Source organism: Dyadobacter sp., from assembly GCF_039919315.1.
Classification (GTDB): Bacteria; Bacteroidota; Bacteroidia; order Cytophagales; family Spirosomataceae; genus Dyadobacter.
This window is the reverse complement of record NZ_JBDSFX010000056.1, coordinates 1-42,339: the sequence shown is the minus strand read 5'-3', so window position 1 is coordinate 42,339 and position 42,339 is coordinate 1. Positions and strand designations below refer to the sequence as shown.

The 42,339-nt window shown below is 45.8% G+C and carries 36 protein-coding genes; 16 read left to right on the top strand and 20 right to left on the bottom strand.

From position 1 onward, the window contains the following. The 5 genes from ABIO93_RS16035 to ABIO93_RS16015 form a co-directional block, all read left to right on the top strand. Positions 1–2,287, top strand: a 2,287-nt coding sequence (locus tag ABIO93_RS16035; RefSeq protein WP_348069402.1) for a response regulator, incomplete at its 5' end; no start/stop codon positions are given. Positions 2,288–2,290: 3 nt separating this feature from the next. After that, entirely contained in the window at positions 2,291–3,106 is an 816-nt protein-coding gene (locus ABIO93_RS16030; protein WP_348069400.1) for a CheR family methyltransferase, read from the top strand. Then, the gene (locus tag ABIO93_RS16025) at positions 3,103–3,684 is read left to right on the top strand and encodes a chemotaxis protein CheB (RefSeq protein WP_348069398.1); all 582 of its coding nucleotides are present in this window, start codon (positions 3,103–3,105) and stop codon (positions 3,682–3,684) included. Before ABIO93_RS16030 ends, ABIO93_RS16025 begins: the two co-directional genes overlap by 4 nt. Before the next feature lie 14 nt (positions 3,685–3,698). Next, complete coding sequence (locus tag ABIO93_RS16020) at positions 3,699–5,630, top strand: response regulator (RefSeq protein WP_348069396.1); 1,932 nt, start codon at positions 3,699–3,701, stop codon at positions 5,628–5,630. A gap of 151 nt (positions 5,631–5,781) precedes the next feature. Beyond that, positions 5,782–6,477 (top strand): hypothetical protein, encoded by a 696-nt coding sequence (locus ABIO93_RS16015; RefSeq protein WP_348069394.1) that lies wholly within the window; start codon positions 5,782–5,784, stop codon positions 6,475–6,477. 54 nt (positions 6,478–6,531) lie between these two features. Here ABIO93_RS16015 and ABIO93_RS16010 read toward each other — a convergent pair whose 3' ends face one another. From ABIO93_RS16010 to ABIO93_RS15980, 7 genes are all read right to left on the bottom strand, one after another. Beyond that, entirely contained in the window at positions 6,532–7,800 is a 1,269-nt protein-coding gene (locus ABIO93_RS16010; protein WP_348069392.1) for a cyclopropane-fatty-acyl-phospholipid synthase family protein, read from the bottom strand. Positions 7,801–7,811: 11 nt separating this feature from the next. Further along, complete coding sequence (locus tag ABIO93_RS16005) at positions 7,812–8,624, bottom strand: DUF1365 domain-containing protein (RefSeq protein WP_348069390.1); 813 nt, start codon at positions 8,622–8,624, stop codon at positions 7,812–7,814. A 40-nt stretch (positions 8,625–8,664) separates the two neighbouring features. Then, positions 8,665–9,924 carry an FAD-dependent oxidoreductase gene (locus tag ABIO93_RS16000; protein WP_348069389.1) on the bottom strand — a complete coding sequence of 420 codons (1,260 nt, stop codon included), beginning with the start codon at positions 9,922–9,924 and terminating at the stop codon, positions 8,665–8,667. 1 nt (position 9,925) lies between these two features. Then, positions 9,926–11,053 (bottom strand): alpha/beta hydrolase, encoded by a 1,128-nt coding sequence (locus tag ABIO93_RS15995; protein WP_348069387.1) that lies wholly within the window; start codon positions 11,051–11,053, stop codon positions 9,926–9,928. Further along, entirely contained in the window at positions 11,046–12,086 is a 1,041-nt protein-coding gene (locus tag ABIO93_RS15990; protein ID WP_348069385.1) for a cyclopropane-fatty-acyl-phospholipid synthase family protein, read from the bottom strand. The genes ABIO93_RS15995 and ABIO93_RS15990 overlap by 8 nt, the downstream gene beginning before the upstream one ends. Before the next feature lie 71 nt (positions 12,087–12,157). After that, positions 12,158–12,946, bottom strand: a complete 789-nt coding sequence (locus ABIO93_RS15985; protein WP_348069383.1) for a DUF1295 domain-containing protein — start codon at positions 12,944–12,946, stop codon at positions 12,158–12,160. Then, positions 12,939–13,274: a DUF1475 family protein gene (locus ABIO93_RS15980; protein ID WP_348069381.1), complete on the bottom strand. Its 336-nt coding sequence runs from the start codon at positions 13,272–13,274 to the stop codon at positions 12,939–12,941. The genes ABIO93_RS15985 and ABIO93_RS15980 overlap by 8 nt, the downstream gene beginning before the upstream one ends. A gap of 132 nt (positions 13,275–13,406) precedes the next feature. Here ABIO93_RS15980 and ABIO93_RS15975 point away from each other — a divergent pair, with 132 nt between their 5' ends. Both ABIO93_RS15975 and ABIO93_RS15970 read left to right on the top strand, forming a co-directional pair. Then, positions 13,407–15,254, top strand: a complete 1,848-nt coding sequence (locus tag ABIO93_RS15975; RefSeq protein WP_348069379.1) for a chloride channel protein — start codon at positions 13,407–13,409, stop codon at positions 15,252–15,254. A gap of 374 nt (positions 15,255–15,628) precedes the next feature. Further along, positions 15,629–16,063, top strand: coding sequence for a MarR family transcriptional regulator (locus ABIO93_RS15970; protein ID WP_348069377.1), 435 nt, complete (start codon positions 15,629–15,631; stop codon positions 16,061–16,063). Positions 16,064–16,165: 102 nt separating this feature from the next. Here ABIO93_RS15970 and ABIO93_RS15965 read toward each other — a convergent pair whose 3' ends face one another. From ABIO93_RS15965 to ABIO93_RS15940, 6 genes are all read right to left on the bottom strand, one after another. After that, on the bottom strand, positions 16,166–17,002 hold the full coding sequence (locus ABIO93_RS15965; RefSeq protein WP_348069375.1) for a DUF4097 family beta strand repeat-containing protein: 837 nt from the start codon (positions 17,000–17,002) through the stop codon (positions 16,166–16,168). Positions 17,003–17,006: 4 nt separating this feature from the next. Next, positions 17,007–17,870 (bottom strand): DUF4097 family beta strand repeat-containing protein, encoded by an 864-nt coding sequence (locus ABIO93_RS15960; RefSeq protein ID WP_348069373.1) that lies wholly within the window; start codon positions 17,868–17,870, stop codon positions 17,007–17,009. Between the two features lie 24 nt (positions 17,871–17,894). Beyond that, entirely contained in the window at positions 17,895–18,734 is an 840-nt protein-coding gene (locus ABIO93_RS15955; protein WP_348069371.1) for a HEAT repeat domain-containing protein, read from the bottom strand. Further along, positions 18,721–19,245: an RNA polymerase sigma factor gene (locus ABIO93_RS15950; RefSeq protein ID WP_348069404.1), complete on the bottom strand. Its 525-nt coding sequence runs from the start codon at positions 19,243–19,245 to the stop codon at positions 18,721–18,723. Before ABIO93_RS15950 ends, ABIO93_RS15955 begins: the two co-directional genes overlap by 14 nt. 163 nt (positions 19,246–19,408) lie before the next feature. Then, entirely contained in the window at positions 19,409–20,527 is a 1,119-nt protein-coding gene (locus ABIO93_RS15945) for a hypothetical protein (RefSeq protein ID WP_348069369.1), read from the bottom strand. A 56-nt stretch (positions 20,528–20,583) separates the two neighbouring features. Then, on the bottom strand, positions 20,584–23,016 hold the full coding sequence (locus ABIO93_RS15940; protein WP_348069367.1) for an ABC transporter permease: 2,433 nt from the start codon (positions 23,014–23,016) through the stop codon (positions 20,584–20,586). 261 nt (positions 23,017–23,277) lie between these two features. Between ABIO93_RS15940 and ABIO93_RS15935 the strand changes: the two genes are divergently transcribed. The 5 genes from ABIO93_RS15935 (at position 23,278) to ABIO93_RS15915 (ending at position 27,204) form a co-directional block, all read left to right on the top strand. Further along, positions 23,278–23,847, top strand: coding sequence for a Crp/Fnr family transcriptional regulator (locus tag ABIO93_RS15935; protein WP_348069365.1), 570 nt, complete (start codon positions 23,278–23,280; stop codon positions 23,845–23,847). Positions 23,848–23,923: 76 nt separating this feature from the next. Beyond that, positions 23,924–24,583 carry a hypothetical protein gene (locus ABIO93_RS15930; RefSeq protein WP_348069364.1) on the top strand — a complete coding sequence of 220 codons (660 nt, stop codon included), beginning with the start codon at positions 23,924–23,926 and terminating at the stop codon, positions 24,581–24,583. 65 nt (positions 24,584–24,648) lie between these two features. After that, positions 24,649–25,551 (top strand): AraC family transcriptional regulator, encoded by a 903-nt coding sequence (locus ABIO93_RS15925; RefSeq protein ID WP_348069362.1) that lies wholly within the window; start codon positions 24,649–24,651, stop codon positions 25,549–25,551. An 85-nt stretch (positions 25,552–25,636) separates the two neighbouring features. Next, positions 25,637–26,491 carry an oxidoreductase gene (locus ABIO93_RS15920; protein ID WP_348069360.1) on the top strand — a complete coding sequence of 285 codons (855 nt, stop codon included), beginning with the start codon at positions 25,637–25,639 and terminating at the stop codon, positions 26,489–26,491. 29 nt (positions 26,492–26,520) lie between these two features. After that, positions 26,521–27,204 (top strand): NAD-dependent epimerase/dehydratase family protein, encoded by a 684-nt coding sequence (locus tag ABIO93_RS15915; RefSeq protein WP_348069359.1) that lies wholly within the window; start codon positions 26,521–26,523, stop codon positions 27,202–27,204. Positions 27,205–27,213: 9 nt separating this feature from the next. Here the strand turns inward: ABIO93_RS15915 and ABIO93_RS15910 are convergent, their stop codons facing one another. From ABIO93_RS15910 to ABIO93_RS15890, 5 genes are all read right to left on the bottom strand, one after another. Further along, a complete protein-coding gene (locus tag ABIO93_RS15910) occupies positions 27,214–27,849 on the bottom strand; it encodes a hypothetical protein (RefSeq protein WP_348069357.1) in 636 nt (211 codons plus the stop codon). Positions 27,850–28,111: 262 nt separating this feature from the next. Further along, on the bottom strand, positions 28,112–31,255 hold the full coding sequence (locus tag ABIO93_RS15905) for a CusA/CzcA family heavy metal efflux RND transporter (RefSeq protein ID WP_348069355.1): 3,144 nt from the start codon (positions 31,253–31,255) through the stop codon (positions 28,112–28,114). A 1-nt stretch (position 31,256) separates the two neighbouring features. Further along, on the bottom strand, positions 31,257–31,556 hold the full coding sequence (locus tag ABIO93_RS15900; RefSeq protein ID WP_348069354.1) for a DUF190 domain-containing protein: 300 nt from the start codon (positions 31,554–31,556) through the stop codon (positions 31,257–31,259). An 11-nt stretch (positions 31,557–31,567) separates the two neighbouring features. Further along, positions 31,568–32,578, bottom strand: a complete 1,011-nt coding sequence (locus ABIO93_RS15895; RefSeq protein WP_348069352.1) for an efflux RND transporter periplasmic adaptor subunit — start codon at positions 32,576–32,578, stop codon at positions 31,568–31,570. A 2-nt stretch (positions 32,579–32,580) separates the two neighbouring features. Beyond that, complete coding sequence (locus ABIO93_RS15890) at positions 32,581–33,840, bottom strand: TolC family protein (RefSeq protein ID WP_348069350.1); 1,260 nt, start codon at positions 33,838–33,840, stop codon at positions 32,581–32,583. A gap of 221 nt (positions 33,841–34,061) precedes the next feature. Between ABIO93_RS15890 and ABIO93_RS15885 the strand changes: the two genes are divergently transcribed. The 4 genes from ABIO93_RS15885 to ABIO93_RS15870 all read left to right on the top strand — a co-directional run bounded on the left by ABIO93_RS15885 (position 34,062) and on the right by ABIO93_RS15870 (position 37,567). Further along, positions 34,062–35,456, top strand: coding sequence for an ATP-binding protein (locus ABIO93_RS15885; RefSeq protein ID WP_348069349.1), 1,395 nt, complete (start codon positions 34,062–34,064; stop codon positions 35,454–35,456). A 106-nt stretch (positions 35,457–35,562) separates the two neighbouring features. Continuing rightward, positions 35,563–35,937, top strand: coding sequence for a response regulator (locus tag ABIO93_RS15880; protein WP_348069347.1), 375 nt, complete (start codon positions 35,563–35,565; stop codon positions 35,935–35,937). Next, entirely contained in the window at positions 35,934–36,980 is a 1,047-nt protein-coding gene (locus tag ABIO93_RS15875; protein WP_348069345.1) for an adenylate/guanylate cyclase domain-containing protein, read from the top strand. Before ABIO93_RS15880 ends, ABIO93_RS15875 begins: the two co-directional genes overlap by 4 nt. Before the next feature lie 2 nt (positions 36,981–36,982). Then, on the top strand, positions 36,983–37,567 hold the full coding sequence (locus ABIO93_RS15870; RefSeq protein ID WP_348069344.1) for an HD domain-containing protein: 585 nt from the start codon (positions 36,983–36,985) through the stop codon (positions 37,565–37,567). Positions 37,568–37,613: 46 nt separating this feature from the next. Here ABIO93_RS15870 and ABIO93_RS15865 read toward each other — a convergent pair whose 3' ends face one another. Both ABIO93_RS15865 and ABIO93_RS15860 read right to left on the bottom strand, forming a co-directional pair. Next, on the bottom strand, positions 37,614–40,862 hold the full coding sequence (locus ABIO93_RS15865; RefSeq protein WP_348069342.1) for a cyclic nucleotide-binding domain-containing protein: 3,249 nt from the start codon (positions 40,860–40,862) through the stop codon (positions 37,614–37,616). A gap of 96 nt (positions 40,863–40,958) precedes the next feature. Then, positions 40,959–42,339 (bottom strand): cation:proton antiporter (locus ABIO93_RS15860; RefSeq protein WP_348069340.1); only part of this gene is annotated, 1,381 nt, incomplete at its 5' end.

Genomic DNA, 42,339 nt, shown 5'->3' with positions numbered 1-42,339 from the left:
TTCCGACAATGTGGCTGTGGCCATTATGGCTTCGCGCGCACGGCAGATTGCCGGTGAGCTGCTTGAAAAAACACAATTACAAGCAGAAGAACTGGAAAGTCAGCAGGAGGAATTACGAGTGACGAATGAGGAGCTTACCAGACAAACATCATTGTTACAGGTTTCCGAAGAGGAACTACGCGTGCAGCAGGAAGAACTGAAACAGATCAATACTGAGCTCGAAGAGAAGGCATTCATGCTGGAAGAGCAGAAAAGTACTATTGAGGAAGCGAGAGACCAGATCCAAATTAAGGCGGATGAGCTGGAAAAGAGCGGTCGCTTTAAAAGCGAGTTCCTGGCGAATATGAGCCATGAATTACGGACTCCATTGAACAGTATCCTCATTCTTTCGCGCATTTTGGGTGAAAATAAAGGTGCGCGTTTAAGCGAAGAGGAACAACGGTATGCTTCGGTGATCTTTAATTCCGGAAACGATCTGCTGACATTGATCAACGACATTCTCGATCTGGCAAAGGTAGAGTCGGGCAAAATAGAGCTGATGAATGAGAAGGTCAATACGGAATTGATCTTATCTGAATTGAGAAATACATTCCAGAAAGTTGCAGAAAATAAGGGTCTTACATTAAAAATAGAACGAGCAGAATCTTGCCCCGAGGTATTGTTGGTGGATCAGGTGAGGTTGTTGCAGATCATACGAAATCTCCTTTCCAATGCGATCAAGTTTACCTCGGCACCAGGTACGGTTTCATTAACGATTAGCGAGGCAAGCGGTTATCTGCACTTTGATGTGGCCGACACGGGTATTGGAATTCCTCTTGAAAAACAGAAAGCCATATTTGAAGCATTTCAGCAAGCCGACGGTTCGACGAGCCGTAAGTATGGCGGTACCGGTCTTGGACTTTCGATCAGCCGCGAGCTGGCCAATTTGTTTAAAGGATCTATTTCTCTGCGAAGTGAGCCGAACGAGGGATCTGTATTTACATTGAAAATTCCTTTGCTGACAGAGGAAGGGCAGGTGGAAGAAGTATTGACGCCTGCTGAAATTATTCAGAAAGAAAAAGAGGCGGCCGCGGCGAAAATTATTGAGAATGGTCGGGCCAAACGACTGTTGCTGATCGAAGATGACCCCATTTTCGCAGCAGATATGTCGGCTAAGGCGAGTGATAGCGGATTTGAAGTTCAAGTTGCGGTAGATGGAAAGTCGGGGCTCGAAATGGTGAAAACTTTCAATCCGACAGCGATCATATTGGATATGCACTTGCCTGATATTTCGGGAGACGAGGTTTTGAAGGAATTGAAAGCTGATGCGAAAATGAGGTTGATCCCGGTTCATACCGTATCGTCTGGCGATTACTTTAATCTGGATATGCTCAAAGATGGTGCGGTGGGATTTATGCAGAAACCGGTTGACCAGAAATCGGCGGAAAGCATTTTTAATCTGCTCAAACTGGAAGGAAAAGACCTTGAAAAGCAAAGAATCCTGTTAATTGAGGACGATACCACGCAGAGCAAGTATCTGGGTGATTTCCTGGCAGCCAATAACATTTTTGTCCTGTACGCATTTTCGGGCAAAGAAGCACTGGACATTTTACGGAATGATTCAGTAGACGGGATCATTCTGGATGTGAAACTTGCGGATATGAATGGCCTGGATTTATTGGACGAGATCAAGAAAAATTCAGACTGGAATGCATTGCCAGTGGTTGTTAACACCGCCGCGGACCTGACGCAGGCGGACCTGAGCCGTGTCATGAGGCATTCACACCCGGTAGTCATCAAAACAAAGAAATCAAACGAGCGGCTGCTGGATGAAGTGAAGTTGTTTCTGAAAAAGATACAGCCTAAATCAACGCAGTCGGAGAACAGAACTGAGCCTTTCAGCAATCCGATCGTGCATTCAGAAAAAGTGTTTGTCGGAAGGAAAATCCTGCTGGCAGACGACGATATGCGAAACATATTTGCGCTGAGCGCGGTATTGGAAGATTCCGGCTTTAAAATTGAAATTGCCACAAACGGGCGGGAAGCGATCGAAAAACTGGAATCGACTACTGGCATTGAATTGGTACTAATGGATGTAATGATGCCTGAAATGGACGGAATCGAAGCTACGCGAAGGATCAGGCAGCAGGGTAAGTGGGCCAATCTGCCGATTATTGCGGTAACGGCGAAGGCGATGCAGGGCGACAGGGAGCAATGTCTGGCAGCAGGAGCGAATGATTACATTTCGAAACCGGTGGACATCGATAAGTTGCTGTCATTGATTAAGGTCTGGTTACATTCGGCTTAGCATATGGTACTGATTGAATATCCGGAACTCGAAATGTTGATCACGCGGATCAGGGAAATATCAGGGTTTGATTTCTCCGGTTACGCACGACCATCATTGCTTCGGCGGGCGAGCCGGTACCTGTCGGGAAAGGGAATGAACCTGGGCGAACTTTTGATACACATTGAACCGGGTGGGCGCATTGTGTATGACCTCATTCAGGAATTGACGGTCAACTATTCGGAGATGTTCCGCGACCCGGATTTTTTTGTCAAAGTTCGCAATGAGGTATTCACTTATCTTGAATCTTATCCGGCGATCCGAATGTGGGTAGCGGGTTGCGCGACAGGAGAGGAGGCATTTTCAATGGCCATTTTGCTGAAAGAGGCCGGTTTTCTGGATCGCTCGCTGATTTACGCTACTGATCTCAGTAACAAAGTATTGGCTTCTGCCAGGGAAGGTGTTTTTACATTGGGTAACACCCGTACTTACTCGGAAAATTACATGATGGCGGCCGGAAAGAATTCATTGTCGGACTACTATCATGTTGCCTATAATAAGGCAGTAATATCGCCGGAGTTGCGCAGGAACATCATTTTTTCTCTGCATGACCTGACGGGCGACGGTGTTTTCAATGAATTTCAATTCATCAGCTGCCGGAATGTGATGATTTATTTTACACTGGAATTGCGGCAAAAAGTATTCCGGTTATTGTATGATAGTTTAAGCATGTTGGGCTTTCTTTGTCTGGGCAAACGGGAGACTTTGCGGTACTCGGGCATTGAAGGTCATTTCAAGATTATCGATAGTTCGCTGAACATTTATCAGAAAATCAGATGAAAACGGCAGATGATGAACCCCTTAGTCTTGTCCTTATTGGCGGTTCGTCGGGTAGCTTTGTGATTTTCGAAGAGATCCTGAAATTGCTAACCAATCCATTGTCGTTTGCGCTTGTATTTATTTTGCACAGAGGGAAATCCAGTTCGTCGGCGTTACCCGAGCTATTTAAAACCAAAACCCGTGTTTATATGAAGGAGCCCTACCATTTGGATCCTATCAAGGCAAACAGCATTTATTTTGCATTTCCAGATTATCATTTGCTGATCGGCCCCGATCAGCGCTTTTACTATGATCTTTCTGAAAAGGATTTTTTCTCCCGACCATCCATAGACTCGACTTTTATATCCGCCGCCGTATCAGGAATCCCTGTTAAGGCGGCTATGCTTTTTTCCGGTTCCAGTGCCGACGGTGCTTCCGGCATGAGAGTGCTGGCCCAGAAAGGTTATCCTACCTATGTTCAAAATCCTGATTTTGCCGAGTCGCCCAGAATGCCACAGGAGGCCATTCGGCAATATGACCAGCATGCAATTCTGAACGAAGCCAATTTGTTTCAAGCGATTAAGAACATACTCTATTAGCCCTCAACGTAACCATGGAAAACACCAAAATTCTTTTGCTGGATGATCGGGAAGAAAATCTACTCTCGCTGAAAGCAATCCTGAACAGAGGAGACATTGAAATTTATGCAACGACTTCTCCCAATGAAGCCCTGCGGATTGTGTGGGAGAATGACATTGCAGTCGCGCTGGTCGACGTTCAGATGCCGGGAATGGATGGTTTTGAATTTGCAGAAACATTGCTTTCCAATCCCAAGACCAAGGAGATACTGATCGTTTTTGTTACTGCAATATCCAAGGAAACGACCTACGCTGTGAAGGGCTTAAAAACAGGGGCTATTGATTACCTCTACAAGCCGCTTGATCCCTACATTACCAATGCCAAAGTTGACTCGCTGATCAGGCTGGCACGTAGCCAGAAGGAGATCAGGGACAAAAATAAGTTACTTGAAAACTACGCAACCATTATTCTGAATTCACCCGACATCATCGCTACGATGGAGCCTGAAACGGGTAATATCATTTCTATCAATCCTTCTGTTGAAACGATACTGGGCCTGTCACCCTCTGCTCTGCTGGGGATTACCATGCTTGATCTGCTGGTTGACCCTGTCAATTCAAGTTTACGGGAAGTACTGGTGAAAAGGACTTACATAGGGGGTGATACCATTGTGGTAGAGGATCAGTTTTATGGCAGGCTGCGTCAGCCGGTTTGGCTTGAACTAAGGATCATGTATAAAAACAGGCTGCTGTTCGTGAATTTGCATGATGTTGAAAAACGGAAGGCGCACGAGCGGGCGCTCATATACGCACAGAACCAGGCCGAAAAAGCGAGGAAGGTAAAGGAAGCATTCCTGGCCAACATGAGCCATGAAATCAGGACGCCATTGAATGGTATAATCGGATTAGGAAACATCCTGGCGGCGACCGAGCTGGATTTGGCGCAACAGGACCTGATTAGTATGCTACGGCAATCTTCGGGCTCTCTGCTCAATATTTTGAATGATATTCTTGACATTTCTAAAATAGACGAAGGGAAATTCTCCATCATTCCTACGTCTACTGATCTCCGGCTTTTGGGAAAAGGCATTATTGACCTGATGAAATTCAAAGCGGAGGAGAAAAAGCTGGACTTGCAACTGGTAGTAGATCAGTCTGTTCCGGAAAGTGTGAAAGCGGATGGAATGCGTATCAACCAGATTTTGTTGAATCTAGTAGGCAATGCATTGAAATTCACGCAAACAGGGAGAGTACTACTGAAAATAGAGCATTTGTCGGAAGTTAGCAGCGGACACAAGGTCAAATTCAGTGTGGATGATTCCGGCATAGGGATGTCGGAAGAGCACATTTCCAATATTTTTTCCGAATATGGACAGGCGTCGGAAAATACTTCGCATCAATACGGGGGAACTGGTCTCGGACTGACCATCTCACAAAAACTGGTGCGGCTAATGGGCAGCGAGCTGGAAGTAAACAGTAAATTTAATGAAGGCAGCCAGTTTTTCTTTACACTGGTACTTCCGGATGCCCATGAGAAAGTGGGAGAGGTGAAACCGCCCGTTTCGTTTCAGGACCTGCCTCCGTTTGAGGGTAAAAAAGTGCTGGTAGCGGAAGACAATCCCATTAATGCACTTTTGCTGCGTAAGTACCTGAAAACGTGGCAAATGGACACTACAATGGTTGTGAACGGCAGGGAAGCAGTGGATGCATTGAAAGAACAGAACTACGACCTGATCATTTTGGATACAAGGATGCCCGAAATGGATGGTTTTCAAACCGCCAGATTTGCGCGTAAACAATTGCACGTCAAAACCCCTATCCTTTCGCTGTCCGCTACGGTACTGCCGGAAGAGATCGATCAGGCGATCCAGGCGGGAATGAACGATACTTTATCCAAACCTTTTGAACCTGAAAAACTGCATATCAAAATCGGCCTACTTTTGTCCAGAGGCGTAACAAACCTATAATGCAACGAATTATTGCCGATTGTCGTAATGATTGATTACATGAGTACGTTATTAAAAGTAATTGTAATTAACCGACCAAATGAAAAATAATAGAAACAGTTGGAGTTTACTTCTGTTAGTTGCCCTCGCTGGATGTAGTTCCTCTAAAACAATGACTTATGAGTCCAAATGGAATGCACCATTTTCCTATGTGGACGAAGTCAAACCCGATCAGCAGGATCAGAAGTCAAGATTAAAGTACGGCATCATCAACGACGATCAGTATGTGTATATTACGCTGAAAACAAAGGATCCTACTACCATTCAGAACATTCTGGGAAGTGGGTTGAAAATTTCTTTCAGCCCGGAAGGCCAGAAAAAGGAAGGGTACTACCTTCTTTTTCCGGTAGTGATGAAGGAAGACAGGAAAGCGCTCAAAAGAATTGACACTGACCTTCCCAATAGCCTCGGATTGGACTTACTGCTCGATTCTTACAACAAGGAAGCACTTTGGAAAGATAAGGAGGGCCAGCATTCGATCAATCTGGTAGTACCCGACGGCAGCATCAAATCTCACATTGCAATGGATAGAAACGGCGAGCTGACCGAGCAAATTGCCATCCCGTTCAGCCTGATGGACGTGAATACAAAAGAAGGCTCCATGTTGGGGGTTAACATCAAGGTAGATGGCCAATCTTCGCAATCCGGGTTTAGTCCCCGCATAGGTATAGGCCTGGGCGGTGGTATTGGCATGGGCGGCGGCATGGGCGTAGGGATCGGTTCAGGCAATGGATACGGATCACGTTACAACGGCAACGACCGCAATGTGGACATCCGACTGGAAGTGCAACTAGCCAGAGCTAACTAACAACGAAATATTTATGCATTAAAGAGCCCGCCGGGAGACCGACGGGCTCTTTATTTAGATTCCGGTATTGTTGGGCCTGCTGTAAACCATTTGGATCACGCTGATATTCCGCATCTTGAACGCGGCTTCGCAATAGCACAAATAGTAGGTCCATTTGCGTATGAATTCGTTGTCAAATCCGAGGCTCCTTACCTGATCAAGATTTGCATTGAAGCGGTCCAGCCATGATTTAAGTGTTTGTGCGTAGTGCAATCCGATCTCTTTCATATCGATCATCGTAAGATCACCGGTGAGGTTAACAGCTTGATTGATAATGCCAATGGAGGGCAGTAGTGAGCCTGGGAAGATGTATTTCTGAATCCAGTCGACACCTTTACGCAAGCTATGGTAGCGCGAGTCGGGACAAATGATTACCTGAATGGCAAGGATACCGTCTTTTTTTAACAGATCATTACATCTTTTGAAATAAGATTTAAGATACTGATGCCCGACCGCTTCCAGCATTTCAATGGACACGATCTTGTCAAATTTCCCATCCATTTCCCGGTAATCTTTCACCAGCACTTTTACCCGTTCCGACAAACCGGCCTCCGCTATACGTTTGGTTGCAAATTTCTGTTGCTCCACGGAAAGTGTCAGAGAGGTGACGCGGCAGCCATAGTTTTGCGCCATGTGAATAGCATTTCCGCCCCATCCACTACCGATTTCCAGTACATGATCTGTGTGTTTCAAACTCAGTTTCCGGCATAGCCGATCATATTTTTCAATTTGCGCTTCTTCCAGACTAATGTCCGCACGATTAAAAATCGCACTGGAATAGGTCATGGTGTCGTCGAGGAAGGTAGCAAAGAAATCATTGTTCAGGTCGTAGTGCTCGGAAATGTTCCTGCGCGACCCTGATAGTGTGTTGGCTCTTTTGTTCTGTAATAATTTATTGAAAAGTCGTAGCACATTCATTGAGAAGTGCTGCGAACCGCTTCCAGAAACACCCGGAGCGTTTTCTATATTGAGGAGTACCCAGCCGATCACGTCAGTAATGTTGTCCGTATCCCAAAGTCCGTCGACATACGCTTCTCCAAATCCGATGTCGCCAAATAGCACTATTTTCCGGAACAGATTAACGTCATTGACCCGGATCATCGCCTGCAAACATCCTTCACCAGTGCCAAATGAAACAGTCTGGCCGCCTGGCAAGGTCATTGTCAGCCTTCCCAATGTCATTTTATTCAGCTGACTATAAACTATTTGCTGGTAAAAGCCGGGCTTCGCCGCATTTGGCATAGCTGGTACTTCTTTCGTAAACGGGCGGGTGTTAACTAGCATATTTTGTTCGGTTAAGATTCATAAGGCCTGAAAACCTCTTTCTGTAAGCGCAGATTATCCGATTTTTTGATAAACTTTATCTTCCTGGTCCACAGCAGGAAAGCCTGCCAGTGGATCATGGTAATGATCTTCAAGGTGATTAGAGGAAAAGAGATAAAAAATAGGAGCATATTGCTGTCATTCAACTCCTTTCGCTTTCCGGTGAGTGAGCTGATAAAAATCAGTTCACCATTCGGATTATAATCATTGATACTGATCCTCAGATTTTTCTCGGGAATATTCAGTTTAAAATGAAAGTGTGTGTCCAGCTCCATAAATGGCGAAACATAAAATTCCTTGGCAGTATTGAGTTCAAAACGGTCGTTACTGTACGTTTTCATATCCAGAAAATAAGGCTTCATTTCCCGGAAAGTGTTACAAACTTCCACCACCGAGCATACCGGGTTTCCGGCTTCATCGTAACAGTAGTAAAAGGAAACCGGATTAAACTGGTAACCCATCGTGCATAAGTTGGTGAGTACCATAATCCTTCCTGTTCCAATCGTCACACCATTAGCAGTTAGGTAATCGGTTAAATGCTGCCTGATATTTTTGCTTTGATCGGGGTTTTCACGCGGGAGCTGCAAATGATCACGGTCGCGAAAATTGAAGAGATTGAACTTGTTACGGCTCATTAACCTCAGTTTCTTGTTCAGCAGATCCAACTCATCCAGATCGAGGTAAAACATGAATATGCCGTAAGTGAAGTAATGTTCCTTCGGACCGAGCCGCTTGTGCATTACGGTAGCTTCGTATAAACATGAATTAAATTTAAAACCTTTCATGCTGCTATATACGACCGAAAGTTTTCTTTGGATTTTCGTCTCAAAGAACATTTTCCCCCAATAAATGGGAGCAGAGCTTTACTGCGCTGGCAAACGCGTCTTCATGAAAACCATATTTGAAATAACTCCCACAGAAATAGATCGGTCCGCCTTCATTCAATGTATCTAGTTCCTCCTGCGCCTTTATGGCAGGTACATCGAACAAAGGATGGTCGTAGTCGATTTCTTTCAAGATTTTGCGCTCATCCAGGTCCTGATGAGGATTGATGGAGACAAAGTAGTTCTTACGTTTGGAAACATCCTGTAATTGGTTCATCCAGTAAATGGTACTCGGTTTTTGCTCCCCGTCTTCCTCCTTAATGCGATAATTCCAGCTGCTCCATGCAAGTTTAGCTTTGGGCATAATGGCTTCGTCGGTATGCAGTACGGCCTTGTTATACTGGTATTTAAAGTTCGAAAGCAGCCGCTGTTCAGCAAGCGTGGGCTCGGATAGCATAGCCAGCGCCTGATCTCCGTGGGTTGCAATAATGACCCTGTCAAAGGCCTCGAGACTGCCATCGGATGCCCTAACCATTACCTGACCGTTTTGCCGGATCACCTGCAGGGCTTTGCGGTTGATATGAATTTTGTTTCGGAATGGCCCGATCAGTATTTCGCGATAGGATTGGCTGCCTTTGTTCAAAGTATACCATTGATGCTGGGTGTCGAGGCCCAGGAAGCCGTGGTTTTTAAAGAAACGGATCAATGTTACCGCCGGAAAGTCCAGCATTTCTTTCATAGGCGTAGACCAAACTGCCGAGCTCATGGGCACGAGGTATTTCCAGAGCATATCAGCGCTGTATCCAAATTCTGTGATGTACCTGCCAATCGAGTAGTGCGCGTATTTGGGGTCGTCCAGAATTTTCACACTCTCTTTGTTGAAGCGGGAGATCTGGGCAAGCATTTTCAGGTAGCTGACATTAAAAAGGTTTTTTCGCTGCGCAAACAAATGGTTCAGACTGCTTCCGCTATATTCCAGGCCGCTCGGCTGATGCTGCACGCTAAAAGACATGTCCGTTTTTTGAATGGGCGCTTTGATTTTTTCAAAAAGCTTGCAAAGGTTGGGGTAGGTCTGGAAATTAAAGACCATAAAACCCGTATCAATGTGTACCGGGCTGCCGTCCTCGTCGACGGTTACCGTGTTGGTATGGCCACCCACGTAGTCATTTTGCTCATAGAATGTGAGGTTGTCCACCTCACTCAGGAAATGTCCACATCCCATTCCGGCTATCCCGGTTCCAATGATGGCTGTTTTAAGCATGTTATCTGGTCACAGAATTTAAAAAATAAGAAACGGCATAGGTAGAGAGCTGGCCGCCAGGGCCGTTAATGTTGTAATCAAACCCGTGCGTGGCCCAGGGAAGGCTGAGGAGGTAATGCGGGACGCCTTTCTGTTGTAGTTTTAAATTGAGTCTCCGGCTGTGCTCATAAGCAACGAGAGGATCATTTTCTCCGTGAATCAACAGGGTAGGTGGCGATTTTTCAGAAGTAAAAAGGATAGGAGAGCTGTTCTCGTAATTTGTAGGAACAGCCGCGTAGGATCCACCCAGATAGTCCTCCATCACTTTCCTTGAATCCATGATCAAGGGATTAGAAGGAATCGAATATCCCCATACCATATCTGCCGGACCATAGAAGTCAATTACACCCTTAATGGACGGCTCATGCAGTGTGTACGCGGCGAGTAACGCGATTTGAGCTCCGGCAGACCGCCCCAGCAACACAAAACGGTTTGGGTCAATATGCCATTTTTCGGAGTTATTTTTCAAAAAAGCAATGGCATCTTTGACATCCCGAACAGGAGCAGGACTTTGGCTACCCGGCGCGAGCCGGTAATTGATCGCCGCCACATGATAGCCTTCCCGGGACAAGATACTGTTCAATTCAGGAAGCTGGGTATTGTCCCCGCTCTTCCAGGATCCACCATGAACTACGATTACACAAGGCCTGTTACCGCCAAGAGCCGAAGGATAGAAGTCCATAGAAAGCGGTGTCTGTTTGTCGTGTTTATAGGTCAGCTTCGTGTGATTGATGTTTCTTACACTGTTAAATATTTTAACTAGGCCGAAGGGATGGTTATTGGTCTGTGTCAATCGGTCGGCTTGTCCAAAATTGGCCGAAAGCCTTTCGGCAAGGTCAGTAGCAATGATTTTCGCCTTTATCATTGGAGAAATATATAGTAATAGTGCGCCAAGCAGGAAAACATTCGTTACCAGCGGATACTGCGCATTCTGAATATTGAACAGAAAACAAATGATTATGACCAATATCGGGGCCCAGGGAAATTCGTCGACGATAATCGTAAGCAGCCATAATGGGTAGGCCGGCGCCGGGAAAATCGTCAGGAGCGAAATCAGAAAGAGGGTGACAGGAAGAATGAGCCTAAGCATTGTTTTGCGTTTTGTGAAACAGATAATGGCTCACAATCCATTCATTACCATTATTGTAGTTCCAGAGCTCGGCGCACGACATAAAAAAGATGCGCCAGTAAACCCACCATTTCAATGCATTGGCCTTACCATAAGTTTGCTCAAACAATGGAATGATCCCGGCTTTATGTTTATCCATATTGGCAAGCCAGGCCTCCGAAGTTTTGCCATAATGGGTGCCGCTCACGTGCCAATGTTTTTCCACGGTCAGATCATCATTAAAATAAAGCATCAGATCATCGCTCGGCATCACACCGCCTGTAAAGAAATACTTGCTCATCCAGTCGCTTTCGTCCACAACCTCAAAAAGATACGCATATTCTTTGTGGGTAAAAATATGAATGAACAGCTTCCCGTCCGGTAAGAGGAATGAGGCGACTTTTTTCATCAGCAGCTCATAGTTCCGCATATGCTCGAACATTTCTACTGAAACAACGCGGTCGAATTGCTGGTCGATGTGGAAATTATTCATATCGGCTGTCAGTACCGTCAGGTTTTGAATGCCGCGCTGGACAGCCTGCTGGTCGATATGCAACTTTTGGGTTCGGGAATTGGACACCACTGTGAAGTTGCTGCCCGGATATTTAGCGGCCATGAACAATGACAATGATCCCCAGCCGCAGCCCAGCTCCAATACATGCTGACCGTTCTGCAAATCAGCCCGTTCGCAGGTAATTTCCAGCATATCAGTTTCCGAAGTATCAATGTCAATGACGCCTGGCTTCCAGTACCCGCTTGAATATTTCAGGTTTTTACCCAGACAATATTGATAAAACTCTGTCGGAACTTCGTAATGCTGCTCATTGGCATCGGTCGTGTTGACTGCAATAGGCGAGCTTTTGAGCATTTGGATAAAATCCATTAAATGTGCCTGCTGCTGCTCCACGCCGCCTTTGTTCTCATCTTCAAGCCGCTGTTTCAAAAGCTGCCTGATGCGTGTGCGTATCACGAAGTCCGGAATCTGATCTTTTTCTAAAATGCTGTCAATCCACATAACTGGAAAATGGGAGGAGGTAGAAATGAATTTTAGTCAACCTACGACAGAGCGGGGCCGTTTGGATGCATTTATTTTTTGAACCACGGCACAAAGGCGCTGGTAGTACGTTGGTATTCTTTGTATAAATCCCCTTTCGAGCGCACGGATTGTTCTTCCGTCGCCGGTATTCCGGTGACATTGAGCAGCAGGTACAAAATGATGGCCGGACTAATGATCGCTATGAAACCATAAGGCGAGGCCAGCGCCACTACAAAATAACCCACCCATATCAACCATTCAAAAAAGTAATTAGGGTGACGCGAGTAATTCCAGAGACCCCTATCGCAGACTTTTCCTTTGCTCGCAGCGTCTTTCTTAAACTGATCCAATTGCCAGTCCGCGACCGCTTCACCTGTAAATGCGATGAGCCATATTCCTGCCCCAATGTATTCCAGTATGGTAATTTCGCTGGTTTTATTGGCGGTAGTAATAAAAAACGGGATCGCCAACAATATATTTGAAACCGCCTGAGCCTGAAAAAACCAGAACAGTTTTCGGTCGGAGTGAGGTGCCCATTCCTTGCGAAGCTGGGCATACCTGCCTTCCTCCTCATGAATGTGGCCGAGTACCCGTCTAGCCAAATGTGTCCCCAGCCTTAATCCCCAAATGATCACCATTGCACTTAGCAGCCATATCCTTGGTGCAAAGCCATCCGCCAAAAGCAGCAGTATGATCGCGATGACAGGGAAATTGTAAGACCAGAATATATCGACCACTCCTCCATTCCTGATTTTATATGCCCATATCCATACGACTGCCATGATCAGGCAGCACGTCATGAGGCTTGCGATGACTGGCGTTATGAGGATACTAATCATGCTGTTTCATCAATAATTCCTGAATTCCTTCTCCCGGTTCCAGTTTAAAAAGCTCAATCAGGATGTAAACGCAGCTGGCTATACTTCCCAGACAAACCATAGCAATGAGCCAGACGATTTTAAGAAGAATGCTGGGTTCTTTGTACCAGATCCACAAATAGATCACGAAAACATTGGCATAAAAATCCCAAAGCGTAGCGCGCATCCAAGGGATAGAGCCCAGGAAATCCCATTCCTTGAACAAGTTGCTTTTCAAACTGGTCGTGACGACAACATAACACATCCAGACCAGAATGATAGTGAAGGTAATTTTGAGAATGGTGATCATGGTTTTGTATGTTTTGCTAAACCGGGAACATTATTTGCTACTTTTAATGCATACGATTTTTATGGGGAAAGCGATTAGCAGCTTTTCTGAAATGTTCAACATGGTAAGCCGGCCGGTTCAAAATGACTGATTGTGAATAAAAGCAGTGTCAAGAAATTCTATAATTTTTTAAAGTTCAGAAGGGACTTCACGAGATATAGCCTCAATAAGGCCAGGAGCTACGAAATCGTTTTGTTCTGGCTCAAAAACGTACTGACAAGGTCACAGTTTCTGATCCTTTCCGGTATCCTGGTCGGGACAACGTGCGGCCTGGCCGGCGTGTTGTTGAAATCCCTGGTGCATTACATTCACTACGTGATCACTTATAAAGTACATTTTGAAGAGCAGATACTATTCTACGTTCTGTTCCCTTTTCTGGGCATTGTGATTACCACGTTGGTCGTCATTTTTATTTTCAAAGGGCAGGATAAAAAAGGAATTCCGGTTATTTTATATGAGATCGCGCAGAATTCCAGTGTGGTATCATCCGTCAAAATGTATTCGCAGATTGTCCAAAGTGCTATCACAGTGGGCCTGGGAGGGTCAGCGGGACTGGAAAGTCCTATCGCAGTGACCGGCGCAGCTATCGGTTCCAACTTCGCGCAGACCTACAAGCTGGACTACCGCGAACGCACATTACTATTGGCTGCGGGTGCAACGGCGGGCATAGCTTCTGCATTCAATGCGCCTATTGCCGGTATGATGTTCGCTTTCGAAATTCTGCTGACGGGCGTAGTTTTCTCAGATTTTATTCCGCTCGTCGTATCGGCGGTTTGTGGAAGCCTTATTTCCAAGGTGCTGTTAAAAGAGGACGTTCTTTTTCAGTTCAAAACCCGAAATCCTTTCGACTATCACAACATTCCGTACTACCTCGTGCTGGGTATTTTGTGCGGATTGTACGCCCGGTATTTTGTGTTGATCGCAAGGTATGTAGACCAGTTTTTTCACAACATCAAAATCACCCGGATACAAAAGGCAATGCTTGGCGGGGCAATACTTTCGGTACTCTGCGTGCTGTACCCTCCACTATTTGGCGAAGGATATGATACCATCAAAGCGATCACGAACGGGCAGATTCATACGGTCATTGAGAACAGCTTTTTCGGTTTCATCGGCTATCGCGAATGGGTGGTAGTGGTGTTTGTAATCGTGATCTGTTTGCTCAAAGCATTCTCCGCTTCCATTACCATTTTCAGTGGCGGGAACGGCGGGAATTTTGCACCATCGCTTGTGGCGGGCGGCTCGCTCGGGTATGCGTTTGCGCTGCTTTGTGTGCAGGCTGGTATCTCGGATGTCCCTGTCAATAATCTCGTGATTGTAGGAATGGCGGGGGTCATGAGCGGCGTTCTGTACGCTCCGCTAACCGCCATTTTCCTGATCGCCGAATCCACGTCGGGCTACGATTTATTCATTCCGCTCATGCTGGTTTCGGTCATATCATTTCTAATGGCAAAGTGGTTTTCGCCAATCTCTCCGGACTTGCAAAAGCTAGCTGGGGAAGGTAAGATCTTCACCCGTGAACACGACAGAAACCTACTCTCCCTGCTGCAAATCCTCGACCTGATTGATAAAGATATTCAAACGATCCAGGTCAACGCCGGACGGGACGAACTGGCAGAACTGGTACGTACCGGCAAACGAAATATGATCGCGGTCGTGGATGAAAATAAGCGACTGGCGGGGATCATTTCCATGGACGATATTCGTCCGTTGTTATTTAACCCGGAGGTGTATGATATGCTCAAAGTAAGCAGCCTGATGAAGGTGCCAACCACCGTGATCAGCGACTTTGACAGCGTGGTAAGTGTGGTCAAAAAGTTCGATGAAACGGGTGCGTGGAATCTTCCGGTCGTAAAGGTTTCGGGAGAATTCGTCGGGTTCATTTCCAAATCCGGCGTGCTGAATAGCTACCGCCAATTGCTCCGTGCCCATTCCGGGTAATGCGGGTTATTAGGTTACATCCCTACGAGATTTTGAACACAAATCATCCGAACATTTGCTACCAAGGTCACATCGCAACGCGATTTTTTTGATGTGGTTTGAAACGGTGCCGCAGTCAATTGATATGGATGAAAACCGCAGTTGTTATGTCGTATGGAAATGCCGTACGCATGTAACATTGGTAGCAATGTGCCATCATTTCAATTCTGCCCAAATTCCGTCAGGCATGTAACATCATCACGATTCCGCATTTAATTAATTCGATCAAAAATATATAACCATTTATTATACAATCAATTAAAACCATTATATATTTGCATAATACTTGACTAATCAAGTATATATCAACTATTAATCAAATATATTTCAACCTTATGTCAACTATATCCACATCCCTTAAACTCTTTTTAAACCTAACCATGATCCAGGCTTTAACTGCGAAACGCTTTGATTCCCGGCTGAGCAGCCACGGCATCAGCCTCAATGAATTCATGATTTTGTTTCACCTGGCAGAGGCACCCGACGAAAAATTACGCCGCACCGACCTTGCCGAAAAGATTGGTTTAACAGCCTCGGGCATCACCAGAATGCTCACACCATTGGAAAAATTAGGCATGGTAAAACGAGAGGCGAACAGCCGGGACGCCCGGGTGTCCTACGTTAAACTGGCTAACTCCGGGAAGAAGATCTTGACCGAATCCATCGCCACCGCGGAGGCAACCACCGAGCAGATTCTTGCATCAGTTAAATCAAAAAAGTTGGAAGAGCTGTCTCAAATGCTCATAGAACTAGGCGGGACAATCGTGTAGAATGGTGTGGCGGAAAATTTAAATCCTGTACGCAAAAGAAAACCCACTGCTACCCGAAGGTAGTTAGTGGGTTTTTAGATTTTCGGGGTACTAATGTGAAATCTATTTCGTCTTTCTCACATAAATATTGCCGTTCATATTCTTCATCATAATCTCCCCGCCGCCGCCGTTGACCTTACCTTTTACCCAGTCTTCGATGGACACTTTATACATGCCGTCCTTGCCTGAACGTGTAGCCTGCGGCTGGCTTTTATCCACGTCCACATCGAAGTCAGAGTAAATTTCGCCACGGTCGGATTTGAGTTTTACGTCAAACTTGGCCGCTGGCGGAAGGGTCACGTCCACGTTACCATTCAATGTCGAGAATGCCATGGGTGACTTGGAATCGATGCCCAGAAAGTTCGCTTTCAACGTACCATTTACCGTGTTGGCCACCACGCTTCCCGACACATTCGAAAGCGTGATATTACCATTGACATTCGTGATTTCCAGCTCGCCATTTACGTTGTCAATAATGATGTCCCCATTGTTGATCGTACCGACCCGCAGCGTGAATTTCTGCGGTACTTTAATGTTCAGGTTAATGGTTTTGTTCACGAACTTCGTGCTTACTTTTACGACATTATTTTCTTCGGTAGCAGTCAGGTCGAGACCTGCTCCGGGTGGAACGATCCGCTTCATTCCGGCTGCCTGCTCATCCTTTTTTTTACTTTCTCCTTCACTTCCTTTTACTACGGCATCAATCACAACCTGGTTGCCCGTATAGCCTGTCACATGTATGGTACCGTTGATCAAATTTACTTTTAAAGAACCCGGTTTAGCAGGATCGGTCAGCGGTATAGTGAGTTGCTCTTTGGCGTCGGACTGGGCCCATGATGGAGCCGCACCCAAAGTTAGCGCGATGGAAAGAGCAAGGGTTGAAATCAGATTGGTTTTCATTTTACTATGATTGTTTTTTAAGATAAATATTTCCATTAAATGTTTCGAACTTGTAGGTAGGGCCACCTTTTCCTATTCGGATAGAGGTTTCCGTACTGAGCTTGTAAACGGTCTTGGCACTTTGGTTTTCGGAGTTTTTGATCACGCGCACCGGCAGCGATTCTACATTGGGGAAATCCGTATAGAAGTTACCATTGAAAGTTTTGAACTGGCAGTCCACCGACAGCGCAGCAGGGTAGCTGATCTTAATGTCCCCATTTAATGTCTGAAAATCCGATTCTCCGGGAGGTAGCGTCACATAGTTCACTTCCACATTACCATTGATCGTCTTGGCCTTTGCAGCGCCTTTGGCATTCACGATTTTGATCGCGCCGTTCACATTATGCACGTTGAGTAAGCCGGTCACGTCGTTCACGTTCACATCGCCGCCATTCACTGTCGATATGCTCAGATTAAGAGCGTAGGGGACTTTCACTGTAAAATTCAATTCAAAATGATATTGGATCTTCGGGCCGTCCCAGTTTCGCTTGCCCCTGTTCGGGCGCGAGTCGTATGGATTGGCAATGTAAGCCGTGATGCTATCGGATTGCTGATCGAATTCCAGTTTGAATTCTTGCTTTCCTTGTTCGAGGTACTCTTTGGTTTTGGCGGATATTGTTTTGTCAATTTCCAGCACCACTTTATCTCCGGCATAACCCTCTACTTTGATGAACCCATTGATATTATAAATGGCCAATGTGTTGGAGCCAGCGTTTTGTGTCAATTTGAATTCTTTGCTGACATGCTCCTTGAATTCAAGTTTTTGCGCGGGGGCCTGGGTACAGCAAAGCACTGCTCCCGCCAATAAGGGGATTGCAAAATATTTCATAGCTAAGTATTGGATTATGGTTGTTTAAGAGAGATCCTTGATAGATTGCTCGATCTTGGTTTTTACCAAATCATCGATTCCATCTTTTCTAAGCATTTTTTTGAGCGCTTTCACCGAACTTTTTTCCTGCAATTTCACCATCACATCGGCCAGCGCAACCTGTACCATCGGAGAGTCCTGCACAGCCAGTGATTTGACGAGTTGTTCCCTTACCGTCGGTTTTGCGGCAAATTGTGTGAGTGCTTCGAGGGTCACCAGCCGCACATTCACATTAGGATCATTGTTTAAGGTAGTAAAAAGCGCTTCTATCACGCGTTCATCTGCATCGGTTATTTCCGTGGTGTAACCCACCGCCCGAAGTCTCTCCGTGGCCGAAGGATTTTCGATCAGCGACAACATCATGGTGCTTTTCATATCCTCAACCTGGGTGGCCAATGTTTCTATTTGTTGCTGGTATGCGGTTGCAGACACGTTGCTGCGGCTTGTTTTGTTACCAATTACCCAGCCGAGTCCAACCAGTAAAAGACTGAATGCCACCTGTACGGTCCATTGTGGCAAAACAAACTCCCTGAGTTTCAAAATCATCTCTTGCAACGAGAATGGCCGGCTCTTTTCCTCAGCAGTTTTGAAATCATCCAGCATGGCGTAGAAGTTGACACGCATACTTTCCTTTGGCTCCGGCACTTTGATCTTTGCGAGGCTGTCCCAAAGCACTCTGGCAGAAGCAAATTCCTCCTGGCACTCGGGGCATTGCGACAGGTGTTTTTCCACAACCATCCGCTCTGCGTTGCTCAGTCGGCTATTGAGCCAATTCGTTAATTGATCTTTTGCATGTTCGCAACTCATTTGCTTATCTTCTTTCATTGGTAAAAAACATTTTCTTCAACTCGCCCAATGCTCTGTGAACACGTACTTTCACTGTTCCCTCGTTGATATTCAGCACTTTTGCAATTTCGTCGTACTTCATATCCTGGAATCTGCTCAAAATCAAGACCTCGCGGTACTCTTCGCTGAGGCCGGACATGGCTTTATGCAAAAAGTCCTTATCCTGTTGTTTTTCGAGTCCTTCATCTGCCAATGTCCCGCCACCCAGCTTATCCGCGAATTCATTGACATCATAATGGTTAACAGACCGGTTTTGCTTGACAGAATCATTTAGCACATTTCGGGCTAAATGATACATCCACGTCCTGAATTCACCCTCACCAGTAAACGAATGTTTGTATTTGAGCATCCGGTAAAACACATTCTGAACCAGGTCCTCGCTTGCATTCGCTTGATGTGTCATGTGGTAAAAGAATGCAAACAACGGCCGGTTGTACCGCTCAAAGAGCAACCCCATCTTATCCAGATCCCCGTCTTTGACACGGAGCATGAGCGAATTATCTGTGAGTGAGTTCAAAAGGGGTTTCTCTTTTTTGGTGATTCTGACGTGGTAACCTGAGGAATTGCAAAAGGTTACAGGAATTTAAAAATATTTTTTTTTTTTCAATTTTCCGAAGTCGCATTTTGGCCTGGAAACTGATCATAGGAGCACATCAGCGCAGAATGCTGATTGAATTGGAATACATCTGAAAATGACAGCCCGGCGCCTTGTCCTGAATGACACGTTCTGCCATTCTGCTAAGAAAGCTGTCCCGCTCGGCAAGTGGCTTTTTCGTTTGTGCCTCCCAGTATTTTTCTTCCGGAATATCAATGACGACGATTGCATTACCACCGCCAAACTCCCAATAGAATTCCATCGAAAGGTCCTTTTCCGCATAGTAGATCGTTCCGCCACGGCCGTCCTGCGTGTACTCAGCCACTGGGCCAAATTTCAACGCCAGGTCTCGTTTGAAACTTTTTATATCAACGCCATTTTCTATCTCAACACCATTTGAATCAAAAAGCCTGTGCTCTTTATCATTTTGGATCATCGTAACATTACCCGGCGGATGTACGTAATTGGCGTAAGGCTTAGGCTTTTCGATCGGTCTGATTGTTATTTTTGGCGGAATGATTATAACAGGGGCCGGTAATAAATGGCATTCCTGATTTTTGATCGCCAGCTCCACATTACGCGGCGGATTCTCGTAAGATGCCTCAGGAAAACTTTCAATAAACTTGATAAACCGTATCTGATGTGTCCAGCCATCGGGCCAGGCAGCTTCTATCGTATAAAAACCAGGCTTGTAGGAGAGGGTATCCAGTAGTACCATTGTGCCGCCACTCAAATGATCCCTTACTTTCACGTTTTCAATCAACTCGCCGGTCACATTGTTGATCAGCCTGTACGCACCCGCATCGTATGCATATTTGGGCATATGAAACATGAGCTGCTGGCAGTCCGGGTAATGGATGACGCGTATATGTGTCGGCAGTATATCGCCTGCGTTTTCCGGTGCTGCGGCCGGTGCTGCACCAGTTTCATAAAAGTTCGACAGCTTTGTCAGCAGACATTTCCCGTAGTGGGAGCCGGTCTCTTCGTCCTTGCCAGCAATTTTTTTCACTGATTTTAATGGCAAAATACCCGGCAATCCATTCCCGATATCAGGAACGGAATAGCCGGATACATTGGCATTTGACGCATCCTGAACCACAGCATCTTCCACTTCCAGAATATTTCCTTTCTGAAAAATGTGACAATGCTTTGTGATTTTTAGCCGGACGGTTTTCAATGTCAGTTAATCGTTATAGACATACAAGCTTGCAAGATAGCAACTTACGGCATGATTTATTCCGAGCGAAGCGATTTCACAGGATTCATTAATGCTGCTTTTATTGATTGGAATGAAACTGTAAACAGCGCCACGGCAATGGACAACAATCCTGACAGGGCGAACACCCACCAAGCAATGTCAATTTTATAAGCAAAATCCTGCAACCAGCGGCCCATCATCCACCAGGAAACGGGGAGCGCAATGACAATAGCAATGCTGACCAGTTTCAGAAAATCCTTCGAAAGTAACGCTACGATTCCGGCAACTGAGGCTCCCAAAACTTTACGTACACCAATTTCCTTCGTGCGTTGTTCGGCAGTGAATGTAGCCAGTCCGAACAGTCCCAGACACGCCACGAAAATGGTCAATCCGGCAAACAGTCCCAGTATCTGACCTGTTTTTTGTTCCGCCTTGTAGGTTTCGTTATATCGCGCATCCAGGAATGTGTAGGAGAATGGCAGGTCGGGTTTGAAGCTGTTCCATTGTTTTTCCATGGTGGCTAGCAGTCCGGTAACCTCCTTGTTTTTGGTCTTAATGATCATCCAGCCATTATTCTGCGTCAGTGTCATCACTAGCGGAGAAATAGGTTCGTGGAGCGATTTGAAGTGGAAATCCTTCACGATTCCGATCACACGAAATGTAGCGGTACTACCACTATTGTCGCGCCGGGATACCGTTTTGTTGATCGCGTCATTTTTCCATCCCAATGTCTTCGCTGCGGTTTCATTCAGAATAATGGCCGTTGAATCGGTACCAAAATCTTTGGAAAAATTACGTCCTTCCTTCATTTGCATTCCCAAAGTCGCCATGTATTCATAATCCACTTCGTACCGTAATGTCTTGACCAGCTGAGAAGTATTGTTTTCCGGCGAAATCATAAAGTTGTTGTTGCCGGAAGGACCTGCCGGTACATATCCTGACAAACTGATATGGCTAACCCGTGAATCGCGCAACAGTTCTTCACGGTATACCTCCTGGTTTTTACCCAAAGCCCAGGCCGGCACGACCAGTACCTGATCTTTGTCGTAACCGAGTTTTTTGTTTTGGATAAATTTCAATTGCTGGTAAACCACCGCAGTACCGACCATTAATGTAATGGAAATGAAGAATTGAAATACAACCAGTGTGCTTCTCAAACCGATCGTCCGGCCGGAAGAACTTAGCTTAATGACAGCAGAACCGCCTTTTAATACAGAAATCGGTTTGAAAGAAGACAAAAAGAACGCAGGGTAGCTGCCCGCAAAAACGCCTACAAATAGTCCGAACAACACCAGCGCTGGGATCAATGCGGGAAGCGCGTCCAGGTGAAGCCCCAGATTTTTGCCCGAAATGTTATTCAGTAACGGCAGCGAAATCAAGCAGATCAATGTACCGAGGATCAATGCAATGCCGGTCAGTAAAATGGATTCCATCAAAAACTGCCCGACCAGCTCGATCTTCTCTGAGCCCATTACTTTTCTGACGCCCACTTCACGGGCTCTTTTTGAGGAGCCTGCGGTAGACAAATTCATGAAATTAATGCAGGCAATCAGCAGCATAATGATCGCTATCGCACCAAAAATGTACACATATTGCAGATCGCCATTGGTACCAAGGTCATATTGAAAAGTCGAATGCAGGTGAATGTCCGTGAATGGCTGTAAGTAAAGTCCGATATCATTTCCTTTTTTGCGGAATTCATCCAAAGTCATTCCAAGTCCCTGTTTCAATTGCGGACCCATATATTTGGCGACCGTTTGCGGCAGTTTGGCTTCGAGGCGTTTGTAGTCGTAACCTTTTTGAAGAACGAGGTAGGTGAAAAATTCCGAAACCATCCAGGATGTCGATTTCGCTTCCTGCAAAGTGGACATGGATGCCAGCAGATCGTAGCGGAAATGTGAATTGGCAGGCATATCTTTCATGATGCCAGTCACTTTATAATTGGCCTTCCATTCCTTCATGTTTAGTATTTTGCCAATAGGATCCTGCTTGCCAAAATATTTTTCAGCAGCTGTCTCGCTGATTACCACTGAATTGGGGTCTAAAAGCACCGTTTTTGGATTTCCCTGAATGAGTGGAAATGTAAAAACATTCAGAAAATTGGAGTCAACAAACGCAAGCCGGTCATCTGTGAAAAGCTTTTCGCCAATCAGGATCAGCGGGTTGCCACCCTGCCGCAGACGTGTGGCTTCTTCTACTTCGGGGTAATCGGCTTTGAGGGTAGTGGCAGTTGGAGGCATTACATGGGCCTCGTTCATGATCCCACCTTGCATAATGCCTTTGAAAAAGACGCGTACGATGCGGTCGCCTTTGGTATGAAAACGGTCGAAACTGAGCTCGTCGAGCACATATAAGCTGATGAGCATACAGGAGGCCAGCCCGATCGCCAGTCCTGAAATATTGATCGCAGAAAACGCGCGATTGCGGACCAGGTTCCGCCAGGCAATTTTGAAATAGTTTCGTATCATGTCAGAGTAGGATTTGGCAGTCAAAAATTGAATAAAGTTTCATGGCTAATAAACGGTACATGGTATAACATAGTTCTTTGTATAAAATATATGCCAAATTACTAAAATATGTCTTATCAGGCGTTTAAAGCGAGTCGGGTTTCTGCGGTTGTCCATAATCGAACACTTTTTGTACGGAAATGACCGTCCCGTCACCGTCCATGCACCATTTAGTTTTGCCGAAACATGAATAGGACATATCTTTGATCATTCCCAAACACCATGACAGAACTCGAACAATACCTGCAAACGTATTTTGAATTTGACCAGACCGATCTGACCAGGGTGGCGTCTTTTTTCAAACCAGAAATCGTCAAAAAGGGGGAGTACTACCTGAAAACCGGCAAGGCCTGCAACAAACTGAGTTTTATACAGTCTGGAATGCTGCGGGTCTTTGTTCACCTGGAAGACAGGGAGGTTACCCAATGGATTTCCACCAAAGGATACTTTATTAGCGACCTGGCCAGCCTGGTATTTGGCAAACCTTCGCGCTGGAACATTCAGGCGCTGGCGGACACTACCTTATATACCATTGAAAAATCGGACTACGACAGGCTGGGGGATTATGTTCCCAAATGGCCGGTTACTGAAAAGCTGTTCATAGCGCATTGCTTCTGCACACTAGAAGACCGCGTTTTTTCTTTCCTGTCTATGACTGCCGAGCAGCGTTACAACATTCTGTTTGATTCTAATCGCGAGCTGTTCAATCAGGTGCCGCTGCAGTACATTGCTTCCATGCTCGGTATGACGCCCGAAACTATCAGCCGGATACGCCGGAAACAGCTGATCTGATTTTCTTGATCTAGGTCAAGTGGCTTTGAAAACGTGGGTGATACTTTTACAGAGTCATTAATCAACCAGCTTTTATATGTTTTTAGGTCACTATGGTTTAGCATTCGGAGTGAAAAAAGTAGCTCCCCGGGTTTCGTTGTTAACCCTTTTTGTTGCCGTCGAATTTGTGGATATTCTCTGGCCGTTTTTGCTGCTGTTCAATGTGGAGCAGGTCAAAATACATCCTGGTTTCACCGAAGTAACACCTTTTGAATTTGTTCATTATCCTTTCACACATAGCCTCATGATGGGGGTGGTGTGGGGAATGGTTGCGGGGGTAGTATATTGGTTTTTCAAAAAAGACAGCAGAAGCGCATTAATAGTAGGGTTGGCAGTACTGAGCCATTGGTTTCTTGATTTCGTAGTGCACACCGCCGACTTGCCATTAACGCTTTTTGGAGACACGAAAGTAGGGTTAGGGCTTTGGAATTCCCTCAGTCTCACACTTTTGGTAGAAGGTATTCTGTTTTTTGCAGGTGTTTACATCTATGCTACCAGTACCAAAGCATTGAATAGCAAAGGCAAATGGGGATTGTGGAGCCTGGTTGCATTCTTTGTAACAGCGAATCTTTACAACATGTTTGGCCCGCCGCCGGAAGATTCCATTCCTGTACTTTTCGTTTCCTTCGCTGTATTGCAAGTCATTGTTCTCGGACTCGCACATTTAACAGATAAAAACAGAACGGCATTACCATAACCTGCAAAAAGCATTATTTCAAACTGCTGCTCACATTGTCTGTTTGAATTTCGTAACTTTGTTTTATGGCTGCAACTGAAACACTTGAAGAATTTTACCGGCACAAGCTGAACTGGCTACCAGACAACCTGCAACAGGACATGGGTCATTTCAATGTTTTCAATATGGAAAATGTGGTCGGGCCCAATGCCGTGCCGATCAAATATACACGTCGGGATTTCTATAAAATCGCGCTGATCAGAGGAAAGAACATTTATCATTATGCCGACAAGAGCCTTGAAGTGGACGGTTCGACATTGATGTTCTTTAACCCGCAGGTTCCCTACACCTGGGAATCTGGCTGTGGCGTAGGGAGTGGCTATTTCTGCATTTTCAAAGAAGGTTTTTTTGTTGAAAAAATGCGTGGGAATGTGAGTGATCTGCCGATGTTTGCGGCAGGTGGAAAGCCTGCCTACATTCTTTCCGAGACCCAGGATGAGAACCTGAGCAGCATTTTTGAAAAAATGCTGGAAGAAATCGAGTCCGATTATCCCTACAAATACGATCTGATCAGAAACTATGTGACGGAGCTGATCCATAGTGCATTGAAAATGCAGCCATCGGAGTCATTGTATCAGCATCCTAACGCCAACTCGCGCATTACTTCGGTTTTTACTGAATTATTGGAGCGTCAGTTTCCCATTGAATCACCCTCTCAGCGTTTCAGTTTACGATCAGCCAATGATTTTGCTGAACAGCTTTCGGTACACGTCAACCACCTGAACCGCGCGATCCGCGAAACCACCGGTAAGACCACAACTACGCACATTTCGGAACGGATTGCCAATGAGGCGATTGCGTTACTGAGACATACTAACTGGAATATTTCAGAAATCAGTTACAGTCTGGGTTTTGAAGAACCGGCCCATTTCAACAATTTTTTCAAGAAACAGACCAGTCAAACACCAGGTTCGTACCGGATTGTTTGAATTTCGCAAGTATCTGTTTGAACCCCGCAATAATCTTCATTCGCTTGTCACCTAATTTTGTTTTGTTAATTAATCAAACAAAAAAATGGAAAACAAGAAAGTATGGTTTGTTACAGGTGCTTCTAAAGGCCTGGGACTTACATTGGTTCAAAAATTACTGGCGAACGGTATGCAAGTTGCTGCTACTTCCAGAAATATCGACGATCTGAAACAAGCAGTCGGAACAAACAATGAATTATTTTTACCGCTCGCTGCTGATCTCAAAAGCGAGGCAAGCGTGCAGGATGCAATCGAAAAAACGGTAGCTACTTTCGGACAGGTAGATATCATTGTCAACAATGCTGGCTACGGCCTCACAGGCAGTATCGAAGAATTGACGGACAAGGAAACACGTGATAATTTCGACATTAATGTGTTCGGTTCGCTCAATGTTATACGCAAGGCATTGCCTTACCTGCGGGCGCAGCAGTCGGGCCACATTTTCAACATTTCCTCCATCGGCGGTTTTTACGGAGATTTTCCGGGTTTTGCGATTTACTGTGCTACCAAGTTCGCAGTAGTCGGTTTTTCTGAATCGCTGGCGGCAGAAGTGAAGCCATTTGGCATCAAAGTAACCGTCGTACAGCCCGGTTACTTCCGCACCAGTTTCCTCTCATCCGGCTCATTGGGCGTTCCCAAAAATGAAATTGCTGAGTATAAGGAGGTTCGGGAAGTTCAGCGGGCGCATCAGGAAGACATCAATGGAGCACAGGCCGGTGATCCTGAAAAAGCGGCTGACGCATTGATTCAGATCGCATTGGAAGCAAATCCTCCATTCAACCTGTTCCTGGGACAGGATGCATTTGATCTGGCAAATGCCAAAATTCAGGCTGTACAGCGCGATTTGGAGAGATGGAAGGATCTGAGCGTTTCTACTGGCTTTGAAACTGAAAATGCGTAAATAGCATAAGCATTAAAACAGACATGAAAATGGCTCTCAACGTTAAAATTAAGGCGATTGTCACGGGGGTGACGGGTATGGTAGGGGAAGGCGTACTGCACGAATGTCTGCAACATCCTGACGTAGAATCGGTCCTGATCATCAACAGAAAGCCATCGGGCATCATGCATCCCAAACTCAAAGAAATCATTCACCCTGATTTTTTCGACCTTTCGCCCATTGAAAGTCAGTTATCGGGCTATAATGCCTGCTATTTCTGTCTGGGCGTATCTTCTGTTGGGATGAAGGAGCCTGAGTATACCAAGATGACCTACACGCTGACCATGCATGTCGCGGGAGTTCTGAGCAAGCAAAATCCTGATATGACATTCTGCTACGTGTCCGGCGCAGGCACTGACAGCACTGAAAAAGGAAGCTCGATGTGGGCCAGAGTGAAAGGAAAAACAGAGAATGATCTGATGAAACTGCCTTTTGCTCAGGTATTTGCATTCAGACCGGGATATCTTCACCCGACACCTGGTTTGAAAAATGTATTGACATTATATAAGTACATTGGTTGGGTTTATCCACTTCTCAAAAAGCTTTTTCCAAAAACCGGTACATTGCTCAGCGAGCTGGGGCAGGCGATGATCAATGTGACGAAGTACGGTTATGATAAAAAAATATTGGAAGTCGGCGACATTGAAACCGTCGCTGACCGTCAATATGTATAATAAAGGCTGTTACTTCATTTTGACATAGGAAAAAGCATTGCCTTTTAGCAACGGATGCTCGCCGGTGAGGCCATCCGCGCTGACTGACAAAGCTACATTCTCCACAAAAATTTCGACGATCCAGGGTTCTATTTTAAACTCGAAATAGTTATCGTCGGTTTTGACTGGGAATGAAGAGTACCTTTCCGGCGCGAAGTTGAAAAAGAGTTCAATGGCGCTCGTTTTGGTTTTTGGAATCTGGTAAATGCCTTCCTGATTCATTTTACCGTATTTTTCACCATCTTTTGTTTTAAGCAAGGCTTCGAAATGAGGCAGTATCTGAGTATTCTGATCCATTATTTTGACGGTCGTGAAACTGTCGGCCTCCATTTTACTGCTGACCAGAGAAAAGTCAGCCTCCGGTCTGATGCGGCTGTTAAGAACGACCTTACCCTGATCCAGTACCCATTTCCCGGTTCCCTGCCGGTCCATTGCACCGTACGAAAAGAAAATTTCAAAGGTATGATCAGGTTTAAGAAGAATGGCCGAGGCCGTTTCCATAACACCTTGCAGATGATACTCACCGGCGATCGTATCGGTGGCGCTTTGGCCAAACAGCGCATGCGAAATGGAAAGAAACAGAAGTGCGGGTAGCAGTTTCATCATAGATTCATGTTAAAGTGTATAGCTAAAAACGGTTTGTAATCGGGCAAAAGCAGAAAGTGATATGCAGAGGAAATTTAATTAAAAATTAGCAGTTATACATGCCTTTTCTTATTAAAAGGTAATCATTCTGAATGCCTTAGAAAACAGAGAAGCCGGAGTCAATGACATGACTCCGGCTTCTCTGTTTTATATATTAATGCTTCTTATGCGCAAGCTCTCGTCTCGACCCAGCTGCACAAAAATATCCTTTTTCCGGTACGAATTACAATTCCAGTACTTCCTCTGTTTTCTTCGGTTTGCGCGTTTTTTCAGTCCATAAGAACAAGGGGGGAAGCAGGATAGGAGCGAAGAGCAGGGTACTGGTTAGTCCGCCGATGATCACCGTGGCCAGCGGACGCTGTACATCCGAACCTATCCCTGTTGAAATGGCGGCCGGAACCAGACCGATAATGGCTACGATCAGGATCGACAGCAATGCACGCAGCTGTTCGGTGGAAGCTTCCAGGACGCGCTCTTCCGTATTATTTTCCTGGTCCAGCATCGCCCGGTTCAGTGCCGAAACGAGCAAAACCCCAGCCATGACCGAAATACCGAATATGCTCACAAAGCCAACGCCGGCAGAAACATTGAAATAGTAACCCCTCATCAGCAGCGCCACGATTCCACCACCCAGCGCAAAAAGAATGCAGCTGATTGTCACCATCGTATGCGACAGGTTTTTGAAAAGCATAAAAAGAAAAAGGAACACCATCACGATCGTCAGCGGAATGGTGAATGCGAGTTGCTTGCCTGCACGTTCCAGGTTTTCGTACTGACCACCGTAAATGATGCTGTAACCTTTTGGAACGTGCACCTGCGCATTCAATTTTTTCTGCAATTCTGCCACGAAACCGCCCTGATCACGTCCCTTAATGTTGGTACGCACGGTCACCATTCGTTTGCTGCCGTACCGGTAAATATTGGTCTGGCCTTCCATAAAGTGAATGTCTGCGAGCTGGCTCATAGGTACCAGCGCACCTGTGAGAGAGGGCACCTGTACATTTTTAATGGCATCGATCGAGTTCCGGTATTTAGGCAAAAAGCGGATCACAATGTCATAACGTTTGGTGCCATCGTACAATGTGGAGATGGTTTTTCCACCGATAGCCGCTTCGATCATGTTCTGAATGTCAGCGACATTGATCCCAAAACGGGCCGCCGCTTCGCGGTTAATGTTGATAGCCAGCTGTTCCTGTGGACCTTCCTGCTCAATATTTACATTGTCGGCACCGGGTGTACTTTTCACGATTTTTGCAATTGCTTCTGCCTTTTGACGCATCATGGTGAGATCATCGCCTACCACGGATACGGCCAGATCGGCTGCACTACCGGTCACGATTTCCATTACCTGGTCAATGATCGGCTGGCCGGATGAAAATGAAACCGCTGGAAGCTGCATTTGAAGATCGTGTTTGATTTTTTCAACAAGCTCTTTTTTCGTAATGGTTTTACTCCAAAGATCATAGTCTTTCAACCCCACCAGTATTTCATTTCTGTTCGCTGGGAATGGGTCAGTACCATCGTCATTTCGGCCGGTTTGCGTGATTACAAAGGCGATTTGAGGATATTTGGCAATGATTTTACGGATTTTGGGCGCATAGCTGGCATTTTCCTGAATGGTAATACCCGAGGGAAAATTGCCTCGAAGAAAAATAGAACCTTCGTCCAGTGTCGGCAGAAACTCGGTTCCCAGTTTCAATCCAAACAACACGAGAATGGTCACCAGACTAAACCCGACAAGGACTGTGGTTTTATAATGTTTCAAAAACCGGGCTAACGATTTGGAATAAGAATTCGTCATGAAATCCAGTACGAAATTCTTATGCTCCTTCATCGGTTTTTCCGGGTCGGAAAGTGCTTTTTTGTATGCGAAAGAAATTAGTACCGGTATGAATGTAAGCGCAGCCAGCATAGAGCCAATCACCGCAAATGCTAATGTTAAAGCCATGGGAGAGAAGAGTTTACCTTCCACACGGGTCATGAGCAAAATAGGCATGTATGCCAGTATAATGATCGTGACCGAAAAGAATATTTCCCTGCCTACTTCCTGCGCCGAAAGCAACGTAATCTTCACAATCCCCTGCTGCTTTTCTTCGACCGTAGCAGTGCGGTATTTTCGGATCAAATGCTCGGCCATCACACATGCTCCGTCCACAATGATACCGAAGTCAATGGCACCTAATGACAGCAAATTCGCCGGAATGCCGCTCAAACGCATTAATATAAACGCAAAGAGTAAGGAGAATGGAATGGTCAATGCCACCACCAGCGCGCTTCTAACACTTCCCAGAAAGAAAATTAGCAGTATCACCACGATTGATACGCCTTCAAATAGCGTATGCGCCACGGTTTCCAGGGAATGGTCGATCAGGAAGCTGCGGTCGTATAACGGTCGTAAGTGAACGCCCTCAGGAAGTTCGCTGGTTTCCAGATCGGCCATTCTTTCTTTTAATACTTTGAGTACTTCACTGGGGTTTTCGTATCTGCGCAGCAGAATAATCCCTTCCACGCCGCTGCTGACATCCACTTTATCCTGTGTAATGGTATAACCCATCACCCCGCTTGGAGGCGGAGGTGTGATTTCGACCGTAGCCACGTCGCGGACAAATACCGGCACACCATTCTCGGATTTCAAAACGATATTCTGAATGTCTTGCTCATTTTTAATGGCGCCCAATCCGCGGATCGCAAATCCCTGGCCACCGCGCGAGATCACATTACCACCCGTATTTTGATTGTTGACGTGAATGGCATCCATTACATTTTGCAACGATAGGCCGTATTTGACTAGTTTTTCGGGAGAAGTAATGATGTGGAATTGTTTCAATGGACCGCCAAAAGTGGTCACATCCGCAATTCCGGGTACTTGCAGCAGCGCAGGCTTGATTACCCAATCCTGCAAATCACGCAGCTGCGTCGGACTGTAACTGGCCGGTGCTTCCACCACATAACGTAATATTTCACCTACTGCTGTCGACAACGGGGCCAGCTCTGGGGCGACGCCGTCCGGTAACTCTGCGGAGGCCAGACGTTCATTCACTTGCTGACGGGCAAAGTAATCGTCCGTTCCGTCTTTGAATGTAAGCTGTACCACCGATAATCCGAAAATGGTGCGGCTCCTTCTGTCCAATACATTAGGCGTGTTTTGCAAAGCCCTTTCAATGGGCACGGTAACTTGTTGCTCCACTTCCTCGGCAGCCCTGCCTGGATATTGGGCAATTACGATCACATTGGTATCCGCGATATCGGGATAAGCCTCTATTTTGAGTTGGGTAAAACACCAGTACCCAACGCCCATCAGCACAAAACTGATCGCTATCACAACCCACCGGTTGCGCAAGCTGAAAAAAAGCAGGTTCTTAATCATTTTAATTCCACAGGTCTACATGGTTGGTAACTATAAAACCGCTCTTCATTTCCTTGCGGAGCCTGGTGAGGGCAGTTTTTACTTTTTCTTCCTCGTCAATGAATGCAATGACCATGGGCGTTTCATCGAAACTGAACAGATCATTGGGACGACTTAAATGCTTGCCATCGAAACCCAATCTGCCGCGATAAACGGTTGCGCCCATTACTTTTTGCCTGACCAAAAATTGCAGAATGTGCTCGTAAAGAGGCACTTCGCCTTTCCAATGGTCAGAGCCAATGAATATTTGTGCTTGTAGCATGGCTTTTTAATTTAATAGCCGAATGATAGTCCTTTCAATTGCATAACCCCTTTGGTAACCACATCATCTCCGTTTTTCAGCCCATTGTAGGCAATAATCCGGTCGCCGATCTGGTCTCCCACACTTACTTCGCGGCGCTCAAAACCATTGGTGCCGGTTTTGACGAATACATAATTCTTGCCCTGAATGGTGATCAGCGCATCTTTGTTAATGCTCAGGTTTTTGCCTTCGCTCAATCCGAAACCAACGGTACCGAACATTCCCGCTTTCAATTTGCCAGTAGCATTGTTGACCGTCACCCTAAGTTTGATCATTCGTGTAGTCTGATCCACCATATCAGCGATATCGTCGATCCTGCCCGAGAAGTTCTCGTTTGGAAATGCAGTAAACTGAATGGTACATTGGCTTCCTTTTTTCACCTTATTGATCTCACTTTCAGGAATATCGCAGATCACGTAGGCCGTTCCGGCAGGGGCACTGCGTAGCTCACGTGGCTCGAATCCGCCTGCTTTCAGCTTTGTTTCATGTTCAATTATGGCTGAGCGTTCATTGATCAGGTTGGTTTCTTCCATGGACAATGCGGTTTGCGATTCCAGGAGGTCTTTGCCGGTAGCAGCGCCGTGTTCCTGTAAATCTTTCAACCTGGAAAGTTCTGTTTTTCTCTGTCTGATGTTGATGTTCTGGATCTGGTTGATCATCGTCAGATGCTGTAAAAGTTGGGTGTAGTTGCCCGACAGTTCCGGATTATCAAACAATACGATATTTCCGGAAGCGCCTTCTTCTGAGCGGATTACGGTGGCCGATACTTTGGCGGGAGCCGCAATGTCCGCCATTAATGCGGTACTGGAAATGCGTTCTGTCTGGAAAAAATGAGTACTTTCTGCTTTTGGGAATGTGATCCTGGTTCCGTTACCATTTACGGCCGGGGTAGTGTCTTCCTGCACTACATTTTTGGTTTCCTTGCTTTTGCAGGCGGCCATCATTACGATAAAAAGGCAGCTGCAAACGAGTATGTTTTTCATGGTTATTGAGCGATTTGATTGATCATTCCTGAGGCATTAAGTAGGTCGATGTAGCTTTGGCGATACTGTTGCAGCAGGTCGTAATACTGCTGCTGGGTATCTAGCCAGCTTCGTTGGGCTTCCAGAAAATCGATGATTGTCGTTCCGCCACGCAAGTAAGAATATTTAACACTGTTCAAAATGGTCTGAGATTGAGTTAGTAACTGATTGAAATTCTGTACGTTCCGTTTTTGGGTTTGATAACTTTTATAAGCGGTCAAAATTTCCGTCTGAATCTGGGTTTCCGTTGCCCGTAGGTCCTGCTCAGCTTGTTGCTTCACAATCTGGGACTTCCGTATTTCACCCTGGTTCCTTGAAAAAACAGGGATTTCGATGGTACCGTATACACCCATGTAGTTGACCTTATTTTGTGGGTTAAAGATCAGTCCCAGTTCAGGCGTCGGCAATGCATTCGATTTTTGCAGTTTTATGTTCGCGTCCGCCACGTCCATCGTCGATTTAATGGCTTGTATATCGGTACGGTTCTGCAACGCTTCCTGCACGATGGCGTCCATTTGCGAGGGAAATGTGAATGCAAACTGATCAGTTGTATCGATCTGTACCGAGTCGGCAGTACCCATCAGGTATTTGAGGTTGATGATCTCATTCTGAAAGTTCTGACGCGCGGTTTTCAGTTGAATGTCATACTGATTGGCGAGAAGTTCGGTACGGGACAGATCGGTAGTCGTGATCACCTGATTTTTCAATCTCAGGCGGTTAATATTGGCCAAAGAGTCGATGTTACTCTTCGCGGTACCCAGTAAATCAAGTTGTTTGCGGGCAGTCCACACGTCGAGCCATTTTTGCGCAACGGTCTGAAACAGATGTCTTTCTGTGTCGGCATATCGCTTTTCGGTAAGCCTGACATTTTGTTCAGCGAAATTTATTTTATTCTGACGCTGTACAGGCAGCTGAAATGGCTTGGTGACCTGCCACCAAACCTGCCGGTTAGCACCATTGTACCAGGAAGCATTTTCGGGGAAACGGGAGGGCTGTACCAGTTGCAGCGACTGGTTATTCAGTATTGGATTGGGCCGCAGCTGAGCGGTGGTAATGTCTGCCTGTGAAATGCCCACATTAAATTGTTCCCTTTTTAAAATAGGATTATTGGATTTCGCTGTTTGAAGCGCCTGCTGTAAGGTATACACCGTTTGTGCTTTACCGGGCGCGTACCACCAGGTCAGCATGGCTATCAGTACCGGTTTTACTACTTTGAACGACATGATCTCTTCGTTTAGATTACTTGCCGGCAAAGGTTCGTCGCAGTGCTAAAAATGGTATTAAAACTGTTTTATAATTAGATTAAAAAACGGTTAGAAATAAATTAGAGTGACACCGTTTGGCGCATTGCGCCGTGTGAAATGATTATTTAAAGGAAAATAATTACTTTGCTGAAAGAATACGGTTTATCATCAATAGAAGAAAATAGCATTACACCACCTGCATGGATTATTTTATAGTATCATTTTTCCTGATCCAGTATGTTCGTACCTCCTTGCAGACGGCCACGCAGCTTCCTCAATGGGATAAACAACTCATCTTTGCGAGATATGCCAGTATTGCGCTGATCGCCACCTATTATGTGTCAGATACTCCGTCGTGGTTTGGCTGGTTCTGGGTTATTTTTCTGGTGGTTTTGATGCGGATTTTTTATCAAAATGAAGCCTTCCAGCCGATCAGGTCTATGATCCAGTCGGTGATCCCATTTATCGTTATTTCGGTGATCTCGGAATTCGTAGAGACAGTTTTACCTAAGTTTTATAAAGAATATAAAGAGTTCTTCGAAATTGGACAGGCATTCGCATTTGTGCTTTGCTTCGTAATCTGGCTATACGCCCGTAAACAACAAAAAGTGCTCATCAAGGAGCGTGAAGAACGATTCAGAGAAGAACAAGAAGCCAAGGAGCAAAAGGAATCGTTGGAATATCTCGTGAATGAGCGTACGCATGAGCTTTTGCAGCAAAAAGAAGAATTGCAAAAGACCATTGAGGAGTTGAAAGCGACTCAGAATCAGCTCATACAGAGCGAGAAAATGGCTTCCCTTGGAGAGTTGACAGCCGGCATCGCCCATGAGATCCAGAACCCGCTCAACTTTGTCAATAACTTTTCGGAGGTGTCGGTAGAGCTTTGCCAGGAACTGGAAGAAGAAATTGATAAAACGTCCATTTCTGACTCGGATAAGGAGTACATTAAGGAGATTATCGGTGATCTGAGCCAGAATCAGCAGAAGATCACGCACCACGGTAAACGTGCGGATTCTATCGTGAAAGGAATGCTACAGCACTCCAGGGTTTCTTCGGGAGAGAAGGAACCTGTGGAGATCAATGCGCTCGCGGATGAATATATGCGGCTGGCCTATCATGGCCTGCGTGCCAAGGATAAGGAGTTCAATGCCGCATTGGTCACAGACTTTGATACCAGCATCGGAAAAGTGAATGTGCTGCCGCAGGACCTGGGAAGGGTGTTTTTGAATCTTTTCACGAATGCTTTTTACGCGGTGGCGGAGAAAAAACGGCAGCTGACTGAGGCTGGTACTGCAAATGATTATAAGCCAGAGGTGAAGATCAGTACTAAGAAATTTGCCAATAAATTATACATCAGAGTATCCGACAATGGCACCGGGATGCCTGATCATGTGAAAGCGAAGATCTTTCAGCCATTTTTTACTACCAAACCGACCGGCCAGGGCACAGGATTGGGACTTTCGATGAGCTACGACATCATTACCAACGGACATGGCGGGTCGTTGGAGGTGCAAACGGTACCCGGCGAAAGCACAGAGTTCAAAATCACCATTCCCGTCGGCTATATTTCGGATCAGTCTACTGGAAATACGTAATACTGCTAGTGGTGGCCTGAATAGTCCCGTCCGAAATTTTATTATGTTTATCTTTCCACTGAATTAACCGTGGCCCATTTCTTGATTTTTTATCGGTGAATGATTTATGAAAATATTGGTAGTTGACGACGAAGAAGATGTTAAATCACTTTTTGAACAGAAATTTCGAAAAGAGATCCGCAATGGTCAGTTTGAATTTTCATTCGCATTTTCGGGGGAGCAGGCACTGGACTATCTCGCCGGACATCCCTCCGAGGTTGTCATGATCCTCTCCGACATTAATATGCCCGGAATGAGCGGTATCGAACTACTAAAATCGATCCGAAAAGACTTCCCGTCGGCACCGCCGCAGGTCATGATGATCACGGCTTATGGAGACAGCGAAAATCACGATCAGGCTATGCAGCTTGGAGCGGACGATTTTCTGACGAAACCTGTCAATTTTATTGAACTGAAAGAGAAATTGCTGAACACTTTATGAAAGCCAAAATACTGGTCGTGGATGACGAGGCAGATCTTCAACTGCTGATCAAACAGAAATTCAGAAGACAGATCCGTGAACAGGAATATGAATTTATTTTCGCAGAGAATGGGGTAGTGGCCCTGGATATGCTGAGCCGGAATCCCGATGTGGATATGGTGCTCAGCGACATCAATATGCCCGAAATGGATGGCCTGACTCTGCTCATCCGACTTGGGGAATTGAGCCCGATACTTAAATCCGTGATCGTTTCCGCCTACGGGGATATGGACAACATTCGAACAGCGATGAACCGCGGCGCATTCGATTTCCTGACCAAACCCATTGATTTTAAGGATCTTGAAGTAACAATGGAGAAAACGCTGCATTACGTGGCGCAGTTGAAGGAAACACTCAAAGCAGTGCGCGAGAATGATATTCTGCGTATGTACGTGGATTCTTCTGTGCTGCAATTCATGACGCAGGACACTTTTGAAAAGTCGCTGATGACAAGCGAAATCATCGAGGGTACCGTTGTATTCATGGATATGTGCGGCTTTACTTCTATTTCAGAAAAGGAGCCGGCAGACACAGTTGTTAGGCTGATCAACAAGTATTTTGATGTGATGGTGAAGGAGATTATCGCACAGGGCGGATTAGTGGACAAGTTTATGGGAGATGCTGTCATGGCTGTTTTTCGTGGCGACTATCACCTTGATCGTGCGGTGGAATCGTCGCTGGCCGTGCGAAACCATATTAACAGCTTCAAAGAGCAGTTGTCCGACCTCTCAGGTTATTATCCCAAAGTGTCCATCGGCATTAATTCAGGCGAAATGGTGTCCGGCAACATTGGCTCCGCTGCACTGAAACGGCTTGACTATACTGTGATCGGTGATGTGGTAAATGTCGCTCAGCGCCTGCAATCCATTGCCCAGCCAGGCCAGGTTGTGGTTACGGAACTGGCATATTCGGGCATTAAGGAAGCTTTTAAGTGTAACCTGATCGGAGAATTCAGCCTCAAAAATAAAGCGGAGGCCGTGAAGGTTTACGAAGTAGTGGAATAACTATGGATGTAGAATATATCAAATCATACATTACCGGAGAACTGCGAGCAAGGCTCGACCCGACACTATACTACCACGGGTTTCATCACACGCTGGATGTTACCAATGCGGCTTTGCGCCTTGCAGAGGCGGAACGGATTAAGGACCGAGAATCGTTGCAGCTGCTTGAAACCGCAGCTTTGTTCCATGACTGCGGTTTTTTACACACCTACCAGGGGCATGAATTGGAAGGATGTACCATTGCCCGGAACGTGCTGCCTGATTTTGATTTTAGTGAAAATCAGGTTGCTATCGTTTGCGGAATGATCATGGCTACCAGGATTCCGCAGGAGCCGAGAACGCAGCTCGAAAAGATCATTGGCGACGCCGACCTGGACTACCTAGGCAGGCACGATTTCGAGGAGGTAGCAGCAACACTTTATGAGGAATTAAAGGTCCGGGGCATGGTTAGTGACATGACCGCCTGGAATCAGGTACAGATCCGTTTTTTAGAAACACATCAGTACTGGACAATAACCGCCCAAAAATGGCGGGATGCTACTAAGCAACAACATTTGGATAACCTCAGAGCACTCGCGTCACACTAGTCGCGTTACAGCAGCCGCAATGGGTTAGTCGTGCTGCGCTATTGCGCTACGCCAGCCGCATTTTCTCGTTCTGTACACGTATGCGCTGGCATAGGATGCGCAGGACATTGCGGAGGATCTCGTCCCTTTCTTCCATGAGTTCGAAGAAATCTTCCTGATCGATGCGGAATACGAGTGCATCGGTTTCTGCTACGGTTGTCGCAGAACGTGGCTCGGTATCCAGCAGGGCCAGTTCACCGAAAATCTCTCCCTTATCAAACAGCGCCAGTTGTTTTTTACCATCATAAATTCCTACCTGGCCCGTGTAAATGATGTACATGGAGTCACCAATATCGCCTTTTGCAAAAATCTCCTGGCCGTCACTGTAATTCACTTCCTTCATGATCGGCGCAATGGAGCTGAGCACATTCTCCGGGGTTTGGGAAAACAGCTGCGTATTTTTCAGGACAATGACCCTTTCCATTTCGGAAATCTGGTGGGTGGTTTCGACGTGCTTCATGGGTATTCTGATTGTAAATTTGAGATCGGCATTTTGTGCCAGCGCGGTATATTTTTGGTAAACGGCTTCCCGTACCAGCTTGGACGGGTGCGTGGCAAGGCTTTCGAGGTAGGCGATTTCCTGCTCGTCGGTACCCACATTTTTCACTGCCAATGCAATGGTCCAGGGTGTGAATGATCGTTCCTTTTGTGTCAGTATATAAGGAACAAGCGACAGGCCGATGTCCTGGCTGCCGGTATACTGGCGGAGTGCGTCACGCTTTTTCTGTATGGTAATATCTTCAAACATGGCGTGCAGGGAAGGGTACAGCATCCGGGGTAAAAGGCTCTCGATCATTTCCAGCGAATTGGCTCTTTTTTCCTTACTGGCATGCTTGATTCCCTTCCATGCATTCTGAACTGCATCTTTGTCATATTGCATCATGAAAAGGTAAAACAGGCGCTGACCGGTCAGTTCCAGTTCATATTCCAGCGAATCATTCCATACTTTATTGGCTTCATCTTCGTCCATGCCACTGAGCAGCTGCGAGGCGTGTATTAATTCTTTTTCAACAAATTCAGATATAATCTCTTTATAATCAGCTACTAGTGAATAATTCGTAAGTGCTTTTAAGGCAGCAGCATGTTTAAAAGTATCGATTTGGGCAATATGAATGTTACTATCTGAACTTATTAAAAGTTTATGATGGTAAATATTTTTAATTAGGTCAAAAAGTATTTGAAGTATAAATTCGTGTTTGGTTTTTTCCGCTACTTTGATCAACGTTTTAATGCGATCACCGGACGGATCATGTTGCAGCCAATCCTCCACAATCCTGATCCCCGAGTCTCCGGAATGGATCAATGCAGTGACTGTTGACCGGGATAATGTCCCGCTCCATAACGGTTTCAATTCCCGCAAAAGCGAAGCAGATCCTACTGTCGCGGCTACTTCCAACGCAAAGTTGCGTACCTTTTCCGTACCGGTTTTAATACAGTTTTTGACCAGGTCTTCATAAGAATTAATACCGGTAAATTTTACACAATCCAATGCAGCCAGCTGGTAATCTTCTCGGTCGGAAGTAAACAATTTCCGCAATGTGCCATGAATCAGCGGCAATGCTTTTCCGGCTTCCCAGCAGCCCAGTATTGAGCCTGTCACGATATCCAGATCTTCGTGCGCCAGGAATTTTGCAAGCTGCTCGTCGGACAATCGGGAAGTAGAACACGCAATTCTCACAGCTAATGTCTGGCAGGCGGTGTCTGGTTCGGCCTCAATGTATTTGAGAAATGTGTCGGAAAGTTCAGGCTTCTCCATGGTTGCCAGCGTTTGTAATGTCTTTAAACGGACAGGAGTAAATGGGTTTTGTAAAAGCAGGTCCACGTTCTTGAGGAACAGAGAAATTTTGTTTTTGGAAAGCCAGTCTATCGCATTCAGGACTTCCTCTTTTCGGTCGCTTTTCAGGTTTGCCGCAATGATCGGTAAAGCTTCGGCAGGTGAGGCCATGAGACCGCTGCGAATAAATCTTTTACTGATTGCGGTTTTTAGCTCCTCAATGTAATGGCCGTACGCTTTTTTGAAAATAAACAGTGCGGCGATCGCGAAAAGCAGCGACAGGTCGAACGTAAGGCTAATGTTACTCAGGTGTTGGGTGTAAACAATCCAAAGCAATATACCTGCTATGAGCATACCCAGCGGCTCAAAAAGCCCTTTGGCCAATGTGTGCCCTTTTAAACGGGTTTTGGTAGACAATGGTTGGAAAAGCACCAGAAATACCGGATCGAAAATCGTCCTGCGAACGAGTTCAAAAAGCAGGTAGGCAGCGCAATAATACACTAATAAGGATGGTTCGTCCTTTTTGAAATAGGATGAGACCAGCAGGCCCAGTGAAATGAAGATCGTGGTTAAAGGCAATAAAAAGAGTGTCACCTTCACGCCGAAACGCTCCACCGTCTTGCCGGAAAATATCAGTTTTACAAAAGTAGAAATGACATAAGTAGCTGTCAACAAAGTTCCTACAAAGGTTATTACATCATGCTGGCTGTGAAATTTGTATTTGACATTTACAAAAAAATGGTACTCGATCCAGGTAGCCGCAGCCGCAATCGCCACCATACCGAGGCACAACGAGGTAAGAAGCTTGTTGCCGCCAAAGTACTTCTGTATAATGGCGGATTCTGACTCGGACACCTGACGTGGCCTCGCATGATGTGGATTTGGTATCTCTGTAAATCGGAATGTCAGAATTTGGGTATAGAAAGCCAGCGCGAAAAAGACCAGTGAAATGATGAGCAGGATCATGAGCACGGAAGGAGAGTGGATGAGGACGGCGAGTACCGCTCCCAGCGCTTTCGCAGGCATATCACCCGAGCCGATCACACTGAACAGTCTTTTGCTTTGCCTTACATCAAAAACGAGAGCAGATAATCCCCAGAATTCCAGGTTAATAAGCAGATAAATGATCCTGTAACCAACCATGACCGCGATGGCCGTCGCGATACCGTGACCCAGCCAAAGCAGTACCATAACGACTACTACCATGAACAGCGAGGAGAACATTGTGCCGAGGCTGAGGCGTTTCAGCAGCAAATGGTGTTCAAAATACTCGTAAATTTTTCCTGCCGCCATCACCGACAACGCGGCGGCAATGTAGGCGATCGGTAAGGAATACTCAGGGTGGTTTTCTAGGAGCAGTACGTTAGCAGAAACATAAACCAGCGTGGTGCCGACATTAATAAAGAAATTATGAAAGAAGAATAGGATCGTCTGCGGATTAATGGAACTTGAAATTCTGGTATTCTTAAAGAAGGCTATCATACAGTTGGAATGCTACGTCGCTTATGTAAAATAAACACTTTTATTCCGGTAAAAAAGACTTACCAAGTCTTGAAGACTTGGTAAGTCTCTTGACTATTAACCACGCACAATCAAAACCGAAGGCGAATAGGACAGCCAAATGCTGTGAGATTCAACGGCTTTCTTCCAGCACTCCAAACTGATTAGCATCAGGTCCTTTCCTTGCAGGAAATCTTTTTCTAATGCGTTCTCGTGGTGAAAAGTAACTTTTTCGGGTGCTATATCCTGAATTGATTTTAATGTTTCCATCAAATCGGGTTGTTGGGCGAGGCTGTGGCCGGGATCCATGATCGTCAGGTTGATGTTACCGGTCATGGCCAATTTGTGGGCGAATGGTAGCAGGAACTGATCTTCTTTCGAAAAAAGCGGCACCAGAATGTTTTCGACTTTTTCAAGTTTTTTCTCAATTAGAATACCAACCGGCACCTTCACTGATTTAATGATATGGGTCGTCCTTTCATCAAATACGTCGGAATGAAATAACTTTTCCTTTCCGGTGATGGTGTCAAAAAGCCTTTCTCGGCTGATTATTTTGGAGGTAAAACCAAGAATCCGGCCGAGTAATGTACCTTCAAAAACCGTATGACCGATACCGATCATGAGCATATCATAATCCCCGCTATTGGCGGTTTCAATGATATCGTGCTCGATATTTTGAGAAGGCTTGAACAGCGATTCAAAAGGCAGGTCCAGCTTCTGCGCTTCTTCTGAGATCGGTCTGAACGTTTCGTACTGATACTCTTCGGTATTGACCTGATTGAGATAGCTGCTGGGGGACAAATGTAGTGCTGTAATGTGCTGTTCGGGCGATTCTTTGCGGATCAGGTTATATGCAAGCCTAAGCATTTTTTTTCCGCCCTGGGGACTTGCAAACGCAATAAGAATCGCAAATCGTGACTCTTCGGCCGCTTCCCGCAGTTCGTCCCATTTCTTGGCGGGTAAAAATTTGTCGATAAGATCGAGTGCCGGACCAGTCATGCAGGTAGTAGCGAGCGCCATAATGACCATCATCGCAAAGATCTCTGGCGAAAGCACGCCGATATCGTAGCCAATGTTGAGCACGACGAGCTCCATTAGGCCTCTTGTATTCATCAATGAGCCAATAATAAGGCTGTCACGCCACGACTGGTTCACGAAACGTGCTGCTACGGCACTACCGATGAACTTCCCTGTGACAGCCGCCAGAATGATCAGACCGGTTACCTGCCATAGATAGGGGTCGTTCAGCAGACCGATTTGTGTTCTTAGCCCAGTAAATACAAAGAAGAGTGGCAATAGCAAAACCATGGAAACATCTTCCACTTTTTCAATGAAAAGACTTCTGAAACTCTGGTTACTAGGCATGATCACGCCTGCCATAAACGCACCGAAAAGAGCATGTATACCAATTACTTCGGTGCAATAAGATGATAACAAAAGGATCACAAAAAATAGCGCA

Bases quoted from the DNA above. Each gene is read 5' to 3' on its own strand.
- ABIO93_RS16030 (WP_348069400.1), top strand. From the start codon at position 2,291: ATGGTACTGATTGAATATCCGGAACTCGAAATGTTGATCACGCGGATC.
- ABIO93_RS16025 (WP_348069398.1), top strand. From the start codon at position 3,103: ATGAAAACGGCAGATGATGAACCCCTTAGTCTTGTCCTTATTGGCGGT.
- ABIO93_RS16020 (WP_348069396.1), top strand. From the start codon at position 3,699: ATGGAAAACACCAAAATTCTTTTGCTGGATGATCGGGAAGAAAATCTA.
- ABIO93_RS16015 (WP_348069394.1), top strand. From the start codon at position 5,782: ATGACTTATGAGTCCAAATGGAATGCACCATTTTCCTATGTGGACGAA.
- ABIO93_RS16010 (WP_348069392.1), bottom strand. From the start codon at position 7,800: ATGCTAGTTAACACCCGCCCGTTTACGAAAGAAGTACCAGCTATGCCA.
- ABIO93_RS16005 (WP_348069390.1), bottom strand. From the start codon at position 8,624: ATGAAAGGTTTTAAATTTAATTCATGTTTATACGAAGCTACCGTAATG.
- ABIO93_RS16000 (WP_348069389.1), bottom strand. From the start codon at position 9,924: ATGCTTAAAACAGCCATCATTGGAACCGGGATAGCCGGAATGGGATGT.
- ABIO93_RS15995 (WP_348069387.1), bottom strand. From the start codon at position 11,053: ATGCTTAGGCTCATTCTTCCTGTCACCCTCTTTCTGATTTCGCTCCTG.
- ABIO93_RS15990 (WP_348069385.1), bottom strand. From the start codon at position 12,086: ATGTGGATTGACAGCATTTTAGAAAAAGATCAGATTCCGGACTTCGTG.
- ABIO93_RS15985 (WP_348069383.1), bottom strand. From the start codon at position 12,946: ATGATTAGTATCCTCATAACGCCAGTCATCGCAAGCCTCATGACGTGC.
- ABIO93_RS15980 (WP_348069381.1), bottom strand. From the start codon at position 13,274: ATGATCACCATTCTCAAAATTACCTTCACTATCATTCTGGTCTGGATG.
- ABIO93_RS15970 (WP_348069377.1), top strand. From the start codon at position 15,629: ATGTCAACTATATCCACATCCCTTAAACTCTTTTTAAACCTAACCATG.
- ABIO93_RS15965 (WP_348069375.1), bottom strand. From the start codon at position 17,002: ATGAAAACCAATCTGATTTCAACCCTTGCTCTTTCCATCGCGCTAACT.
- ABIO93_RS15960 (WP_348069373.1), bottom strand. From the start codon at position 17,870: ATGAAATATTTTGCAATCCCCTTATTGGCGGGAGCAGTGCTTTGCTGT.
- ABIO93_RS15955 (WP_348069371.1), bottom strand. From the start codon at position 18,734: ATGAAAGAAGATAAGCAAATGAGTTGCGAACATGCAAAAGATCAATTA.
- ABIO93_RS15950 (WP_348069404.1), bottom strand. From the start codon at position 19,245: ATGCTCCGTGTCAAAGACGGGGATCTGGATAAGATGGGGTTGCTCTTT.
- ABIO93_RS15940 (WP_348069367.1), bottom strand. From the start codon at position 23,016: ATGATACGAAACTATTTCAAAATTGCCTGGCGGAACCTGGTCCGCAAT.
- ABIO93_RS15935 (WP_348069365.1), top strand. From the start codon at position 23,278: ATGACAGAACTCGAACAATACCTGCAAACGTATTTTGAATTTGACCAG.
- ABIO93_RS15930 (WP_348069364.1), top strand. From the start codon at position 23,924: ATGTTTTTAGGTCACTATGGTTTAGCATTCGGAGTGAAAAAAGTAGCT.
- ABIO93_RS15925 (WP_348069362.1), top strand. From the start codon at position 24,649: ATGGCTGCAACTGAAACACTTGAAGAATTTTACCGGCACAAGCTGAAC.
- ABIO93_RS15920 (WP_348069360.1), top strand. From the start codon at position 25,637: ATGGAAAACAAGAAAGTATGGTTTGTTACAGGTGCTTCTAAAGGCCTG.
- ABIO93_RS15915 (WP_348069359.1), top strand. From the start codon at position 26,521: ATGGCTCTCAACGTTAAAATTAAGGCGATTGTCACGGGGGTGACGGGT.
- ABIO93_RS15910 (WP_348069357.1), bottom strand. From the start codon at position 27,849: ATGATGAAACTGCTACCCGCACTTCTGTTTCTTTCCATTTCGCATGCG.
- ABIO93_RS15905 (WP_348069355.1), bottom strand. From the start codon at position 31,255: ATGATTAAGAACCTGCTTTTTTTCAGCTTGCGCAACCGGTGGGTTGTG.
- ABIO93_RS15900 (WP_348069354.1), bottom strand. From the start codon at position 31,556: ATGCTACAAGCACAAATATTCATTGGCTCTGACCATTGGAAAGGCGAA.
- ABIO93_RS15895 (WP_348069352.1), bottom strand. From the start codon at position 32,578: ATGAAAAACATACTCGTTTGCAGCTGCCTTTTTATCGTAATGATGGCC.
- ABIO93_RS15890 (WP_348069350.1), bottom strand. From the start codon at position 33,840: ATGTCGTTCAAAGTAGTAAAACCGGTACTGATAGCCATGCTGACCTGG.
- ABIO93_RS15885 (WP_348069349.1), top strand. From the start codon at position 34,062: ATGGATTATTTTATAGTATCATTTTTCCTGATCCAGTATGTTCGTACC.
- ABIO93_RS15880 (WP_348069347.1), top strand. From the start codon at position 35,563: ATGAAAATATTGGTAGTTGACGACGAAGAAGATGTTAAATCACTTTTT.
- ABIO93_RS15875 (WP_348069345.1), top strand. From the start codon at position 35,934: ATGAAAGCCAAAATACTGGTCGTGGATGACGAGGCAGATCTTCAACTG.
- ABIO93_RS15870 (WP_348069344.1), top strand. From the start codon at position 36,983: ATGGATGTAGAATATATCAAATCATACATTACCGGAGAACTGCGAGCA.
- ABIO93_RS15865 (WP_348069342.1), bottom strand. From the start codon at position 40,862: ATGATAGCCTTCTTTAAGAATACCAGAATTTCAAGTTCCATTAATCCG.